Below are 40,903 nucleotides of genomic sequence, written 5' to 3' on the forward strand. Positions count from 1 at the left end.
GATGCTGGGTGGATCGTCGGTCAATGTGGCGGGCGTCGACTTCGACACCGACAATGACCGGACCTGGGGCGGCATCGGCGCTGGCGGCACCTATGCCTGGGCCGACAACAAATATGCCGTCTATGGCGAAGGCTCGATCAACACCGCGCTCAACCACTTTGCCGACAGCTACGCCCTCAAGGGCACCGTCGGCTTCAAGGTCAAGTGGTAAGGCGCAAGCCCGTCTTCCAAAAAACAAAGCCCCGGCTCCAGCCGGGGCTTTTTTCATCACGGCCCAGAGCAGTTCCTGCTTTAACGGAATCGTTGGAACCGCTCTAAAAACCCTTCTCAATGCGCGAGTAAGCCAGCAGCGTGAACGAGTTGATCTGCGCGCCGACGAAGGGCGCCGTCAGCGCCAGCACCACAAAAATGACGATGATCTTCGGCACGAAGGTCAGCGTCATTTCCTGTATCTGCGTCAAGGCCTGGAAAAGCGCGATGCCGATGCCCGCAAGCATAGCCGCAAGCACCGCCGGACCGCTTGCCATCAGCACGGTCCAGATTGCCGAATTGACGATATCGAGCGCGTCGGCCTCGTTCACCGCATCATGTCCTAGCTGATCTTGACGCCGGGGCCGATCATCAGCGTCTTGCCGCCTTCCAGTTCCGCCAGCATGCCGTTGGACTGGATGGTCACGGACTTAACGACGCCGGAAATGCTGCCATCGGCATTGGTCAGCGTGCGGCCGATCCAGCCTTCGGCCTGCGTCAGCGACGTGTTGGCGATCAGCGTTTCAAGCTTGCTGTTCATCTGCACGGCCTGCTCGACATTGGAGAAGGTCGCAAGCTGCGAAACATATTGCGTCGCGTCCATGGGCTGCGTCGGGTCCTGATTCTGCATCTGCGTCACCAGAAGCTTCAGGAAGGAATTGTAATCGACACTTGCCTTGTTGGCCGCCGAATTGCTGTTGGGCGTATTGGTATTGTTCGTCGTGTTGGTACCGACCGGCGGTGTCGTGGTCATCGGTTTGCCTCCGCAGATTTCCGGATTGGAGCCACTGGCATAGCCGGGGCTTCGAGGCCCATCAGTTCAGCCTCGCGTGGATATTGCGCGCGAATGGTCTTGAGCGCCTCGAAAACGCGCCCGTTATGGACCAGTTCGTCGACCAGCTTCAGCGCATTGAGGATTTCCGCATCCTTGAACGCCGAGAACATGCCCCTCAGCATCTGCGCGAAGGTGCGGTGCGCCTCTTCGCGCATGGCCGGTTCGATCAGCATCATCTGCGCGGCAAAATAAAGCTGGCGCAGCGGCGTGGTCGTGTCTTCGGGCTGGAGAACATGGTTTTCCAGAAGGAAGGTGGCATCGTTCAGAAGCTCGAGCGAGACCTTGCGGTCGGCTTTCAGCACCGCGCCATTGATGAAGATTCGCTCGCCCGCGCGCAGCGAAAGGCGAATGGCGGGTTTTCCGTTGGGCGCCATTTCAAAGTCCGTCCCGGATCGACTGCGTGATCTCGATCAGCGTGGCGTAATCATTGCTTTCGCCCTGACGGATGCGCTCGATTTCTTTCAGCACGAAAATGCCCACCGAAATGATCGCCGCCTTCAGTTCCTTCGGCAGCACGTTTTCCTCCGACCCCAGATCGTCGATGATCGTGGTCCAGAGCTTCGTGGTGAAATAGGTCGCGTCGATCCCCTCGCGCGAGCCTGAACCGTTTTCCTTAGCCGCCTCAAGCATCGCAATGGAACGGTCGAACAGCGCCCGCTCGCGTTCCCTGGCGCTCGCCATATCGTCAGTCATGACATCTTCGTAGCGCATCTGATACATGGTTTTCTCCGTCTATCAGTCCGGACGGGCTCGCATCATGCTGCGTCCGTCCCGATCATCCCCACTATCTGAGATAGTTGAGCAGGCTCATATTCTGCAGCTGCACCGTCAGCGAATAGGAAGTCTCGATCTGCGTCTTCAACGCGTTGACGCGCGTCGCCGCTTCATAAGGATCGACTTCCTCAAGATTGAGCACCGACTGGTTCAGGATCTTCTGCTGCGCCACGATGCGCGTCGTCGCGGCCTGCGTGCGCGACTGCGCCAGACCGAGCGTCGTCTGTTCCGAGGTCGTTTCGGTGATCGCCGTCGTCGTGGTCTGCATGGCCTTTTCGGTCAGGGCTTCGAAAGCCTGGCTATTGAGGCCGATGGTGGCAAATTCGGCCACCATGACCGCCGACATGATCGTCTTGCGAAAACCGTCGGCATTGGCCGAGATCGACGTATCTGCGGTTTCTGTCGGCGAAATGCGGCTCTTGATGACCGTATCCGATGCATCCGACCAGTTCGCGGCCCAGTTGGCATCGTTGAACTCGTCGGCGAAATCGCCTTCCAGAAAGGCCGTCATCTCGTCGCCGGTGATGCTGGCCACCTGCGGGTCGTCGATGGCGAAGCCGAAATGGTTCTGGAACGCCTGCCGCACCGCCGTCTGCGCGGCGCTGCCTTCGGTATAATCGGCAACCGGCTTCACATCAGTGTTCACCCCGGCGAAGATATATTCGCCGTTATAGCTGGTGTTGAGCAGGCCGGTGACGGAGTTCAGAATAGACTTTGCCGATTTGGCAATCGTGGCAGCGCTTTCTGCGGAGTTGTTGGCGCCCGTCAGGTCGCCCAGAAAGTTCTGCGTGTTTTCGATGATCGTGCCGGCTGCGGTCTGCGTCGCATTCATGCGCTGCTGCACCAGCTTGTTCATGTCGGTGAGCACGCTCAGCCGGTCATATTCCTTGCGCAGGGATACGGTCTGCCCGGCTTTCGAGCCAAGCGACAGCCCGACATCGAACACGGTTCCCGTGGTCGCTTCCTGTTGGGCTTTCAACATCTCGGCCTTGTTCTTCGCGACCATGGCCCGGAGGGCTGACGTTGCGCCATAGGTGGAAATCGATTGCGCTTTCATTGGCCTCACACCGCGTTGAGAAGATCGTCGAGCATGGCGCTGATCGTGGTCAGCACCCGGCTCGATGCCTGATAGGAATGTTCAAGATCGAGAAGCAGCGCCATTTCGGTGTCCATATCGACGCCGTTGGCGTTGGAGAGGGCTGCATCTGCCTGCGTGGCAACCGTCGCATTATAGGAGAATTCGCTGTTGGCCTTCTGGCGCTTGCCCTCAAGCCAGCTGATCGATGACGCGCTGTAATCCGTCAGGCTGGCGCTGGCGGCGAGACCCGCCGCTGGATCGAACGCCCTCGGCTCGGAAAATGCCTCGTTGAGCGCGCGCAGGCGGTCGCTGAACCCGGCAGCGCCGCCGGGGTTGAACTGGCCGTTGACCCCATCGCGCAGCTTTGTCGGGCTGCCGCCCTCCGACGTTACATAGCTCGATGAAACCCGGATCGTCCCGGCATTTTCCGGTCCGCCGGGCGCGCCCGCCCAGACAAAAAGCCCGTCACCGCCTTCCGCGAACATCGACACCAGATTGCGCGCGATTTCGTCAAACTGCATCTGGTATTGCGGGGCGATCTGGTCGCGCAGTTGCAGCAAGCCGCTGAGCCGCCCGGTTCCATAAGGCTGGTCGAATGTCTCGTGGTTGAGCGGCACGCCGTCCACCAGCACCGCCTTGCCGGAAATGCCCGGCGCCAGCACCGTCGACTGCTCGAAGCTGACCTTGCGCGCCGTCGTCTCGAAAAGCGTCACGCCGTTTTCGGCAAAAATGACCATGTCATTGTCGCCGCGCATCATGGTGGTGATGCCGATCTCGCCGGAAAGCTGCTTCAGGATCGCATCGCGCTGATCCATATAGTCGGACACATCGCGATTGGCGCGGGTGCCGCCGACGATCTCCTGATTGACCTTCTCGAACTTGGCGAGAAGATCGTTGATGTTGGCGACGGAATCCGCGATTTCCCGGTCCGCATCGTTGCGCAGCGACTGGATCTGCTTGGTTCCGGCGTTGAGCGCATTGGCGAGCGACTGCGCCGTCGACACCACGCTGTCGCCAAGCGCGCTGTTGGAAGGCGATGCGGCATAGGTCTGGAGCGCATCGCGCAGATCGCCGATCAGCGCAGACGGCGAGCCGGAATAATTGTCTGCCGAATAAAGCGACGAAAGGCGGTCAAGCCCGCCTGCGAGAATGGAAGAAGAGGAGGCCGTGCTGTTGGACTGGATGAACCTGTTGAACATGGCCTCATCCGCCGACCGGCTGATGCCCACGTAAAGCGAGCCATAGGGCCCCGATACGAGAGAAGCAGTGCGCCGGGAATAATCCGGATCGTTGGCCCTGGCAATATTGCTGGAGACAACGGAGGTCTGCTTGGACGTTGCCGCAAGCGAACTTTTGGCCGTCAGAAGAGCAGAACTAAGCGACATCTTACCCCATCCTACAAGTGCATTCCCGACAGGCGCGATGCGGTTTCGCGCCCGGAAATGCGGCTAAAACAAACACTTGGAAAGCCCCTGATAATTCCGCTGCTATCGGAACTGCCCCATCGTGCCGAGGACCGTTGCCCGAACGGTCCGTATTTCAAGATGACAGTTCCGGGAAAGGCTTTTCACCCTTCCCCGGAACGGTCCGGTTTATCGTTTCAGGTTGACCAGCACGTCCATCAGTTCGGAGCCGGTCTGGAAGACCTTCGAATTGGCCGTGTAGCTGCGCTGCGCCTCGATCATGTCGGTCAGCTCCTGCGCGATATCGGCATTGGATTCCTCCAGCGTGCCGGACATGACCTTGCCCATGCCGTCGCTCTGCGGGAAACCGAGGCGAACATCGCCCGATTCAGCGCTCGGCAGGAACACGTTGCCGCTCACCACCGTCATGCGGTCCGGGCTTGCGACATTGGCGAGCGGAATGCGCGCCAGCACCTTCTGCGTGCCGTTTTCGTAGATGGCGACGACCGAACCGTCATTGGCCACATCCACGCCCTTGACCGCCGACGGCGCCTGGCCGTTGATCTGTGCCTGCGAGATCGTGTAGTCACCGGCGCGCTGGGTCGAGGCGCCGAGATTGAGGCTGAGGCTCTGGCCGCCATAAGGCCCGAGATCGACCGTGACGTCGCCCGTGGACGTCATCGCGCCCGTCGTCGGATCGAAGGTCAGCGTCGTCGGGCCGCCAACCACTGCATTGTCAGCCGCGTTCTTGACCGTGACGCTCCATTCGTCCGCGCCGCTCTTGCTGAAATAGACGTCGAGCGTGATCTTCTCGCCCTTGTCATTATAGGAGATGAGCGAGGTCTTGTGATTGAACTCGCCTGCCGCCGGAACCTGATCGCTAGACGGCAAATTAACGGAGAAAGTGCCCGACGTGCTGCCTTGCGGCGGGAGGGCCGCGCTGTTGACATTGATGATGTTCAGGCCGGGGATCGTCAGCGCGCCAGCGGGATCGTTCGGGCCTGCGCCCAGAAGATAATAGCCGGCTGAATTGACCAGATTGCCGTTCTTGTCGGGCACGAAGGAACCGGCGCGGGTCAGGAAGGTTGAGCCGTCCGCGCCCTGCACCACGAAATAGCCGTTGCCGTCGATGGCAAGGTCGGTCGTGGACGATGTGGAGCGGATGCCGCCCTGATCGGAAATGCCGTAACGAACATTGGTCAGCACGCTGCCAGAATTATACTGTCCGCCGGTGCTGGGCAGAACGAGCGACGAAAACTGGGTTTCCGCGCGCTTGTAACCGACGGTGCTTGCATTCGCGATGTTGTCAGCGACCGCCGACAGGCGGTTCGCCTGCGCGTTCATTCCTGAAACACCGGTCCGCATCATACCGTAGAGGCTCATTGGCAGCTCCTGATTGGTTATATCACCATCGTTGCATCACCGGCCAAAATCCGAGAGTTTTGGGCCGGAATCCGTGAAATCCAGCAATGGAATCGGCGACCCGACCCACTCATCCGCGACAAAGCTAATGAACCACGCTTGCGTGAAACTGTAGCCTCGGGATTTTTTACGCTTTTACTGGGAGGACCGACGCGATTCCGAAAAAACTGCGTTCGAAATCACGGTACTGGAGGGGGCGGGAGGCGCAGCAATATCACTCGATATTGATGCAGTAGCCGAGGAAGCGCTTGGAATCGATCGGATCGAAACCCATCTGCTCGCGCAGCTTCTTGCGCAGCTTGCTGATATGGCTTTCGACGACGTTTTCTTCGACTTCGCTGTCGAAAATGCCGTAGATCGCGCTGAAAATCTGCGCCTTGTTGAGACGGCGGCCGCGATTGGCAATCAGATATTCCAGGATGCGGCGCTCGCGGCGCGGCAGCGGAAAATCGACGCCGTTGATCTGCGGATCACGGCCATCGGAAAAAACGCGGATCGGGCCAAGCTCGGTGCCGTTGTCGCTGGAAGCAGCCGACGCACCCGCCCGGCGGCGGATGGCATTGATGCGCGCAAGGATTTCACGCACATGGACCGGCTTGCGGACAACATCGTCAACGCCAGATTGAAACAGCTCCAGCGTATGTTCAAGCGACGGGCGGTCATTGACGGCGATCACGGGGGCCTTGCAGCGTTCACGAATCCGGGCCGGAAGCCGATGCTGGTCGGCACATTCGCCGATCAGGAAGGCTTCGACAGCCATGATGTCCTGCTGGGGAACGCTCTCCACCCACTCATCAAAATCTGTAGGGGTAAAACCTGTTGTCGTGATGCCCTCGCGACCGAACCAGGATGAGTATCCTTCAGTCACAATATCTCTGTCGTCTACGACAACGATCATCGGCCCGCCTTCCGAATCAATATGTTAGCCCAAGCAGGCTAGCAATAACTGGGGGAGGGAATCAGCAACAATGGCAATTAGTTGCCCGCAATAAATTGGGAGGCATTTTAGCATATACTAAAATAAAGGGAATCGCATTGATTGCAACGCGCCTCATCCTTTAGGCGCTGAAACCTTAACCAAAGGTTAACGCCTCACAAACTTTTACGATTCATTACAAGGGCTTAAAATTCCGGTCGCTTTAGCAGCACGCGCCAAGGACTGCAACCATTAATTGAACACCCGCAACATGGGTGCAGCTGACGTTCTATTACAACCTGTTAAAATTCGCAGGAAACTCACTCAGCCGAAGCAGAAGTTTCGTGCCTCGGGCGTCCAGTTTCCGAAGCCGGTGGCGACCATATTCGTCATCACGCGACAGACATAACGCTTCTGGGCGGGGTCGTTGTTCGGCCCTGCGTGATAGCGTGCGACCGCCATCGTCCAGTTGCCTTCGCGCTGTCGGAGCTGCTTGAGGAAGCGGGCCGCGTAATCGACATTGAGGCTTGGCATCAGCATCGCGGCGACCGATGGAAACTCCTTGCCGTGATAGTGATAGTTGATCTGCATGCAACCGAGGTCGATCAGCTTTGCGCCTTCGGCCCTGACCTCATTGAAGCGCCGCACCGCCGCCATTTGCGACGGCATGAATTCGGCGCGCCCTTCGATGTTCATCGCATAGGGTTGCAGGGAATTCTTGCGGCCGGTTTCGGTCAGCCCGACCGCATAGAGAATGCCCAGCGGAACATCGTAGCGCGCCGATGCCCGGTGCATCTCGCGCTCGCAGATATTTTCGGCGCGGGCCGGGCTATCAGACAACCAGGCCGCGATTGCGGCCATCATTGCGAGCAATGCTGTTGCCGCTGTCCTGCGCGGCTTGGCTGTCCGAACGCTCCTGTCCTGCCTGACCGGATTCGCCATTCCGCCTGCCCTCACCGCCCATAAAACCTGCCTGCGCCTGCGCGCCGTTTCGTCCATCAAAGCCTTGCTGCTGCGCTGTGTTCTGTGCCACCTGTGCCTGCTGGACCACGCCTGCCGCGTTGCGGTCGGCAACGGTCACGGAAATTTTCGCGTCATCCGCCACTCCCGCCGCTTTCAGCGCTTTCTCGATCATGGAGCGGTCGGCAGCGAGCGCTTCTGCCGCATGGGCCTTTTCAGCGACGAGATGCACCTCGACCCCTTCCGATGCCACGCGGATGCGCGCCGTCACCGTTCCCAGCTCCGCCGGATCGAGCCTGATCTGCAAGGTCTTGACCGGGCCGAAGCTGCGTTCCGACACGACCTGAATGTCGGCGATCCGCGCCGCGCCCGGCGATGGCGCGGCAGAGATTTTTACCTCCGCGGGCGCATTGCCCTTCGCGGCTGGCTGCGGCTGGAAATCGGTCCTGTCAAGCGTTTGCCCCGTCTGCTGCTGCGCCTGTCCCTTATCCGTTTTCAGAAGGCTGGCGAGGTCGTCCGTTGCTACTTCCGCCTGATTGTCGGCGGTCGCTTTCGCCGCATCCTGATTGATCGGCTGATCAGTTTTCGCGCTGGCCGGGGCGGTCGCCTGAGCGACAGTCTTCTTCTGTCCGACACGGGCAGCAGGCAATTCACCGCCCCGCTCATCGACCTGTTCCGGGTCGATCTCCTTAATTAAGGCGGAAAGCGGATCGGGGAGGTTTTGTTCGTTTTTCCCGATATTTCCTGTGGCAAAATTGTGATTTGCCCCCTTCAAATCAGGCGAAGAAACGTCCAAAGAAAGGAGATTTTGTGGCAGAGCGAAAATTGCAACCGGCTTCGCCCCGTCCTCATCCTTCGTTTCAGCCTCGTCCGTCTTGGCTCCCGCCTCGTTTTCGTCCTTCTTTTCGACCTTGCCCTGCGGCTTTTCCAGAAGCGAGCTGAACAATTTTGCCGGGTCGGCCTGCCCCTCGCTTTCCGCCTCGGCTTTTGCCTGTGACGGACCGGAATTTCGGGCGAGCGAGGCAAGTCGGCTGGTGGAATTCAACAAAATATCAACGCTCATTGAACCGTCTTTCCTAGCAGGCTATCGATCTCGGCAAGCTTGCGCCGCGCATCTTCCATCGTCTTCTGCAAATCGTCTTCCGGCTCGTTTCTGGCCGGTTTCTGGTTGACGGCGACCGGAGTTGGTGTCGGCTTTTCGGCCCGGTTTTCCGGCGAATTTGCCACGGCCATCGGCGGCACATCCCTTTCGGTCAAGGCCGGTTTTGCGGGCGGCGAGGCATCCGGCGTGCGGGTGACGACCGTGCCGACCGCTTCGGCGGCCTTCAGCAATTTGCGGTCCGGCTCCTGCAACTTGTCGGGCGAAATCTGCGACAGTTCGCGCAGCGCGCTGCCCGCCGAATCCGACGCCACATCGCTTGCCGCCGCATAGAGATTTGCGCGGGTCGGGTCGGTTTTCAGCTTGTCGGCGAGCTTTTTCGCCTCTGCCGACATGAAACGCGCCCGCTCCGTCTGGCCATCGACAAGCGCCCCGCGCGCGATTTGCAGATAGAGCGAATATTGCATCGCCGGGTCCGCCGAGCCGATCAACCTTGCCAGTTCCGCATTGCCGATACGGTCGTTGAGCTTTACCGCCGCATCGACAAATTGCGCCATGAAATCACGCATATAGGGCGAACGGGGAAAGCGCTGGAGATAGTTTCGCGCCAGAAGCCTGATCTTGTCGGCGTCGCCAAGTCTGGCTGCAATCGGCATCGAGCGGCGGATCGCCGCTTCCTCGAACAAGGTGCCGGGCGCGTCGAGCCGCACCTGATCGAGCCGCATCAAGGCCGTCGCCGGATCGAAGGCCGTCATCTGGCTGGCGGTGACGAGCACGATGGATGCCTTCAGTTCCGCCGGAACATCAGGCGACAGCGGCACCGAGAAAAGCTTCACCACTTCAATCGTCTGACCGGAAGCATAGGCCAGTGCGCCCTTGACCAGTTCCGGCGGCACGGCATCGGTCTTGAGGTCGGCCAGAACCTTGCGCACGGCTTCCGGATTGCCGCCATTGAAGAGATAGATGATCGCCGCATAGACATTTTCCGGATTGTTCCAGACGTCGCTCGGCGCTCGCCCCATATCCGCGCTGACGAAGCCCAGAAGCTTGTTGAGCATCACCACCGCTTCCGGCTTTCCGGCGACAACCTGATCCTGCAACATGCGCAGCGAACGCACGAGCTTGTAGGGTTCCAGCACCGGCAGCGTGCGGGTCCCGGCTGGCACTGGCGCTTGCGCGAAGGCCGCAGAGGCTGCTCCCATCAGGGAAAGTCCCGCAACACATGCCAGGAGTGAGCGCATGGCGAACCGCTTCCCATATTGCTTCATGGCGCGGACTTGAGGAAAATATCGATGCGGCGGTTTTCAGCCGCATTCGGATCGTTGGTGTTCTTGGGCTGGCGGTCGGCATAGCCTTCCACGCGCAGCACGCGCTTTTCGTCAAGCCCGCCGCGAACCAGCATGTAATAGGCCATCTGCGCACGCGCCGATGACAGACGCCAGTTGTCATAGGTCGCGCTCTTGAACGGACGCGCATCCGTGTGCCCGCTAATGATGACATCGCCGGGCTGGCGGGAAATCACCTGCGCAATGCGCTCCAGCATCTGCACCACCCGGGCATCCGGCTTGGCGGAGCCGATGGTGAACATGCCGTAGTCGATCTTGTCGGTAAGCTGGATCATCACGCCGCCATCGACGGGAACGACCGTCACGTCGGGCATCGGCTCGGCTTTCTTCGCCTGCGCACCTTCCTTGGCGGCCTCGCCCTCAGCCGCCTTTTTCAGATCGGCGATGAGCTGCGCTTGCGTTTCTGCTGGCGTGTCCGCAGGCTTCGCAGCCTCCTCCGGTTTCGGCTGTGCCGCTTCCGGCTTCGGCGGTGTGGCCGGTGCTGCATCGGGTGGCGTCAGGTCGCCGACAGCCTTGCTCGACCAGTAGTCCGGGCTGAACGGATCGCGATAGGCTTCGCCGCCCTCGGCTCCCGTTGCGGGGCCGGACTGCGACGTGCCGCCATCGCCCTTGGCAGACTGGTTTTGCAGGACGCCTGTCTCGTGGGCCAGTTCCGACAGTACCGCATAGGGTTCGCGGAAAAGCTGGCGCTCTTCCTGTTCGCTCACCGGCGCAACGGTCGTATCATTGATGACCTTGGTGCTGTTTTCGATCTTCTGGTCGCTTTCATAGCGAACCTTGCCGTCTTTTTCCTCGACATCCTGCACGCCCTTGGGGCTTGAATGCCGGTCCATCAGCTTGACGGGATTGAAATAGCTGGCGACCGCGGCCTTGGTTTCCTCATTGGCGGCATTGATGAGCCACATGACGAGGAAGAAGGCCATCATGGCGGTCATGAAATCGGCATAGGCGATCTTCCACACGCCGCCATGATGGCTGTCATGGTCGTCATGCCCGCCACGGCGAACAATGATGATCTCACGCTTGGTTTCGGGATCGATGCTCATTGGACCGCAGCCTTCAATTCTTCAAGAAGCGGCGCGATGCGCGTTTCAAGCATCCGTTCGCCAAAGGAAAAGGAAAGTTCGTCCGCGCCGGTTTCTGAAAACCGGCAGCCGGACGGCAGAAGGGCAGCATGATCCCGCAGCGGCGCGATCAACCGCGCCGGACCGGAAATTTCCGGTGCTTCGCCATCAAGCGCCAGCGCCGCAATGCGCCGCGCAAACTCCGCAACCGCCTCGCGCTCCATCTTTTGCGCCAGCAACGGCATCAGGATTTCGGCGATCTGGCCGGAAAAACTGCGCTCCAGCGCAGCCAGCGCTTCGGTCAGGCTTCCCGCCAGAAGCAGGGCCTGCTCGCGGGAAAATGCAGCGCGCAGCGTTTCGATCTCTGTCTCATGCTCCCGCAGAAGCCGCGCCTTCTCGGCCTCGTAAAGCGCCTCGGCTTCGCGGTGCCCGTCCTCCCGCCCCGCTTCAAAGGCAGCGCGCTTTTCTTCCTCACCGGCGATGATGGCCGCGACTTCCGCCTGCTCGGCGGCAGCAGACTTTTCGGCGGAGGCGGTACGCTTCGGCGTCTCGCTCACGGCTGGCGAGGCAGGCGTTTCCTTCAGCGGTTTCGGCGGCAGCGGCGCGGCAATGATCTCGACCGCCTCATCACCGATATGATGGGTCGAAAAATCGGGAAGGTAACGGCTAAGCGAAAGCGCGCTCATCGTCAGGCCGCCTCAAGCTCCGGCATGGCCGAAGCCTTTACAGCCGATTCCCTCGATGGTTGGGCCTCGCGGCTGGCTGCGGTTTCGTGAATCCACTGCTTGAGAACGGCGGCGACGCGCTCCTCGTCCATGTCGATCATCTGTTCCAGGCGCAGCTTTGCGGGCATGCGCATGCGCTGGCGAAGATCGCTGAGGCTGGTCTTCATCTGGTCGGCATAGGCTTCCGGCCCGCCAATGACGGCCTGTACGCCCTCGCCTGCCGCCTGGCCGCCGACGAAATCGGGCGCAGCCACTTCGCTTGTCTCGCGGATGGCGACTTCCGTGCCCGCAGGCTTGGCAGTCTGGTCACGCAGCAGCGGGCGCAGGCCGAACCAGATCAGCAGACCGACTGCGGCAAGGATCGCAAGCGCATTGACATAGGAACCGCTCTGGCGAAGCACCGTATCGGTCCACGGCGTGGAGACCGGCTCCATATCGGCACCGGCAGGATCGAGGAAGTTGACCGCCGTCACGTTGATGACGTCGCCGCGATCTGCATTGAGACCGGCAGCGGTCGCCACGAGGTCGCGGATCTTGGCGATCTGCTGGTCGACGAAATTGGCAGGCGGCGGCGTGGTGCCTGCGGTTTGCAGAAGCCGCGCCTGATCGATGACCACGGCGATGGACAGACGCTTGACGGTGTAGCCGTCGCTGACGGTGGAAACCGTCTTGCTGTTCATTTCATAATTGGTCAGTTCCTCGCGGCGGTCGGTCTTTTCGCTGGAGCTTTCGCCGTTGCGGTTCTGGATTTCTTCCTGCGGAATGTTCTGTTCGACGCCGGTTGCGTTGTCGTTGCGGTTGTTGCGGGAATCACCGCTTTCACGGACCACGCGCACCGAACGCTCGACGCGGGATTCAGGATCGAAAATCGTTTCGTTGGTCTGGCGGCGGTCCGTATCGAGCACCGCCTGAACGCTTGTCTGGAAATGGCCCAGCCCAAGATAGGGTGCCAGCGCCTTGCGGATGCTGTCATCCACATTGCCCGCGACCTGCTGTTCCAGCGAGGCGGTCATCAGCGCCGCGCCATTGGCGGCTTCGCCTGCTGACGCCAGCAGGCGGCCATTGGTGTCGAGGACGGTCACGGCGGAAGCATCGAGCGAGGGAACGGCGGCGGCGACCAGCTGGCGAATGGACTGGGCGGATTCAGCGGCAAAGCCGCCTTCGGCGCGGATGACGACGGAGGCCGACGGCTTCTGGTCGCCACGGCGGAACGAACCTTTTTCGGCCAAAACGATGTGGACGCGCGCGGCTTTCACGCCGCGAATGGCCTGAATGGTGCGGGCGATTTCGCCTTCGAGCGCACGCACGCGGGTGATTTCCTGCATGAACGAGGTGAGGCCGAGCGACCCCATATTGTCGAAGAGTTCATAACCGGCATTGTTGGAGGTCGGCAGGCCCTTTTCGGCCAGATACATGCGGGCGTTTTCCGCCTTGCCGATGGGCACGAGGATAGACGAACCGTCGGCCTTCACATCGAAAGGAATGCCTGCCTCGCCGAGCGCGAGGCCCATGCGGTTCACGTCATCGCGCGAAAGGCCGACATAGAGTGTCTCGTAGGAGGGGCGGCTCAGATAGATGCTTGTATAGAGGATCGCGCCCACAAGCGCCGCGCCCACAAGTCCGAGCGCCACGAGTTTTCGCGCGCCAAGCTTGCCAAGCGTAGCCTTGAGCTGTTCGATCAATTGCTGGAAATTCTGCTGCATCGACACCACCGCCATCATGATGGATGCAAACTAGCCCGCGAAGCTTGCGCGAAAGTGGCGGCGGATGAAAGCAGGTGTTTCTGGAGACAGGGAAAGAATTGGGGCGCGGAATGAAATCCCGCGCCCCGTTTTCCGCCCAAAGACATCCGATCCGATCAGGTCGGTTCGGATGCGAACCCCTGATTTGCCTGAGAACTCGCGAGCGCCGGCAACCCGGCGCCCTGCTGTTACCCAGATTAGCCGCGGAACAGCGACAGGATCGACTGGCTCGACGAGTTGGCGATCGACAGAGCCTGAACGCCGAGCTGCTGCTGAACCTGAAGAGCCGACAGACGAGCCGATTCCTTGTTCATGTCAGCGTCAACGAGCTGGCCAACGCCCTTTTCGATGGAGTCGGACAGGTTCGAAACAAAGTCCTTCTGCATGTTGATGCGGGACTTTGCTGCGCCGAGTTCAGCTGCGCCGTTCGCCATCTTGCCCATTGCGGTTTCGATGGTGCCCAGGAAAGCTTCGATTGCGGCGTCGTCGGCTGCTGCCTTGACATCGATAGCCATCACGTCAACCAGAACGCCGCCAGCCGTGCCGTCAGCCTTGGTCAGAACGAGATTGGACGTGTCGACGTCGATCTTGCCAACCTTGACGGTGCCGTCAGATGCACGGTCATAGGACGATACGACGCTGAAACCGGCGGCTGCGCCTGCGGTGTCGGAAGCAAGCAGGTTCGAACCGGCATAGTTCGCGCCCTTGGCGGTGCTGCTCAGCTGGTCGATCATGACCTTGATTTCGGACTGGATCTTTTCCTTGTCGGAAGCGCTCGATCCGATTGCCGAAACAACCTTTTCCTTGATCTTGTCTACGACTTCGATCGCCTTGTTCATGGCGGTGTAGGCCGTGTCGATCTTGCCAGCGCCGAGACCGAGAGCATCCTGAACGGCAGAGTTTGCCTTGTTGTCAGAACGCATCGTGGTCGCGATGGACCAATAAGCAGCATTGTCGGCGGCTTCGCCAACGCGCAGACCGGTGGAAATACGGCCCTGAGTGGTTTCCAGCGCACGATTCGTCGAAGCGAGGTTCTGGAGAGCGGTCAGAGCGGAAGAATTAGTCAGAAGACTTGCCATAGTTTTTTGCCCCTTGGGAAAAACAATCTGAGGGACAGGCCGGGTTTTGGATTACCGGCATGGTGGAGCGGCATCATGCCTGTTGCCGCGTAACGCGCGGAAACCCACCATGAGCCGACAGTTAGAGGCCAAACATTAAAGAAATGCTAATTAATTCAGTCGAATTTTACTCTATTAGCGATTTCTGACGCAAAGTTTTGGCGAACGTCGTTTCAGACGTACCAAAATGGGTCAGGAGAAGGATCGGATCAGGCTTCCGACCAGTATGTTCCAGCCGTCGATCAGCACGAAGAACAGAATCTTGAACGGCAGCGAGATCACCGTCGGCGGCAGCATCATCATGCCCATGGACATGGTGAGCGTCGCCACGACGAGATCGATCACCAGAAATGGCAGCACGATCAGGAAGCCGATTTCAAACCCGCGCCGCAGTTCCGAAATCATGAAGGCGGGAACCAGCACGCGGAAATCGACAATGCCGTCATCGCCGGTGCGGAAAGACGGATCGGCGAGGTCTTCAAAGAGCCGCAGATCCTTGTCGCGCACCTGCCCCAGCATGAATTCGCGGAACGGCTGGGAAATTTCGGTGAAAGCCGCCTGCTGGGTGATTTCGTTGCGCATCAGGGGCTGCACGCCGTTGTTCCACGCGCGGTCGAAGGCGGGCGCCATGACATAGAACGTCATGAACAGGGCAAGCGAAATCATCACCATGCTGGCGGGCGCGGTCTGGAGGCCGAGGCCCGAACGCAAAAGCGAAAAGGCGATGGCGAAGCGCGTGAAGCTCGTCACCATGATGAGAATGCCCGGCGCGACGGAAAGCACCGTCAGAAGGCCGAACAATTGCACGATCTGGCCGCTCGCCGCGCCGCTGCCTGCCGGAAGCAGGTTGTCGAGCGTCAATGCCTGCTGCGCCTGAGCGGACACCGTGAGGGCGAGCGTCAGAACGACGCCGAGGCCAAGGAGCTTCTTCATTCTACCACCAGCGCCGAGATGAAGACGCGGTCGACCGCGCCTTCCGAACGCAGGCGCGCGCGTTCTTCCAGATCGGCGCGCAGATAGGCAAGCCCCGCCGCGCCCTGCAATTGCATGAGATTGACGCTGCGCAGGAAGCTCAGGAAATCATCGCCGACGCTTGCCGCCAGCGCCGCCGGAATTTCATGCCCGGGCTTTGCCACCAGCGACGCCTCAAGCCGCACCCACGTATCCTGCGGAATGCCGAGATTGGTCACAATCGGCTGCAAGGGCACGACAGTACCGATGGAGCGCGATTCAAAGTCACCCTGTTTCGGCTTGTCTTCCTTGCCGGAGGGCCTGGCCGATGCCTGCCGGTCGGCGGAAATCATGCCGCCCAGATACCAGCCGCCGCCACCGGCGATGACGGTCAGGATCGCCAGCGCCGTCAGAAGCCCTGTCAGCGAGCTTTTCGCCTTGCCGTCCGTTTCCGTTGCCGTCGTGTCGCTCATATCCGGTATGCCTTAGAAGGGAGAAACCTGATCGAGAATCTGCTGGCCGTAAGGCGGCTGCTGAATCTCGCTCAGTCGTCCGCGACCGCCATAGGAAATGCGGGCTTCGGCAATCTTGTCGTAGGAAATCGTGTTGTTGCCGGAAATATCGCGCGGACGCACGACGCCAGCGACATTCAGCACGCGCAATTCATTGTTCACGCGCACTTCCTGCGAGCCACGGATGATCATGTTTCCGTTCGGCAGCGTATCGGTGACGATGGCTGCGACCTGCAGGCGGATATCCTCGCTGCGCTCGATGGTGCCCTTGCCCTTCGACTTGCTGTCGGAATGGGTGTTGACCGAAGCGTCCATGTCGCCGCCAGCCGCCGCGCCCGTAATGCTGCTGGTCGCGAACGAACCGCCCGCGCCGTAGATGCCCTTCGACACGCGCTCGCGGTCCGTCTTGTTATCCAGATTGGCGCGGTCGTTGATGGAAATGATGACGGTCAGCACATCGCCGGGCGTTGCGGCGCGCGGGTCCTTGAAGAAATTGGTCGAACGCTGATCCCAGAGCGAATAGGACGCCTTGCTCGGGCGCGCCGGATAGCCGTTGAGCTGCGGATTGTTCTGCATGCCAAGATTGGCCGCGACCGGCGATAGGTCAGGCGCGCGGCCGATCTCCTCCGGCTTGGTCGCGCAACCGGCCAGAAGGATCAGGGTTGCTGCTGCAAGGGTCGCTTTGTTCATGCTGTTCTTCATTGCACCGTATTCCCGGTCTGCGCTGCGGCGCGCTGGTCGCTGGCAGGCTGCGGCGCGGTCGAGGTGCGCTGCGAGCCGACGATGACGCGGGCAAGCTTCGCCGCCTTTTCCGGCGGCATTTCATTGAGGATGATGCTGGAAACGCGCGGATTGAGCTTGAGAATCAGGGCCGCCGCCGCCTCGTCGCCGATCAGCGTCATCTGCGCTGCCGCCGCCTCCGGCTTCATCTTCGAGATGATGTCGACCAGCGAATCCTGCGCCTTGCTGACGAATTCGTCGCGGCGCTTCAGCCACATTTCATATTCCCGGCGCTTTTCCTCAAGCGCCCGCATCCGCTCTTCGACATCAGCTTTCAGCTCGGTCAGCTGGCGGGTTTGCAGCGCATAGCGCGCATCCGCCGCCTGATCGTCGATATTGCCGCAGAACTTGCGGATTTCATCGAGATTGCCGAGTGATGGCGGATCGGCAAAAGCGGGAACGGACGCCGCCAGAAACAGCGCCACCGCCGAACCATACCGGATCATTCTACGAGCCTTGGTCATTGCACCACCAGTTCCGCATGAAGCGCGCCGGATGTCTTGATGGCCTGCAATATCGCGATGATGCCGGTCGGCTTCACGCCGATCTGGTTCAGGCCCTTCACCAGATTTTCAAGGTTCGCGCCGGTCAGGATGCCGATCTTGGCGTTCTGCTGGTTGACGGCGATATCGGTGTTCGGCTCAACCGCCGTCACGCCGTCGCTGAACGGCTCAGGCTGGACGACCATCGGCGTTTCCGTCACCCGGACGGTCAGGCTGCCATGGCTGATAGCGACTTTGGAAATGCGCACCTTCTCGCCGATGACGACAGTCCCGGTTCGCTCATCCACCACCACGCGCGCCACTTCATCGGTCGTGATCGGCAGGCCCTCAAGCTCGGCCAGGAAACGGGCGGCAGGCACATTCTTCGGGCGCGAAAGACGGATCGTCTTGGCATCGCGCGCAATGGCCACCCCGCGCCCGTAACGGCGCTTGGCGAAGACATTTATCGTATCGGCAGCGCGCACGGCAGTGGTGAAATCGGGATCGCGCAGCTCGACGATCATTTCACTTTCCTTGCCGAAATTTCCGGCCACTTCGCGCTCGACCAGCGCGCCGTTCGGGATACGGCCCGAAGTCGGCACGCCCTGCGTGACGCTTGCGGCTTCGCCTTCCGCCGAAAAGCCGGACACGATCATGTTGCCTTGCGCGACCGCATAAATCTGGTTGTCGGCGCCCATGAGCTGGGTCATGACCAGCGTGCCGCCTTGCAAGGAGGTCGCATCGCCGAGCGACGACACCGTCACATCGATGCGTGAACCGGCACCGGCAAAGGCGGGCAGATTTGCGGTCACGATGACGGCTGCGGTATTTTTCGAACGGGTGGAATTGCGCGGCGCGCTGATGCCAAGATTGTCCAGCATGGCGCGCATGGACTGTTCGGTGAACGGCGAATTGCGCAAGCTGTCGCCCGTGCCCTTGAGGCCGATGACGAGACCGTAGCCCACAAGCTGGTTTTCACGCACGCCCTGAATTGTGGCAATGTCCTTCAGGCGCGCGACCGCGCTGCCCCGGCCAAGCTCGGCATAAGCCATCTTGGACGGATCGCCGCCGGAGCCCAGCCAATCGGCGTCGGCATCCACCGCGGAACCGAATTCCCGCGCGTTCTTCGACGACTCGTCCGCAAAGCCTGCGACGGGCTGGAAAACGAGCGTCAGGACAGCAATCAGAGTGGTGCAAGTCTTTCGCAGAGCCTGAATCCAAAAGCGACAGGCCGAAGCGAAAATGGTGATTTTCGAGTACCGGAGCGCAGTGTACTTAACGTACATGAGCACCGGAACGCAGAAAAGCGCCATTTGCAGACCGGTATGGCGACTTTTGGAACAGGCTCTCACTGCATCCCCACCTGAATACGACCATCAGCCAGCACCGTGCCGGACACGATGATGCCGCTGTCAACGTTGCGAACCTTGATGAAATCGCCAGCCGCACCGGATTCCAGCGGGGTGCCCATGGCTGTTATGGTCAGCGTACCGGCGGTAAAGACCAGAGGTGCCGGAACGCCGCGCGTGACCAGCGACGGCTCGCCCAGGGCCGAAACAAGGATAGGCTTGCCGGGAAGCAGGGTCTTGCGCGCCACCTTGCCCGCCGCCTGATCGGGCGACAGCACATATTGGGCCGCTGCCGGTGCATTGATGAAGAACTGCTTTTCCAGAAGCGCCGTATCGCTCACGATCTGGCCGGGATAAACGGTGGCGGAAGGCACGACAAAAGCGATGCGGTCGGCAGCAACCGCACCGGCTGTTGCCGCGAGCAGCAATCCGCCTGCAAGCGCCAGCCCTGTTTTCCGTAAGATTGCTTTCGCCAGCCGCATCGTCATCACCGTCAGCGCAGGTTCTTCGAGACGGTCGCCGCCATTTCGTCGGCAGCCTGAATGACCTTGGAATTCATTTCATAGGCGCGCTGTGCGGTGATGAGATCGGTGATTTCCTTCACCGGATCGACATTCGACGCTTCCAGATAGCCCTGCTTGATCGAGCCGTAGCCCGGATCACCCGGAACGCCGACCAGCGGACCGCCGGATGCTTCCGTTTCGCGGTAGAGATTGCCGCCGAGCGGCTCCAGCCCCGCCTCGTTGGTGAAGTTCGCAAGGGTGAGCTGGCCGAGATCGACCTGATTGACCTGATCCTGCAATTTCGCGAACACCTGCCCCGTATCGGTGATCGTCACCTCGATAGCGTCCGGCGGAATGGTGATTGCCGGTTCGACCGGGTTGCCGTCGAGCGTCACGAGCTGGCCGTCGGCATTCTTGTTGAACGCGCCGGCGCGGGTGTAAAGCGTCTCGCCCGTCGGGCTCTGGATCTGAAACCAGCCGCGCCCGGTCAGCGCCACGTCATAGGGATTGCCGGTCTGGTTGAAGCTGCCCTGCATGTGGAGATTGCGCACCGCCGCCGTCTGCACGCCAAGGCCAACCAGCGCGCCTTCCGGCACAATGGCCTGGTTCGCCTGATTGGGCACGCCCGCCGTCCGCTCCGACTGATAGAGCAGATCGGTAAACTCGGCTCGCGCACGCTTGAAGCCGGTGGTGTTGATATTGGCGATATTGTTGGCGATCACTTCCAGATTGAGCTGCTGGGCGTTCATGCCGGTGGCGGCAATCGTCAGGGCTTTCATGGCGCGTCCTTAATCTCTCGTCTGGACAGAAGTCTGAATCACAAGTCGCCATGCGGGTTGCAAACGGCGACTTTTGGATCAAACGCTAGATCGGCATACGGCTGATTTCGAGATATGCCTGCACGATCTTGTCGCGGATCGCGATGGCGGTCTGGAGCGACTGTTCGGCTTCCATGACGGAGCTGACCACGTCGCGCACCGGCGCATCGCCCTTGATGCCCTGAATGGAGGTTGCTTCTGCCGCCTGCAATTTCTGGCCGACGGAATCCGTCATCTGCGACAGGACTTCGCCGAACGAAGCGCCGGGAGCGGCCGGAACCGCCTGCGGCGCGGAGGCTGAACCCACGCCCTTTTCGGCGACCGTCTCGGAAAGGCGCGACAGGGCATTGCGCGCCGAAATGCTCATGATCGAGTCGTACATTATGTGCTCCTCAAGAGATCGATGGTCATGGAGATCAGCTCACGGGCTTGTTTCACGACCTGCAAATTGGCTTCATAGGAACGATTGGCTTCACGCATGTCAGCCATTTCAACGACCATGTTGACGTTGGGATAGCGGACATAGCCGCGCTCATCCGCTGCGGGATGGCTCGGCTCGTATTGCTCGACGAAGGGCGACGTATCCTTGCCGACTTCCGCAATGCGGACTTCGGCGGCTCCGGTGCCCTGTTCCAGCTCGGTACGGAAGGAAACCGTCTTGCGGCGATAGGGATCGGCATCGGCGGTCTTGGCGGTGGACTGCGCATTGGCGATGTTTTCGGAAACGATGCGCAGACGCGTCGATTGGGCCGAAAGGCCCGACGCTGCGATCTTCAATGTGCTCTGCAAGGCATCGGAAGACATGACTATCCCTTCGCAACCGACAGCATCATGCGGTGGAACGCCTTCACGATGCTTGTGTTGAGCGAATATTCGCGGGCAATCTCACCGGCCTTCATCATTTCCTGTTCGACATCGACCGTATTGCCCGAATGGGTCTGCTCGGTGATGTCGTCGGGGCGCAGGCGCGTGGCCGCGATCCCATCGGCTCCGGTTTCCAGATGCAAGGGGCTGGTGGCCGCCATGGTGAGCTGCGTCTTGTCCAGCACATCCGCAAAAGGCTGCACATCACGCGCACGAAAATCAGGCGTATTCGCATTGGCAACATTGCCCGCGACCGTGGCCTGCCTTACCGACAGCCACTGCGCCTGCCTTGCGGCCAGATCGAAGAGATGAATCGGCCCCATAACTATTACCCGCCATCCTTATTCACTGTTCGTTAACCTACACAGCGAATCTTGTGCGAGACTTGCGTGATGCCAGGAAAGCGGCTAACTGCAAGCCATCGTCAACGCGAACCGGGAGGTGCGACATGCTGAACAAGACAGAATTTGCCACGCTCGCTGGTTTTGGAACGCGCCAAGGCGCGACCGTTTAAAGCGTTTCCTATCGGCCAGCGGGCATCCTATCGAAACTTGGAGCGCCGTGCGTCCATCCGGACGCCCAACTCGTGCGCCTTACAGGAACCCACTGTCATGAAACAGAATGGACAGCCTCGCGCTGCAAACGATACCGCCGTGACCCTCGAACCGGTCAGGCAGGCAGATTACCCGCAGGTGATAGCCCTGCATCCTCATCCGCATCAGCAGGACTTTGTGGCCAGCAATGAGGAATCGCTGGAAGACGCTGAGGAGAACCCGGCCTGTGTTCCGCTCCTTATCCGGGCCGGAGGCGAGCCGGTCGGCTTTGCCATGTATGCCCTGGATGAAGACGATGGAAACTACTGGATCTATCGCCTCATGATCGACGCGCGCCATCAGGGCAAGGGCTATGGCCGCGCAGCCCTCAAGCAATTGCTGGGCCTGCTGTCAGAACTGCCGGATTGCCCCTTCGTCATTCTCGGCCTTCAGCCGGGCAACGATGGTGCCCAGCGACTCTATGAGCAGACAGGCTTCCGGATGACGGGAGAGGTGATCTGCGGCGAACGCATCATGAAATATGAGTTCTGATTAAAGCACTTCCAGCAAAAGTGCGAAGCGGTTTGCGTTGGAAAATGCGACAAAACAAATAGTTAGAGCCTTTCCAACGGTTCAATTCAAACCGGACCGGAATCCCGCCCTCGGCGGGGTTCTGAAAAATGGCTTACGGCGTCTTCTGGATCACATCGCCGGACGACGTCGTAAGCTGCCATGTGCCCGCGCCGCGACCGATGGAAACAAGGCGGCTGCCATCGGGCAGCAGCGAGCCCTTTTCAACGAACCAGTAGCCGGATGTATCCTCGATCATCGCCATGCCGCCGACCACCTCGCGCAGCGCGAAAACCGGCTTGGGCATAGCCTGCCCGTCGCCGCCATCGCCATCGCCGCCTGCACCTGTTCCCGGAAGACCCTTGCCGTTCGACATGACGGAACCCGTCATCGTATCGTCCACCTCGGCGTTGGGCGCGACCTGTTCGGACGGACGGAAGGACGGGAAGCGGCGCACCGTCTTCTGCTCCGAGCGGTCGAGCGGATCGATGATCTTGCGCTCCGCCTTTTCCGGCGCGCCCAGATCGGCGCGCTGCAAATAGGTGATGAAGGGCAGCATCGCGCTTCCCGCAGCAAGGGTGATTGCCGCGATCTTCAGATAGCGGTCCACCTTGCTTTGCGGCTTCTTCATGCCCTCCTGCCGTGCGGCGGCTTCCACCTCCGCCGTCAGGTCAGCAAGGAGTTTTTCTTCCTTTGTCTTGCGAAAGCCCGTCATCATGCGTGTTGCGCCTGTCTGTCGCCGCGCAGTGCCGCGGCAAGGTCGTTATAAGGATCGCCCGATAGGCCGGTTTCCGGCGATTGCTGCAAGGCGTCGTAGATACGCGGCACAAGGTCGACCGCCTGATCCAGAAGGCCGTCATGGCCTTTCTGGTAGGCGCCGATGGCGCGCAAATCGCGCGTTTCCTCGAAACGGGCGACCATGCTCCGCAACTGGCTGACCAGCTTGCGCTGTTCCGGCGTCCAGTTGTGTTTTGCAAGGCGCGAGACCGAGCCCGGAATATCGACCGCCGGAAAGCGCCCTTGCGCGGCAATCGCCCGGTCGAGCACGATGTGGCCGTCCAGCGTGCCGCGAATGGTGTCGGAAACCGGGTCGTTATGATCGTCACCATCGACCAGTACCGAATAGATGCCGGTGATGCTGCCGCCAGCTTCCGTGATGCCGGGACCGGCACGCTCCAGAAGGCGCGGCAACTGGCTGAAGACGCTCGGCGGATAGCCGCGCGAAACCGGCGGCTCTTCCGCCGCGATCGCCACCTCGCGCGCGGCATGGGCAAAGCGCGTGACGGAATCGACGATCAGCAGGACATTATGGCCAAGGTCGCGGAAATATTCGGCAATGGCGGTCGCGGTGTTGGGCGCGAGGCGGCGCATCATCGGGCTTTCATCGCCCGTCGCAACCACCGTGATGGTCTTGTCGAGATGGCCCGCCATGGTTTCTTCCAGCATCTCGCGCACTTCGCGTCCGCGCTCGCCGGTCAAGGCCAGCACCACCGTGTCGAAATCCGTCGCGCGCGTCATCATGGCAAGCAGCGTCGATTTGCCGACGCCCGAACCCGCAAAGATGCCGATGCGCTGGCCGAAGCAGAGCGGCGTGAAAATATCGATGACATTGACGCCGGTGCGCAAACCGCGATCCACCCGCGCGCGGCGCAAGGCCGCCGGTGCAAGGCTCTCGGAGGCCATGGGCCGCGTGCCGGGCTGCAAGGCTCCCTTGCCGTCAATCGGCTGGCCCAGCGCATTGATGACACGCCCGCGCCATTCCGGCGCCGGGCGGATGTTGAGCGGCCCTTCCTCGAAAACCGCTGCGCCAAGCGAGGGGATGATGCGGTCGTCAAAGGGCTTTACCAGCACCTGTGTGTCGGCAACGCGGATGATCTCGGCAAGGCACTGATTGCCTTGCGCATGGATCGCCACCGCATCGCCCAGCCGCGCATCGCGCGAAAGCCCGCGCACGGCAATCGCCGAACGCGACACGTCGCTCACCGTTCCGCCGATACCGGTGAGCGGCTTTGGCGCTACCGACTGCTGTCGGGCAAAAGCGGCGAGACGGGAGAGCGGCAGGTCAGGCGTCATCCGTTTCTGGAGCCCAGCGTCTTGATGGCTTCGGAAACGGTGGTCTCCTGCTGCGCCAGCAGGTTATTGACCTGCTCGAAGGCGCGGCTCACGCTGATGAGGCGGGTCATCTCCGTCATGGCATCGACATTCGACCCCTCGATCATGCCCTGCACGACGCCGACGCTGTTGTCATCGGCCACCGGCTGGGCGGGTTTGTTCGGGATCACGCCGGACGTGCCCGCATAGGTGAGGTCGGCATCGGCGGGAATGGTGAAGAGACCGATGGCGCCGATCTGCGCGCCATTCTGGTAGATCGCGCCGTCGCTCGAAATCTTCGGCGCGCCACCAGCCGGATTGAGCACGATGGGCGCGCCGCCGACATCGAGAACCGGATGGCCGGTGACGGTGACGAGGTCGCCCGTCGGCAGCATGTTCATGCGCCCGTCCCGCGTATAGATCTGGCCCTGCGGCGTGGAGATCGACATCCAGACATCGCCCTTGACGGCGACATCCAGCGGATTGTCGGTCTTGATCATCGGGCCTGCCTCGGTGCGGATGAAGCTCTTGCCTGCGGTGGCAAAACTCACATCGTCGCTGGCCTTGCTCGAAACGATGGTTTCGAACTTGGTGCCCTCGCCCCGGAAGCCGACCGTGGAGACATTGGCGATGTTTTGGGCAATGGAATCCATCCGCCGTTCCAGCGTGATGAGCGAGGAAAGCCCGACATAGATCGAATTATTCTGCATCGCCTAGCGCCCGCCCGGCTTGAAGTTCTGCAAGGTGCTCAAGATGTCCATCGAAATGCCGACCGAAGACGTGCCGCCCAGAAGCAGGGACGCAATCGACGCCGGGCTGCTCGCGGTCGGGTTGTTCATCTCATACATGGCGGTAAATCGGGAAATCAGCTTCGAGACATAATCGGGATCGGACATTTTGGTGAAGTCGATCTTGTCCTCGATCATCTTCGCCTGCTTGTCGATATCGGCATTGGATATCGAGGATGGCCAGCCGAAGGTCGTCTGGATCATCGATACCAGCGCCCTGTCGCCAAGGATTTCATAGGCATTGGTGATCGTCGGCGCCTTGCGCTGGAAATAGAGCGCCAGCCGCACGCCTTCGTTCTGGCTTCCCGCTTCCGTCTCCAGCGTCTGGCGAACATATTTGTCCACGACGCCCTGCTGCGCAGCGGTGCTCTGGGTCGCCTCCGCGCCCTTGCCCGCAAAATCGAAGACGGTGGCAAATTCCTTGTAGCGCTTGTCGGTCAGCTTGTTGGCCATGGCATCGTCGCTCTTGATGCCTTCCGTCAATATCTTGCGCACGAACGCCTTGGCGAAGGCCATGTCCTCCAGGCCGAACGCCTTCATCGCATAATTATAAAGGCGGCTGTCGGCCATGAAATCATCGATGGATTTCACCTTGCCGATATTCTCCTTGTAGTAGGCGGTTTCCCGCTCCACCATCGGTTCCTTCGAAACACGCTGCAACGACCGCGCCATATTCGACGCGATCAGGCGATAGCTCGTCATCGTATCGACCATGCGCATGACCCCCTGCTGAAATTTACGCTCTTTATGAAAGGTCAAGCTTGTCCGAAGCTGGCCAAAGCTGGCTTACCCAGACAAGGTTCGCGCAAGGCGCAGCGCTTAGGTTCCCTGCAAACAGAATGTAGGCGGGAGTCTCGAGCTTTGGGCATTATTGTCGGTCTTGTCATCACACTGGGCTGTATGCTGGGCGGCTTTATCGCCATGGGCGGACATGTCAGCGTGCTCATCCAGCCGTGGGAATTCGTCATCATTCTGGGTGCGGCACTCGGCACCTTCTTCATCGCCAACCCGTTTTCGCTGGTGAAGGACACGGGCCGCGCCTGCATGGAGGCATTCAGCAATGCCGTTCCCAAGCAGCGCGACTATCTGGACGTTCTGGGCGTGCTCTACAGCCTGATGCGCGAGCTGCGCGCCAAGTCGCGCAATGAAGTGGAAGTGCATATCGACAATCCGAAGGAATCGCCGATCTTCCAGGCTTATCCGAGCGTCTTGAAGAAAGAGGACCTCACCAATTTCATTTGCGATTATTGCCGCCTCATCATTGTCGGCAATGTGCGCTCGCATGAAATCGAGGCGCTGATGGACGAGGAAATCCACACCATCGCCCGCGACAAGCTCAAGCCCTATCACGCCATGGTCAGCATTTCCGAAGCGCTTCCGGCACTCGGCATCGTTGCCGCCGTGCTTGGCGTCATCAAGGCCATGGGCGCGCTGGACCAGTCGCCGGAGGTGCTGGGCCATCTGATCGGCGCGGCCCTCGTCGGCACCTTTGCCGGTATCTTCTTCTCCTACGGCGTCGTCGGCCCGATCGCAGCCAAGATCAAATCGACCCGCGAAAAGAACAATCGCCTCTATATCGTCGTGAAGCAGACGCTTCTCGCCTATATGAACGGCTCCCTGCCGCAGATCGCCGTGGAATATGGCCGCAAGACCATCTCCGCCTATGATCGCCCGACCATCGATGTGGTCGAGCAGGAAACCATGGCGAGCGCGCCGACCCAGCAGGCGGCGTAAGATGACAACCCCCGAAACAGCCACATTGGAACAATACCGCAAAACCGATGTTCTGGCCGAGAATGTGCTGCGCGCCGCAGGCCTTTCGGGCGATGACCTGAAATCGCTTGCCCATGTGTTCAAGGATGCCTCGACGCATTTCTGCGACCGGCTGAAACATGGTTGCGCTGCCGCATTCGACATTGAGGCGGGTCAGGTGGAAAGCATCGACGATGCCGCCTTTGGCGACATTCTCGACAAGGCGGCGATCATCGCGCCCCTGAAGGCCGAGCGCTGGGGCTGCACGCTTTATCTTGCCGCCGATGCCACGCTCGTATTTTCCGTGATCGAAGCCATGTATGGCGCGCAGGGAAATCTCGGGATCGTCGACGAAGAGCGCCCCTTCGGCATGCTGGAACAGAAGATTTCCGCGCTTCTGGCCGGTCATCTCGCCGGTTCGCTGGATCAGGTCTTTGCCGGAAGCGGACAAGCGAACGGCCAGGCGCTTTTTGCCGCCGGTGAATGCATCGATACCGCCGAATTCGACCGCGAGAATTTCGAGCGCTCGCGCCTTTTCGTCTGCCGCATCGATGTTACCGCCGCGGGCAAGACCGGGCAGGTGCATCTGCTTCTGCCGCGCAGCACGCACAAGCCGATGCAGGATGCCGTGGCAGCCTTTTTGCGCCGCCCGATGAACCAGGCCGATCCGAGCTGGGCGAAGAAGATGCGCCACGAAGTCAGCCGCGCGCGCATCGAACTCGAAGCCTTCATCCAGCAGGGATCGATGACGCTGGACGCCTTGTCGATGCTGGAAATCGGTCAGGTCCTGAAACTGCCTGCCGACGCCATGCAGCAGGTGCGCCTGCGCGCGGGCGACCAGCAGCTTTTCAAGTGCACGCTCGGCAAATCGGGCATTCATTTCACAGTCAAGGTCGGCGACCCCGTCAATCAGGAAGAGGATTTCATCGATGAGCTTGTTGCTGGCTAACGTGCTTTCCACATTGATGGCTCTTGCATCGCTTGGCGCGCTCATCGTGGTGGGGCGCAAGGCCAACGAGACGATCAAGCTCGGCAAGATACTGGCGCTGCGCATTGCAGCCGCCTCCAACGGGCTGGAGCGCGCCGTCAAGGCGATCCAGAGCGAGCGCGCCGATCTTGGCACTGCTTTGGCTGACGAAAACACCAAGCTTGAAGCCCGTCTTGCCGAAACGCAGCGCGTGCGCCGCGAAATGGAAGAGGCAATCGAGGAGCTGACCCGGCTGCGCAAGGCGCTGACCCGCGACATACGCCACGCGCGCAACGTCGCCGACAGCGCACGCACCGAAGACAGGATCGCGACCGCCACCGAACAATCGCTTCCGAAGGAAAAGAACGCGCTGCCGGTTTTCGTGCGTCGCGCGGTCCGTAAAGCTACCGTAGATCTCGCAGGCCAGGCATGAGCGCGGACAATAAGGAAAAGAACATGCAGCAGGAACTGGACGAAGCCATTGAGGAACTGCGCGAGGAAAAGCCGCGCAGCGCCCAAAAAGGTCCATCCAAGCCCAATCTCGAACTCATCATGGGCATTCCCGTCGATGTGCAGGTGGTTCTTGGCGGTACGACCATGCCGGTCGCCAATCTGATGAAGCTTGGTCGCGGCGCGGTCATCACCCTCGACAAGCAGATCGGCGATCCGGTCGATATCGTGGTCAATGGCCGCGTCATCGCGCGTGGGGAAGTGATCGTTTTGGAAGACGATTCCTCCCGTTTCGGCGTCAGCCTCACCGAAATCATCGGCAAGTAACGGACGTGACCATGGCCGACAATGAACAGCAGGCGCTTGCAGAAGACATGGAAGGCGGCGCGACCGGCCTCGTCGATACGCTGACCGGCCCGCAAAAGGCCGCGGCGATCCTCGTTGCCATCGGACGGCCTGCCGCCGCGCGTCTTCTCAAGCATTTCAATGCCGAGGACCTGCGCAAGCTTGCCGGTCATGCCCGCACGCTGGAGCCGATTTCACCGCTCGATTTCGAGCAGCTCGTCAAGCAGTTCGAGGATTCCTTTGCCGAAGGCGCTCCGGTTTCGGAAGCTGCCCAGCGCTTCGAAGGCCTGCTGCGCGAAGCGCTGCCACAGGAAGAGGTCGATGCGGTTCTCGAAGACCGTGTCCAGCCGCAGCTCGTTCAGGAATCGGTCTGGGTGCAGCTCGCACGCCTGCCGGTGGAAAGCCTGCAAGCCTATCTGACCGACCAGCATCCGCAGATCATCGCCTATATCGTGTCGAAGCTGCCGTCCGACCTTGCAGCCCGGCTGTTCGTCGTCCTGCCGCCGCAGCTGCGCAATGCCGTCGTGCAGCGCTCGCTCCATATCGGCAATGTGGCGCCAGCGGCGGTGGAAATTCTGGAAGACGTGCTGCGGCGCGACCTTCTGGGCCGCAGCGATTCCGGTCCGGTCAAGGCGCATCACGGCCAGATCGCCAACATCTTCAACCAGCTCGACAGAAGCGAGATGGAAGAACTGATGGCGAGCCTCGAAGACCTCAACCGCGACGATCTCAACCGCATCAAGGCCAAGCTCTTCACCTTCGAAGACATTGAACGCCTGTCGCAGCGCGCGCGCCTGCTGCTCTTCGATGAAGTGCAGACGGAACAGATCGCAACCGCACTGCGTGGGGCCGACACAAGGCTTCAGGAACTGGTTCTCTCCTCGCTCTCGACCCGTGGCCGACGCATGGTGGAAACCGAGCTTGGCGCCGAGCAGGGCAACATCACCGCGCAGAACATCGCCGATGCGCGCCGCACGATAGCCCGTATCGCCATCGACCTTTCCGAGCGCGGCATCATCACCCTTGACGCCAGCGAAGCTTCAACCTGATTTTGTGTGACGCATGGCCGATGATGCCGACAAGGAAAGCAAAACAGAAGAAGCGACCGAGCAGAAAATCCGCGACGCCTTGGAAAAGGGCAATATGCCCTTCTCCCGCGAAACGCCGATCCTTGCCGGTATCGCTTCCTTTCTGATTATCGCGGTCTTTGTCGCCGCACCTGCCACCACGAAGCTGGCCGTCTTCCTGCGGGAGCTGATTGACCGCCCCGAGGACTGGCTCTTGAATAGCGCCGAGGATGCGAGCCGCCTGTTCGGCGTGCTGGCGCTTGCCGTTGGCGCGGCGCTGGTGCCGGTGTTCATCATCATTCCGCTTGCTGGCATCGCCGCCTCCGCGTTCCAGAACGTGCCGCGCTTCGTTGGCGAGCGCATTCGCCCGCAGGCATCGCGCATATCGCCCCTCAAGGGATGGCAGCGCATTTTCGGGCGCGCCGGTCAGGTCGAGTTTCTCAAGTCGCTGGCGAAATTCCTGGCGGCGAGCGTCATCGTCTTTATCGTCTTCTTCAGCGGCAACAGCCTTTTCACCGATGCGGTCGCCTCCGATCCGAGCGCCCTGCCGGAATTTCTGCGCGAGAACACGGTGCGCCTGCTCGTCGCCAATGTTCTGGCGATTACTGCAATCGCCGGTTTCGACCTTGCCTGGTCACGCATTCACTGGCGGCAGGAACTGCGCATGACCCGGCAGGAAGTGAAAGACGAGCTGAAGCAGTCGGAAGGCGATCCGCTGGTCAAGTCGCGCCTGCGCTCATTGGGCCGCGACCGTGCGCGCCGTCGCATGATCAACACCGTGCCGACGGCAACGCTCATTGTCGCAAATCCGACTCATTTTTCCGTAGCACTGCGCTACAAGCCGGAGCAGGATGCCGCTCCGGTCGTCGTGGCAAAGGGGCAGGATCTGATCGCTCTGAAGATAAGGGAGATCGCCGCACAGCATTCCATCCCGATATTCGAGGATGTTCCGCTGGCGCGCGCGCTCTATAAACAGGTCAATGTCGACCAGATGATAGCACCGGAATTCTACAAGGCCGTGGCCGAACTGATCCGGGTCATCAATACGCGGCATGCATTACATTAGAGCATGACTCCCCAAAGTGGGAACCGGTTTTGGGAGTAAGACATGCATAAGAACAAATGGATAGTCATGATATTTATATGTTTCAGAACAGTGGCAGCCTGTTCCCCAGATTGGCGGTGAGACCATGAAAAGCTTGCAATTCTCCAACGAGCGCGAGGCGATCATTGCCGGAAACCTGCGCGAAGTCGCAACCGACCTTCGTCTGGTCGATCCGGCGGACTACATTGCCTTCATACGCTGCGAGCTTTTTGCCAATATCGCCGATATTGTCAGTTCGGCGACCGAGCTTTACTTCTTTCCCGGCACGCTGGAGCTCGGCCATGGCGGGGAATATCGCTGCGACTGGCAGTCGCCGCCTGCCATCGTGCTGGACATGGAGTTTCGTAATCAGGGCGTCTATGCCTATTTCCGGCTGACGCTGACCGACAAGACGGCGGGGATCGAACTGAACCACATCGCTTTCGAGGATGCGGACGAGGACCCGGCCAAGAACACGGCAAGGCTCGCCAACGCCTTCGACGCCGCCCGCCTGCCGCTTCGAAAACGGGCCTGAAGCGGTTCCCTTTTCGGGAAACATCTCGCCGATTTTCGCGACAATATGTTTAAATACCGGATGCATGAAAGCATCCGGTATTTTTTCTTCACGCAGCCGCAGGATCAGCTCAGATGATGCGTTTCCGGCATTTCGATCAGGCCCAGCGATAGCGCTGTCGCCACAGCCGAAGTACGGTTGGAGCAGTTGAGCTTGATCTTCGCGTTCTGGAGATAAGTCACGACAGTCCAGCGGGCGATGTTCAGAATTTCCGCAATCTCGCCGTCTGTCTTGCCGTTTGCCGCCCAGCGCAGGCAGTCGATTTCACGGGGGGTCAGAAGACTTGAGACCGTAGCGATATCCTTGCAGTCGCACAGGGAGGAATGAATGATCCCGGACAGGCTCAGCAGGCGCGGACGAAGCTTGGCCACGAACTGCTCGCGATCCTCGTCGGGGCTGATCTCGAAGCTGAACAGGGAACAGCCGGGCGCACCTTTCTGGCTACGGGCAGAGACGGCAATAAAAATATTGCCCAATCCGTGCTTTTCCGCATCCTGCAGCATTTCAGCGACGGCGGGGCACTCGTCGGCTTCTTCCTGGAGATCACGAACGATACCGCTGACATCATCCTTGAAATAGGGCGAGTCTTCCCGAAAGATCGGATCGATGACGAAATAGTTCTTGGTCGAGTAGCGCGCCGCCCAGTTGGAAGGCACGGTCATCACAACAGTGAGGTCGGAGGCATTGGTTTTCGCGCAATCGCCCATCCGTCCGCGATAAGTGTGCAGGATGTGGCGACAGCCGATTTCGTCGCGAATTCTTGTCAGCAGTGCCAGTGTATCGCTCTGGAATGATGTTCCAAAAAATGTCTTCTTAAAATTCGGAAAATGGATCAGATCGAGTGTCATTATAATAATGTCCTTGGTGCTGGCGGGCGATTTTAACCTTATTCTAGAGAAGGCGAATCGTCGCCTGAAGCCATTCAATCTTTTTAATAAGTGACAAAAAAAACAGGGCTTTTGACAACCCACAATTAATCGATGGCAAAGAATTGCACATAAAACCCGCGCCAAAATATGGCTCAATTGAGAACATAATTGGTTCGGCGGTAAAGTTTTCTTGAGTTCGAGGCTCCGAGCGCCCCGACTGTTCTATTTCAGAACAACTTCGTTCTCAGCGCCATAAGCGCGGTAGAAGAAATCGACGGCAAGCTCGACATTGTTGCGAATCGTTTCTGCGGATGGCGGCTCCGACAGGGCGCCAAACAGGCGGGGTCTGTAGAGGCTGGACAGGAACAGATCGGAAAGCTGGTAGGCCATCCGCTCGGTATCAAACGGCTTGAGCTGGCCATTTTTGATCATCCGCTGGAGATATTCGGACATGACCACGAGGCTGCGCTTCGGGCCGCGTTCGTAAAACCGCGCGGCAAGCTCCGGCTTGCGGTCGCTTACGCCCAGCACGATCCGCTGGGCGCGGATAGCGCTGGAGGACGTAATGAGCGTCACAAGCGCCACGCCGAAATCGATCAGTTCCTGACGGTTCTCGAAACCGCTGTCGAGCTTGTCGATCAGCTCGCTGAACATCGTGTGGCGATAATGCTCGCACAAGGCAACAAAGAGATCTTCCTTGCTGTTGAAGTAAACGTAGATCGTTCCCTTCGACACGCCAGCCTCACGCGTGATGTCGTTCATGCTGGCGGCATCAAACCCCATGCGCAGGAATACGTTCTGAGCGCCTTCGAGAATCTGGCGGCGCTTTGCAGGGTCCTGGCCAGCGCCGAGCCGCGTGCGACCGCATTCCGTTTCGGTGCAGGACGATTTGCCATCGCCGGGACGGCCGACATCTTTCTCATCATGCCGGTTCCGGTCATGCTCTATCGTATCTGCTGGCCCTTTGGTGTTGCGATCGGGTTTCATTCTTCGAGACTCATAATTTTTTCGAACCAATCGGTTCGATATCCTCTTGATATGCGCATCTTATTGATCTATGTCAACATCGAACCGAGCGGTTCAATCCGAAGGATGTGCAGAAAGTTTTCCTATGTCCGCCCCGAAGTCCGTTGATAAGGCCGATATTCATCCGTTCCCCAACGCCAAGAACTTCGCCTCGGCGACCCAGCCGGCGACGAATGAGGCACCGCTGAGCGAGAGATCGCAGCCCCATACCGTCCCCAACCCGCAGGAAGCCGCTCCCGGGGAAACAGCCAAGGGAGGCAAGAAGAAGGGCTTCGGCAAACGCGTCCTGCTGCCCGGTATTCTGACGGTCGCGGTCGCAGGCGGCCTGTGGTTCGCCTATGACTGGTGGACGGTCGGACGTTTCATGGTTTCGACCGACGACGCCTATGTGCATGGCGATATTGCCTCCATCGCACCGAAGGTCACCGGCTATATCGAAAATATTCCCGTGGTTGCCAACCAGCAGGTCAAAGCTGGCGATGTGATCTTCCAGCTCGATGCGGGCGACTACAAGATCGCGCTCGATGAGGCCGAAGCGAAGCTTGCGACCCAGAAGCAGACGCTCATCCGCATCAAGGCGCAGACCGACGCCGCGGGGACCGTGCTCCAGCAAGCCAATGCCGACAAGCAGGCTGCAACCGCGGTCCTGACCAATGCGCAGAATACGATTGCGCGCGTGCAGAAACTGCACCAGACGCGTTTCGTCGCGCAGGCCGAACTGGACACGGCCCAGTCCTCGCTGGATCAGGCTCGCGCCAAGGTCGCAGGCAGCGATGCGCAGATTGCATCTGCGAAGGCCAATATCGAAGTGCTCAACGCCCAATATAGCGAAGCGGAAAGCACGGTAAAATCGCTGGAACTTGCTCGCGACAAAGCTGCCCGCGACCTGTCCTTCACCACCTTGCGCGCGCCGTTTGACGGCGTGATCGGCAATCTTGCCGGCAAGAAGGGCGATCTCGTTTCGCCGGGCCAGAAGATCGCCGCGCTCGTCCCGGTCAACGAGCTTTATATCGACGCGAATTTCAAGGAAACACAGCTCGCAAGCATCAAGACCGGCGAGACCGCGCATATTTATGTCGACGCCATTGACGGCACGAAGTTCGACGGCAAGGTCGCATCCATCGCTCCGGCTTCAGGTGCCGTGTTCTCGCTGCTGCCACCGGAAAATGCCACCGGCAACTTCACCAAGATCGTGCAGCGCGTGCCCGTGCGCATCATGATCCCGAAGGAAGCGCTGGAATCCGGCAAGATTCGCGCGGGCCTCAGCGTCGTGGTCGATATCGATACGCGCACGGCGCCCGGCGAAAAGGCCGACTGACCGAGACCTGTGGGCTGACATGAAATAACAGATGGCGGCGCGCTGAAACGGATTTCGCGCCGCCTTTCTCTTTCATTCCGGAGTGCGCCGTCATGGCCGCAGACACGACAATGGGGCCCTTGACCCCGGCAGATGACCGCATCGACCCGAAGAAGGCCATCGGCTTTCTGGCCATGGTTTTCGGCATGTTCATGGCGATCCTGGACATCCAGATCGTGTCGGCCTCGCTTGCCGAAATCCAGGCGGGCCTGAGCGCCAGTTCCGATGAAATTTCCTGGGTCCAGACGTCCTATCTGATCGCGGAAGTCATCATGATTCCGCTGTCGGGCTTCCTTGGCCGCCTGTTGTCGACGCGCGTGCTCTTCACCTTTTCGGCGGCGGGCTTCACCCTCGCCAGCATGCTCTGCGCGACGGCGACGAACATCGAGCAGATGATCGTCTACCGCGCCATCCAGGGCTTCATCGGCGGCGGCATGATCCCCAGCGTGTTCGCAGCCGCCTTCACCATCTTCCCCCCGTCCAAGCGCTCCATCGTCTCGCCGATGATCGGCCTTGTGGCGACGCTCGCCCCCACCATCGGCCCGACCATCGGCGGTTATCTGAGCCACGCTTTTTCCTGGCACTGGCTGTTTCTGGTCAATGTCGGTCCCGGCATTCTCGTCACCATCGCCGCATGGAACCTGATCGACTTCGACGAAGGCGACAGTTCGCTCCTGAGCAAGTTCGACTGGTGGGGCCTGATCGGCATGGGTGCGTTCCTCGGCTCCATGGAATATGTGCTGGAGGAAGGCCCGCGCAACGACTGGCTGCAGGACGACGCGATCTTCTTCCTGTCCATCGTCATGGTCGTCGGCGGCATCGTCTTCTTCTACCGGGCGTTTACGGCGGAGCAGCCCATCGTGGATTTGCGCGCCTTCAGGAATGTCAATTTCGCTTTCGGCTCGCTCTTCTCCTTTGTCATGGGCGTTGGCCTCTACGGCCTTACCTATCTCTATCCGCTCTATCTGAGCAGCGTACGCGGCTATGACGCCCTGATGATCGGCAAGGCGCTGTTTGTCAGCGGTCTCGCCATGTTCTTCACCGCGCCGGTTGCCGGTTTCCTGTCCAACCGGATGGACCCGCGCCTGATGATGATGATCGGCTTCCTCGGCTTTGCCGCCGGGACCTGGCTGGTAACCGGCCTCACCGCCGACTGGGATTTCTACGAATTGCTGCTGCCGCAGATCCTGCGCGGCTGTTCGCTGATGCTGTGCATGGTGCCGATCAACAATCTGGCACTCGGCACGCTTCCGCCGTCCCTGTTGAAGAACGCGTCCGGCCTGTTCAACCTGACGCGCAATCTGGGCGGCGCTGTCGGCCTTGCCGTCATCAACACGATCCTGACCCGGCGCGGCGACATGCATTATGAGCGGCTGGCCGAACATGTCCGCTGGGGCAATGCCGAAGCGGAAAGGATGATCGCCAATCTGACCGCCAAATATAATGCGGCGGGTCTGGACGGCGCGACCATCGCCATTTCCAAGCTTTCCGGCATGGTGCGCCAGCAGGCGACCCTCCTGTCCTTCATCGACGTGTTCTTTATCCTCACGATGATGTTCTGTTCGCTTGCCGTCTGCGCCATCATGCTGCGCAAGCCCAAGCAGGTTGCCGGTGGAGGCGGAGGGCATTAGGCCCCCGCCTCCAGCTTCATACGAAACCTGAGGGTTTTCATTCTCATTTCGGAAATTTTCGTTTATCCCCTCGCATACGGCGTCGATGCCGCACCGGGACAAACCCTTGTCGCACAGGGAAAAGCGTCTTGCAGATTTATGACAATCGCGAATTCTCTGTCACAATTCCTGTCATAAAAATGCCGCTCCCGCAAACGGATGAATTGCTAAGTCTCTGAAAACGTGTTTCACTTTCCGTCGCTGGCAGTTTGTGACAAGCCACAAACTGTCATCCAACCGTCATACAGGGCGGGTATCGGGAATGCGCGAGCACCGGAATCGACCCGGGGCGTTCGCCGGACCTTAAACAGGGGAGTCAAACAATGCTTAGCTACACAGCGCGTCTGCTGTCGCTTTCGACGGCGATCGCCGTTGCCGGAGTTTCCATCGCCGCTGCCGAGCCGTCAGCCGAACTGATCGCCGCCGCCAAGGCAGAAGGCGAACTGACCACCATCGCACTCCCGCATGACTGGTGCGGCTATGGCGGGATCATCCAGAGCTTCAAGGACAAGTATGGCCTCAAGGTCAACGAACTGAACCCGGACGCCGGTTCGGGCGATGAAGTCGAAGCCATCAAGGCCAACAAGGACAACAAGGGTCCGCAGGCTCCTGACGTCATCGACGTCGGCTTTGCCTTTGGCGCTTCTGCCAAGAAGGATGCCCTCATCCAGCCTTACAAGGTCGCAACCTGGGACGAAATTCCGGATAGCGCCAAGGACCCGGAAGGCTACTGGTACGGCGATTATTACGGCGTTCTGGCTTTCGAAGTGAACAAGGACATCGTCAAGGACGTGCCCACCGACTGGGAAGACCTGCTCAAGAGCGACTATGCGAACTCCGTCGCGCTTGCAGGTGATCCGCGCGTTTCCGCGCAGGCCATTCTCGGCGTTCATGCCGCCGGTATCGCCCGTGGCGGCGAGCCGGGCGAAGCCGCGGGCAAGAAGGGCCTTGAATTCTACAAGGAACTGAATGCCAACGGCAATTTCGTTCCGGTCATCGGCAAGGCCGCTTCGCTGGCGCAGGGCTCGACCCCTATCGTCATCCGCTGGGACTATAACGCGCTCGCCGACCGCGACACGCTCAAGGGCAATCCGGAAGTCGAAACCGTCATTCCGAAGTCGGGCGTCATCGCCGGCGTCTATGTTCAGGCGATCAGCGCCTACGCACCGCATCCGAACGCTGCGAAGCTTTGGATGGAGCACATCTATTCCGATGAAGGCCAGCTCGGCTATCTGAAGGGCTATTGCCACCCGATCCGCTTCAACGCGATGGCGAAGGCCGGCAAGATCCCGCAGGAACTGCTCGACAAGCTGCCGCCGGCAGCAGCCTATGAAAAGGCTATCTTCCCGACCCTGGAGCAGATCGAGGCCGCGCAGACCACGATCACCAAGGAATGGGATAGCGTCGTGGGCGCAAACGTCCAGTAAGGACCGCGAGCGACAGGCTCGTGCCTGTCGCATCGAACACATATCGCGTCGGCCTTACACGGTCGGCGCGATATCAAAGGGGTTCACACTCAGGCACTTTATTGATTGCCTGACACCGAATGACAGCCCTGCTGATCGCACAATTAAACAAAAAGTTGGAACGATTCAGTTCCGTTCTGGCGGGAACCCGGTCTAAAGAAAGAGCGCATGAGTGCAGTAGCCGAAACAACTGTCCCCAGCAGCGGGGCGCGCAAGCGCCAGCTTCCGTTGTCCTGGCTTGGCGTGACACCGTTTTTCATCTTCGCCATTCTGTTCCTGATCTGGCCGACGATGTATCTCATCATCGGCGCCTTTCAGGACCCGGCAGGCAACTTCACGCTCCAGAACATCTACGATCTGTTCCAGCCGCAAATCATGAGCGCCTACTGGATATCGATCAAGGTCAGCCTTGCATCGGCCATTGGCGGCGCGATCATCGGCTTCTTTCTCGCCTGGGCGGTCGTCCTCGGCAATCTGCCGCCATGGCTGCGCCCGACGGTGCTGACCTTTTCCGGCGTGGCGTCGAACTTTGCGGGCGTGCCGCTGGCCTTCGCCTTTCTGGCGACGCTGGGACGAACCGGCTTCGTGACCATCCTGCTCAGAGAATGGTTCGGCTTCAATCTCTACTCGACCGGCTTCAACCTGCTCTCCTTCTTCGGGCTGACGCTGACCTATCTGTTCTTTCAGATACCGCTGATGGTGCTGATCCTGACGCCCGCCCTCGACGGGCTGAAAAAAGAATGGCGGGAAGCCTCATCCATTCTGGGCGCAACCACAGCCCAATATTGGCGCATGGTGGCCTTCCCGATCCTGTGGCCGAGCCTGCTTGGCACAACGCTTCTGCTCTTCGCCAATGCCTTTGGCGCCATCGCAACCGCCTATGCCTTGACGGGTTCCTCGCTCAACATCGTGCCTATCCTGCTTTATGCCCAGATTCGCGGCGACGTTCTGCATAACCAGAACCTCGGCTATGCGCTGGCGCTTGGCATGATCGTCATTACCGGTGTTTCCAACCTCATCTATATCTGGCTGCGCATTCGCGCCGAGAGGTGGCAGCGATGAAAGGCTTCAAGGCTCAAAAAATCGGAGCGTGGGTCGCTTTCCTGATCGGGGCGATCTACTTCCTCGTGCCCCTGATCGGCACATTCGAATTCTCGCTGCGCATGCGGCGCGGCGAATATTCCTTCGACGCCTATCGGGTCGTGTTCTCCGATCCGAACTTCCAGGCGACCTTCGGCTATTCGATCCTGCTTGGCCTGCTGACCATCATATTCGGTGTGCTGCTGGTGGTGCCGACTGCCTATTGGGTGCGCCTGCGCCTGCCGCAATTGCGTCCCGTGATGGAATTCATCACGCTGATGCCGCTGGTCATTCCGGCGATCGTCATCGTGTTCGGTTATCTGCGCATCTACAACTCGTCGTCATGGCTGCCATTCACGGCGTCAACACGGGCAACCGATGTGCTTTTGATGTTCGGCTATATGACGCTGTCGCTGCCCTATATGTACCGCGCTGTCGACACGGCGATGCGCACCATCGACGTCACGACGCTGACGGAAGCCGCGCAAAGCCTCGGCGCGGGCTGGGGACGCATCATGTTCAAGGTGATTTTCCCGAACGTGATTTCCGGCGTGATGAGCGGCGCCTTCATCACATTCGCCATCGTCATCGGCGAATTCACGCTGGCCTCGCTTTTGAACCGCCCCGCCTTCGGCCCCTATTTGCAGCTGGTCGGCGCAAACCGCGCCTACGAACCGTCGGCGCTGGCGATCATTTCGTTCGGCATCACGTGGCTCAGCATCATCATGCTGCAACTCGTTTCACGCCTCAATAAATTCAAGACAACCGCCGGGTAACATTCATGGCTTTTCTCAATATCAAGCACCTGAAAAAGAGCTTCGGCGCCAATACCGTCGTCCACGACTTCAACCTTGCCGTGGAAAAAGGCGAATTCGTTTCCTTCCTTGGTCCATCGGGCTGCGGCAAGACAACCGTTCTGCGCATGATCGCCGGTTTCGAGACGCCCGACAGCGGCGCGATTGAAATCAACGGCAAGGATGTGGTGGACCTCAAGCCCAACCAGCGCAATATCGGCATGGTGTTTCAGGCCTATGCGCTGTTTCCCAATATGACGGTTGCGCAGAACGTCTCGTTCGGCCTGCGCGTTGCCGGAAAGCCAAAGGCGGAAATCGACGCCACGGTGAAGGAAATGCTGGGGCTCATCCGTCTCGACCATCTGGCGGATCGTTATCCCTATCAGATGTCCGGCGGCCAGCAGCAGCGCGTCGCGCTGGCGCGTGCGCTCGCCACCAAGCCGCAGGTTCTCCTGCTTGACGAGCCGCTATCGGCGCTGGATGCGAAAATCCGCATCTCCCTGCGCGAGGAAATCCGCGCTATCCAGCAGAAGCTCGGCATTACGACCGTCTTCGTCACCCATGATCAGGAAGAAGCGCTGTCGATCTCCGACCGCATCGTGGTCATGCACGAAGGCCGCGCCGATCAGATCGGCTCGCCTTTCGACATCTATAACCGCCCGGCCTCGCGCTTCGTGGCGTCCTTCGTCGGCACGCTCAACATGCTGGAGGCCTCGGTCAGCGAACCGGGCCAGAACAGCATCGATCTCGACGGGCGCACCATCACCGTGCAGGAAAAGCTCGACCATCATCCGAAGGGCAAGCCTCTGACGCTCGCCTTGCGCCCGGAAGCTGTCAGCCTCGAAGCCCGCAAGAGCCACGACACCTCACTGGATGCAACCATCGAGGACGTACATTTTCTCGGCTCCGTCATCCGTACGCGTGTGGCATTGGGCAAGAACCGCCTGTCGTTCGACGCGTTCAACGACCCGACCCAGCCGCCGCCGCAGCGCGGCGACAAGGTGACGGTGCATTTCGCCTCGCACGATCTGCTGGTATTGGCGGATTAGAGCGCATCCCGAAAAGTGTGAAACCGTTTTCGGACAGGATACGGCCCGCTTCAGTTCAGCCTTTGCATCGCAGTTCACATATGAGGCATTTGGCGGAACGTGCCGATCGTTCAGACAACAAAGCCCCGGCTGGAACCGGGGCTTTGCTTTTTGGAAGACGGGTTTGCGCCTTACCACTTGACCTTGAAGCCGACGGTGCCCTTGAGGGCATAGCTGTCGGCGAAGTGGTTGAGCGCGGTATTGATCGAGCCTTCGCCATAGACGGCATATTTGTTGTCGGCCCAGGCATAGGTGCCGCCAGCGCCGATGCCGCCCCAGGTCCGGTCATTGTCGGTGTCGAAGTCGACGCCCGCCACATTGACCGACGATCCACCCAGCATC

General features: G+C 60.0%; 47 protein-coding genes. 15 read left to right on the forward strand and 32 right to left on the reverse strand.

Features of this window, described 5'->3' with window-relative positions:
- A partial coding sequence (locus AC0TNJ_RS10075; RefSeq protein WP_473771012.1) for an autotransporter outer membrane beta-barrel domain-containing protein occupies positions 1–211 on the forward strand: 211 nt, incomplete at its 5' end.
- A 103-nt stretch (positions 212–314) separates the two neighbouring features.
- Here the strand turns inward: AC0TNJ_RS10075 and fliQ are convergent.
- The 25 genes from fliQ to flgB all read right to left on the reverse strand — a co-directional run bounded on the left by fliQ (position 315) and on the right by flgB (position 21,313).
- Positions 315–581 (reverse strand): flagellar biosynthesis protein FliQ, encoded by a 267-nt coding sequence (gene fliQ, locus AC0TNJ_RS10080; protein ID WP_006469393.1) that lies wholly within the window; start codon positions 579–581, stop codon positions 315–317.
- 11 nt (positions 582–592) lie between these two features.
- A complete protein-coding gene (gene flgD, locus AC0TNJ_RS10085; RefSeq protein WP_122002757.1) occupies positions 593–1,003 on the reverse strand; it encodes a flagellar hook assembly protein FlgD in 411 nt (136 codons plus the stop codon).
- A complete protein-coding gene (flbT, locus tag AC0TNJ_RS10090) occupies positions 1,000–1,458 on the reverse strand; it encodes a flagellar biosynthesis repressor FlbT (RefSeq protein WP_122002756.1) in 459 nt (152 codons plus the stop codon). The genes flgD and flbT overlap by 4 nt, the downstream gene beginning before the upstream one ends.
- 1 nt (position 1,459) lies before the next feature.
- Complete coding sequence (gene flaF, locus AC0TNJ_RS10095; protein ID WP_122002755.1) at positions 1,460–1,804, reverse strand: flagellar biosynthesis regulator FlaF; 345 nt, start codon at positions 1,802–1,804, stop codon at positions 1,460–1,462.
- A 64-nt stretch (positions 1,805–1,868) separates the two neighbouring features.
- Positions 1,869–2,915, reverse strand: coding sequence for a flagellar hook-associated family protein (locus AC0TNJ_RS10100; protein ID WP_473771013.1), 1,047 nt, complete (start codon positions 2,913–2,915; stop codon positions 1,869–1,871).
- A 5-nt stretch (positions 2,916–2,920) separates the two neighbouring features.
- Positions 2,921–4,321, reverse strand: a complete 1,401-nt coding sequence (flgK, locus tag AC0TNJ_RS10105; RefSeq protein WP_473771014.1) for a flagellar hook-associated protein FlgK — start codon at positions 4,319–4,321, stop codon at positions 2,921–2,923.
- A 207-nt stretch (positions 4,322–4,528) separates the two neighbouring features.
- Positions 4,529–5,722: a flagellar hook protein FlgE gene (locus AC0TNJ_RS10110; protein ID WP_122002752.1), complete on the reverse strand. Its 1,194-nt coding sequence runs from the start codon at positions 5,720–5,722 to the stop codon at positions 4,529–4,531.
- Positions 5,723–5,975: 253 nt separating this feature from the next.
- Positions 5,976–6,659 (reverse strand): flagellar transcriptional regulator FtcR, encoded by a 684-nt coding sequence (ftcR, locus tag AC0TNJ_RS10115; protein WP_121983509.1) that lies wholly within the window; start codon positions 6,657–6,659, stop codon positions 5,976–5,978.
- Positions 6,660–7,001: 342 nt separating this feature from the next.
- Positions 7,002–7,541 carry a transglycosylase SLT domain-containing protein gene (locus AC0TNJ_RS10120; protein WP_122002751.1) on the reverse strand — a complete coding sequence of 180 codons (540 nt, stop codon included), beginning with the start codon at positions 7,539–7,541 and terminating at the stop codon, positions 7,002–7,004.
- Positions 7,510–8,700, reverse strand: coding sequence for a flagellar hook-length control protein FliK (locus tag AC0TNJ_RS10125; RefSeq protein ID WP_473771015.1), 1,191 nt, complete (start codon positions 8,698–8,700; stop codon positions 7,510–7,512). The genes AC0TNJ_RS10120 and AC0TNJ_RS10125 overlap by 32 nt, the downstream gene beginning before the upstream one ends.
- Positions 8,697–10,004, reverse strand: a complete 1,308-nt coding sequence (locus AC0TNJ_RS10130) for a chemotaxis protein (RefSeq protein ID WP_473771016.1) — start codon at positions 10,002–10,004, stop codon at positions 8,697–8,699. The genes AC0TNJ_RS10125 and AC0TNJ_RS10130 overlap by 4 nt, the downstream gene beginning before the upstream one ends.
- The gene (locus AC0TNJ_RS10135) at positions 10,001–11,128 is read right to left on the reverse strand and encodes a flagellar motor protein MotB (RefSeq protein ID WP_473771017.1); all 1,128 of its coding nucleotides are present in this window, start codon (positions 11,126–11,128) and stop codon (positions 10,001–10,003) included. The genes AC0TNJ_RS10130 and AC0TNJ_RS10135 overlap by 4 nt, the downstream gene beginning before the upstream one ends.
- Positions 11,125–11,832, reverse strand: a complete 708-nt coding sequence (locus AC0TNJ_RS10140) for a hypothetical protein (protein WP_122002747.1) — start codon at positions 11,830–11,832, stop codon at positions 11,125–11,127. The genes AC0TNJ_RS10135 and AC0TNJ_RS10140 overlap by 4 nt, the downstream gene beginning before the upstream one ends.
- A 2-nt stretch (positions 11,833–11,834) precedes the next feature.
- On the reverse strand, positions 11,835–13,589 hold the full coding sequence (gene fliF, locus AC0TNJ_RS10145; RefSeq protein WP_473771034.1) for a flagellar basal-body MS-ring/collar protein FliF: 1,755 nt from the start codon (positions 13,587–13,589) through the stop codon (positions 11,835–11,837).
- Positions 13,590–13,810: 221 nt separating this feature from the next.
- Positions 13,811–14,692, reverse strand: coding sequence for a flagellin N-terminal helical domain-containing protein (locus AC0TNJ_RS10150; RefSeq protein WP_122002746.1), 882 nt, complete (start codon positions 14,690–14,692; stop codon positions 13,811–13,813).
- Positions 14,693–14,923: 231 nt separating this feature from the next.
- Positions 14,924–15,664 carry a flagellar type III secretion system pore protein FliP gene (gene fliP, locus AC0TNJ_RS10155; RefSeq protein WP_473771018.1) on the reverse strand — a complete coding sequence of 247 codons (741 nt, stop codon included), beginning with the start codon at positions 15,662–15,664 and terminating at the stop codon, positions 14,924–14,926.
- On the reverse strand, positions 15,661–16,155 hold the full coding sequence (locus AC0TNJ_RS10160; protein WP_473771019.1) for a flagellar basal body-associated FliL family protein: 495 nt from the start codon (positions 16,153–16,155) through the stop codon (positions 15,661–15,663). The genes fliP and AC0TNJ_RS10160 overlap by 4 nt, the downstream gene beginning before the upstream one ends.
- A 12-nt stretch (positions 16,156–16,167) precedes the next feature.
- Positions 16,168–16,896: a flagellar basal body L-ring protein FlgH gene (flgH, locus tag AC0TNJ_RS10165; RefSeq protein WP_473771020.1), complete on the reverse strand. Its 729-nt coding sequence runs from the start codon at positions 16,894–16,896 to the stop codon at positions 16,168–16,170.
- Positions 16,893–17,438: a MotE family protein gene (locus tag AC0TNJ_RS10170; RefSeq protein WP_473771021.1), complete on the reverse strand. Its 546-nt coding sequence runs from the start codon at positions 17,436–17,438 to the stop codon at positions 16,893–16,895. The genes flgH and AC0TNJ_RS10170 overlap by 4 nt, the downstream gene beginning before the upstream one ends.
- Positions 17,435–18,769 (reverse strand): flagellar basal body P-ring protein FlgI, encoded by a 1,335-nt coding sequence (locus AC0TNJ_RS10175; RefSeq protein WP_473771035.1) that lies wholly within the window; start codon positions 18,767–18,769, stop codon positions 17,435–17,437. The genes AC0TNJ_RS10170 and AC0TNJ_RS10175 overlap by 4 nt, the downstream gene beginning before the upstream one ends.
- A gap of 35 nt (positions 18,770–18,804) precedes the next feature.
- The gene (gene flgA / locus AC0TNJ_RS10180) at positions 18,805–19,287 is read right to left on the reverse strand and encodes a flagellar basal body P-ring formation chaperone FlgA (RefSeq protein ID WP_473771022.1); all 483 of its coding nucleotides are present in this window, start codon (positions 19,285–19,287) and stop codon (positions 18,805–18,807) included.
- An 11-nt stretch (positions 19,288–19,298) separates the two neighbouring features.
- The gene (gene flgG, locus AC0TNJ_RS10185) at positions 19,299–20,087 is read right to left on the reverse strand and encodes a flagellar basal-body rod protein FlgG (RefSeq protein WP_122002743.1); all 789 of its coding nucleotides are present in this window, start codon (positions 20,085–20,087) and stop codon (positions 19,299–19,301) included.
- An 85-nt stretch (positions 20,088–20,172) separates the two neighbouring features.
- On the reverse strand, positions 20,173–20,508 hold the full coding sequence (gene fliE / locus AC0TNJ_RS10190; RefSeq protein ID WP_025091738.1) for a flagellar hook-basal body complex protein FliE: 336 nt from the start codon (positions 20,506–20,508) through the stop codon (positions 20,173–20,175).
- Complete coding sequence (flgC, locus tag AC0TNJ_RS10195; RefSeq protein ID WP_112591981.1) at positions 20,508–20,930, reverse strand: flagellar basal body rod protein FlgC; 423 nt, start codon at positions 20,928–20,930, stop codon at positions 20,508–20,510. Before flgC ends, fliE begins: the two co-directional genes overlap by 1 nt.
- A gap of 2 nt (positions 20,931–20,932) precedes the next feature.
- Positions 20,933–21,313: a flagellar basal body rod protein FlgB gene (gene flgB / locus AC0TNJ_RS10200; protein WP_122002742.1), complete on the reverse strand. Its 381-nt coding sequence runs from the start codon at positions 21,311–21,313 to the stop codon at positions 20,933–20,935.
- Positions 21,314–21,601: 288 nt separating this feature from the next.
- Between flgB and AC0TNJ_RS10205 the strand changes: the two genes are divergently transcribed.
- Positions 21,602–22,075 (forward strand): GNAT family N-acetyltransferase, encoded by a 474-nt coding sequence (locus tag AC0TNJ_RS10205; protein ID WP_473767225.1) that lies wholly within the window; start codon positions 21,602–21,604, stop codon positions 22,073–22,075.
- 133 nt (positions 22,076–22,208) lie between these two features.
- On the opposite strand, the gene AC0TNJ_RS10210 is transcribed toward AC0TNJ_RS10205, so the two are convergent.
- Genes AC0TNJ_RS10210 through AC0TNJ_RS10225 form a run of 4 tightly spaced genes read right to left on the reverse strand, consistent with a single transcriptional unit; the run spans position 22,209 to position 25,686 of the window.
- Positions 22,209–22,811: a hypothetical protein gene (locus AC0TNJ_RS10210; RefSeq protein ID WP_473771023.1), complete on the reverse strand. Its 603-nt coding sequence runs from the start codon at positions 22,809–22,811 to the stop codon at positions 22,209–22,211.
- Positions 22,808–24,166, reverse strand: a complete 1,359-nt coding sequence (gene fliI / locus AC0TNJ_RS10215) for a flagellar protein export ATPase FliI (protein ID WP_473771024.1) — start codon at positions 24,164–24,166, stop codon at positions 22,808–22,810. The genes AC0TNJ_RS10210 and fliI overlap by 4 nt, the downstream gene beginning before the upstream one ends.
- Positions 24,163–24,894 (reverse strand): flagellar basal-body rod protein FlgF, encoded by a 732-nt coding sequence (gene flgF, locus AC0TNJ_RS10220; protein WP_473771025.1) that lies wholly within the window; start codon positions 24,892–24,894, stop codon positions 24,163–24,165. The genes fliI and flgF overlap by 4 nt, the downstream gene beginning before the upstream one ends.
- Before the next feature lie 3 nt (positions 24,895–24,897).
- A complete protein-coding gene (locus AC0TNJ_RS10225; protein WP_122002758.1) occupies positions 24,898–25,686 on the reverse strand; it encodes a DUF1217 domain-containing protein in 789 nt (262 codons plus the stop codon).
- Positions 25,687–25,833: 147 nt separating this feature from the next.
- Here AC0TNJ_RS10225 and motA point away from each other — a divergent pair, with 147 nt between their 5' ends.
- The 7 genes from motA to AC0TNJ_RS10260 all read left to right on the forward strand — a co-directional run bounded on the left by motA (position 25,834) and on the right by AC0TNJ_RS10260 (position 31,172).
- The gene (gene motA, locus AC0TNJ_RS10230) at positions 25,834–26,706 is read left to right on the forward strand and encodes a flagellar motor stator protein MotA (protein WP_021585290.1); all 873 of its coding nucleotides are present in this window, start codon (positions 25,834–25,836) and stop codon (positions 26,704–26,706) included.
- Between the two features lies 1 nt (position 26,707).
- Positions 26,708–27,673, forward strand: coding sequence for a FliM/FliN family flagellar motor switch protein (locus tag AC0TNJ_RS10235; protein WP_473771026.1), 966 nt, complete (start codon positions 26,708–26,710; stop codon positions 27,671–27,673).
- Positions 27,654–28,124, forward strand: a complete 471-nt coding sequence (locus AC0TNJ_RS10240; RefSeq protein WP_473771027.1) for a BAB2_0123 family type IV secretion system effector — start codon at positions 27,654–27,656, stop codon at positions 28,122–28,124. The genes AC0TNJ_RS10235 and AC0TNJ_RS10240 overlap by 20 nt, the downstream gene beginning before the upstream one ends.
- Entirely contained in the window at positions 28,121–28,468 is a 348-nt protein-coding gene (gene fliN / locus AC0TNJ_RS10245) for a flagellar motor switch protein FliN (protein ID WP_104756701.1), read from the forward strand. The genes AC0TNJ_RS10240 and fliN overlap by 4 nt, the downstream gene beginning before the upstream one ends.
- Before the next feature lie 11 nt (positions 28,469–28,479).
- The gene (locus AC0TNJ_RS10250) at positions 28,480–29,535 is read left to right on the forward strand and encodes a flagellar motor switch protein FliG (protein ID WP_473771028.1); all 1,056 of its coding nucleotides are present in this window, start codon (positions 28,480–28,482) and stop codon (positions 29,533–29,535) included.
- 13 nt (positions 29,536–29,548) lie between these two features.
- Entirely contained in the window at positions 29,549–30,619 is a 1,071-nt protein-coding gene (gene flhB, locus AC0TNJ_RS10255; protein WP_473771029.1) for a flagellar biosynthesis protein FlhB, read from the forward strand.
- Positions 30,620–30,743: 124 nt separating this feature from the next.
- Positions 30,744–31,172, forward strand: a complete 429-nt coding sequence (locus AC0TNJ_RS10260; protein ID WP_122002733.1) for a hypothetical protein — start codon at positions 30,744–30,746, stop codon at positions 31,170–31,172.
- Between the two features lie 104 nt (positions 31,173–31,276).
- Here the strand turns inward: AC0TNJ_RS10260 and AC0TNJ_RS10265 are convergent, their stop codons facing one another.
- Entirely contained in the window at positions 31,277–32,059 is a 783-nt protein-coding gene (locus AC0TNJ_RS10265) for a LuxR family transcriptional regulator (protein ID WP_122002732.1), read from the reverse strand.
- Positions 32,060–32,302: 243 nt separating this feature from the next.
- Positions 32,303–33,067, reverse strand: coding sequence for a TetR/AcrR family transcriptional regulator (locus tag AC0TNJ_RS10270; protein ID WP_473771030.1), 765 nt, complete (start codon positions 33,065–33,067; stop codon positions 32,303–32,305).
- Between the two features lie 124 nt (positions 33,068–33,191).
- Here AC0TNJ_RS10270 and AC0TNJ_RS10275 point away from each other — a divergent pair, with 124 nt between their 5' ends.
- From AC0TNJ_RS10275 to AC0TNJ_RS10300, 6 genes are all read left to right on the forward strand, one after another.
- Positions 33,192–34,424 carry an HlyD family secretion protein gene (locus AC0TNJ_RS10275; protein ID WP_122002730.1) on the forward strand — a complete coding sequence of 411 codons (1,233 nt, stop codon included), beginning with the start codon at positions 33,192–33,194 and terminating at the stop codon, positions 34,422–34,424.
- 92 nt (positions 34,425–34,516) lie between these two features.
- On the forward strand, positions 34,517–36,094 hold the full coding sequence (locus AC0TNJ_RS10280) for a DHA2 family efflux MFS transporter permease subunit (RefSeq protein ID WP_473771031.1): 1,578 nt from the start codon (positions 34,517–34,519) through the stop codon (positions 36,092–36,094).
- Between the two features lie 362 nt (positions 36,095–36,456).
- Entirely contained in the window at positions 36,457–37,560 is a 1,104-nt protein-coding gene (locus AC0TNJ_RS10285) for an ABC transporter substrate-binding protein (RefSeq protein WP_473767235.1), read from the forward strand.
- Positions 37,561–37,767: 207 nt separating this feature from the next.
- Entirely contained in the window at positions 37,768–38,661 is an 894-nt protein-coding gene (locus AC0TNJ_RS10290) for an ABC transporter permease (RefSeq protein ID WP_473771032.1), read from the forward strand.
- Positions 38,658–39,455: an ABC transporter permease gene (locus tag AC0TNJ_RS10295; RefSeq protein ID WP_473771033.1), complete on the forward strand. Its 798-nt coding sequence runs from the start codon at positions 38,658–38,660 to the stop codon at positions 39,453–39,455. Before AC0TNJ_RS10290 ends, AC0TNJ_RS10295 begins: the two co-directional genes overlap by 4 nt.
- A 5-nt stretch (positions 39,456–39,460) precedes the next feature.
- Positions 39,461–40,522: an ABC transporter ATP-binding protein gene (locus tag AC0TNJ_RS10300; RefSeq protein ID WP_122002725.1), complete on the forward strand. Its 1,062-nt coding sequence runs from the start codon at positions 39,461–39,463 to the stop codon at positions 40,520–40,522.
- A 170-nt stretch (positions 40,523–40,692) separates the two neighbouring features.
- Here AC0TNJ_RS10300 and AC0TNJ_RS10305 read toward each other — a convergent pair.
- Positions 40,693–40,903: autotransporter outer membrane beta-barrel domain-containing protein (locus tag AC0TNJ_RS10305; RefSeq protein WP_473771012.1), on the reverse strand; the 211-nt coding region annotated here is incomplete at its 5' end.

The sequence above is a fragment of the Ochrobactrum sp. PL_is483 genome, assembly GCF_055816855.1.

Excerpts from the sequence above, each read along its gene's own strand:
- flgB (WP_122002742.1), bottom strand. The coding sequence starts at position 21,313 with ATGGGGCCGATTCATCTCTTCGATCTGGCCGCAAGGCAGGCGCAGTGG.
- flgH (WP_473771020.1), bottom strand. The coding sequence starts at position 16,896 with ATGAAGAACAGCATGAACAAAGCGACCCTTGCAGCAGCAACCCTGATC.
- flhB (WP_473771029.1), top strand. The coding sequence starts at position 29,549 with ATGGCCGATGATGCCGACAAGGAAAGCAAAACAGAAGAAGCGACCGAG.
- AC0TNJ_RS10265 (WP_122002732.1), bottom strand. The coding sequence starts at position 32,059 with ATGACACTCGATCTGATCCATTTTCCGAATTTTAAGAAGACATTTTTT.
- AC0TNJ_RS10175 (WP_473771035.1), bottom strand. The coding sequence starts at position 18,769 with ATGGCGCTTTTCTGCGTTCCGGTGCTCATGTACGTTAAGTACACTGCG.
- flgA (WP_473771022.1), bottom strand. The coding sequence starts at position 19,287 with ATGCGGCTGGCGAAAGCAATCTTACGGAAAACAGGGCTGGCGCTTGCA.
- fliF (WP_473771034.1), bottom strand. The coding sequence starts at position 13,589 with ATGGCGGTGGTGTCGATGCAGCAGAATTTCCAGCAATTGATCGAACAG.
- flgF (WP_473771025.1), bottom strand. The coding sequence starts at position 24,894 with ATGCAGAATAATTCGATCTATGTCGGGCTTTCCTCGCTCATCACGCTG.
- AC0TNJ_RS10250 (WP_473771028.1), top strand. The coding sequence starts at position 28,480 with ATGGCCGACAATGAACAGCAGGCGCTTGCAGAAGACATGGAAGGCGGC.
- fliE (WP_025091738.1), bottom strand. The coding sequence starts at position 20,508 with ATGTACGACTCGATCATGAGCATTTCGGCGCGCAATGCCCTGTCGCGC.
- AC0TNJ_RS10140 (WP_122002747.1), bottom strand. The coding sequence starts at position 11,832 with ATGAGCGCGCTTTCGCTTAGCCGTTACCTTCCCGATTTTTCGACCCAT.
- AC0TNJ_RS10240 (WP_473771027.1), top strand. The coding sequence starts at position 27,654 with ATGAGCTTGTTGCTGGCTAACGTGCTTTCCACATTGATGGCTCTTGCA.
- fliP (WP_473771018.1), bottom strand. The coding sequence starts at position 15,664 with ATGAAGAAGCTCCTTGGCCTCGGCGTCGTTCTGACGCTCGCCCTCACG.
- AC0TNJ_RS10225 (WP_122002758.1), bottom strand. The coding sequence starts at position 25,686 with ATGGTCGATACGATGACGAGCTATCGCCTGATCGCGTCGAATATGGCG.
- fliI (WP_473771024.1), bottom strand. The coding sequence starts at position 24,166 with ATGACGCCTGACCTGCCGCTCTCCCGTCTCGCCGCTTTTGCCCGACAG.
- AC0TNJ_RS10280 (WP_473771031.1), top strand. The coding sequence starts at position 34,517 with ATGGCCGCAGACACGACAATGGGGCCCTTGACCCCGGCAGATGACCGC.
- AC0TNJ_RS10120 (WP_122002751.1), bottom strand. The coding sequence starts at position 7,541 with ATGATGGCCGCAATCGCGGCCTGGTTGTCTGATAGCCCGGCCCGCGCC.
- AC0TNJ_RS10100 (WP_473771013.1), bottom strand. The coding sequence starts at position 2,915 with ATGAAAGCGCAATCGATTTCCACCTATGGCGCAACGTCAGCCCTCCGG.
- AC0TNJ_RS10205 (WP_473767225.1), top strand. The coding sequence starts at position 21,602 with ATGAAACAGAATGGACAGCCTCGCGCTGCAAACGATACCGCCGTGACC.
- flgK (WP_473771014.1), bottom strand. The coding sequence starts at position 4,321 with ATGTCGCTTAGTTCTGCTCTTCTGACGGCCAAAAGTTCGCTTGCGGCA.
- AC0TNJ_RS10110 (WP_122002752.1), bottom strand. The coding sequence starts at position 5,722 with ATGAGCCTCTACGGTATGATGCGGACCGGTGTTTCAGGAATGAACGCG.
- flgG (WP_122002743.1), bottom strand. The coding sequence starts at position 20,087 with ATGAAAGCCCTGACGATTGCCGCCACCGGCATGAACGCCCAGCAGCTC.
- ftcR (WP_121983509.1), bottom strand. The coding sequence starts at position 6,659 with ATGATCGTTGTCGTAGACGACAGAGATATTGTGACTGAAGGATACTCA.
- flgD (WP_122002757.1), bottom strand. The coding sequence starts at position 1,003 with ATGACCACGACACCGCCGGTCGGTACCAACACGACGAACAATACCAAT.
- AC0TNJ_RS10170 (WP_473771021.1), bottom strand. The coding sequence starts at position 17,438 with ATGACCAAGGCTCGTAGAATGATCCGGTATGGTTCGGCGGTGGCGCTG.
- AC0TNJ_RS10160 (WP_473771019.1), bottom strand. The coding sequence starts at position 16,155 with ATGAGCGACACGACGGCAACGGAAACGGACGGCAAGGCGAAAAGCTCG.
- AC0TNJ_RS10270 (WP_473771030.1), bottom strand. The coding sequence starts at position 33,067 with ATGAAACCCGATCGCAACACCAAAGGGCCAGCAGATACGATAGAGCAT.
- AC0TNJ_RS10275 (WP_122002730.1), top strand. The coding sequence starts at position 33,192 with ATGTCCGCCCCGAAGTCCGTTGATAAGGCCGATATTCATCCGTTCCCC.
- AC0TNJ_RS10290 (WP_473771032.1), top strand. The coding sequence starts at position 37,768 with ATGAGTGCAGTAGCCGAAACAACTGTCCCCAGCAGCGGGGCGCGCAAG.
- AC0TNJ_RS10235 (WP_473771026.1), top strand. The coding sequence starts at position 26,708 with ATGACAACCCCCGAAACAGCCACATTGGAACAATACCGCAAAACCGAT.
- AC0TNJ_RS10135 (WP_473771017.1), bottom strand. The coding sequence starts at position 11,128 with ATGAGCATCGATCCCGAAACCAAGCGTGAGATCATCATTGTTCGCCGT.
- AC0TNJ_RS10285 (WP_473767235.1), top strand. The coding sequence starts at position 36,457 with ATGCTTAGCTACACAGCGCGTCTGCTGTCGCTTTCGACGGCGATCGCC.
- AC0TNJ_RS10300 (WP_122002725.1), top strand. The coding sequence starts at position 39,461 with ATGGCTTTTCTCAATATCAAGCACCTGAAAAAGAGCTTCGGCGCCAAT.
- flbT (WP_122002756.1), bottom strand. The coding sequence starts at position 1,458 with ATGGCGCCCAACGGAAAACCCGCCATTCGCCTTTCGCTGCGCGCGGGC.
- flaF (WP_122002755.1), bottom strand. The coding sequence starts at position 1,804 with ATGTATCAGATGCGCTACGAAGATGTCATGACTGACGATATGGCGAGC.
- fliN (WP_104756701.1), top strand. The coding sequence starts at position 28,121 with ATGAGCGCGGACAATAAGGAAAAGAACATGCAGCAGGAACTGGACGAA.
- AC0TNJ_RS10150 (WP_122002746.1), bottom strand. The coding sequence starts at position 14,692 with ATGGCAAGTCTTCTGACTAATTCTTCCGCTCTGACCGCTCTCCAGAAC.
- AC0TNJ_RS10210 (WP_473771023.1), bottom strand. The coding sequence starts at position 22,811 with ATGATGACGGGCTTTCGCAAGACAAAGGAAGAAAAACTCCTTGCTGAC.
- AC0TNJ_RS10130 (WP_473771016.1), bottom strand. The coding sequence starts at position 10,004 with ATGAAGCAATATGGGAAGCGGTTCGCCATGCGCTCACTCCTGGCATGT.
- AC0TNJ_RS10295 (WP_473771033.1), top strand. The coding sequence starts at position 38,658 with ATGAAAGGCTTCAAGGCTCAAAAAATCGGAGCGTGGGTCGCTTTCCTG.
- flgC (WP_112591981.1), bottom strand. The coding sequence starts at position 20,930 with ATGTCTTCCGATGCCTTGCAGAGCACATTGAAGATCGCAGCGTCGGGC.
- AC0TNJ_RS10125 (WP_473771015.1), bottom strand. The coding sequence starts at position 8,700 with ATGAGCGTTGATATTTTGTTGAATTCCACCAGCCGACTTGCCTCGCTC.
- AC0TNJ_RS10260 (WP_122002733.1), top strand. The coding sequence starts at position 30,744 with ATGAAAAGCTTGCAATTCTCCAACGAGCGCGAGGCGATCATTGCCGGA.